Genomic DNA, 57,671 nt, shown 5'->3' with positions numbered 1-57,671 from the left:
GCAAAATCCATGCGCCGCGCTCCCACCGAGCCGGAGCAGCGCCTCTGGCTCGCCCTCCGCGCAGGCCGCCTGACCGGCGCCAAGTTTCGCCGTCAAGTCGTCATCGGCCCCTACATCGCTGATTTTGCCTGCCGTCTCCCGTCCCAGCTCGTCATCGAGATCGATGGCAACACTCACGCCGATCAGGCCGCCTACGATCAGGCCCGAACCCAATATCTCGAAGCGCAGGGCTATTGCGTCCTCCGCTTCACCAACGCCGACATCATGACCAATCTGGAGGGTGTGCTTCAGGCTTCAACGCAAGCCCTGACTCCCCCTCTCCCTAACCTCTCCCCTGAAGGGGAGAGGGGTTGAAAGGAACCAATATGCCCAAAGTCCTCATCTCCGATCAGATGGATCCGAAAGCCGCCGAAATCTTCCGCGCCAACGGTGTCGAGGTCGACGAAAAGCCCGGCCTTACCAAGGAGGAACTGAAAGCCATTATCGGCCAATATGACGGCCTTGCCATCCGTTCCGCGACCAAGGTGACGCCGGACGTGCTCGAAGCCGCGACCAACCTCAAGGTCGTCGGCCGCGCCGGGATCGGCGTCGACAATGTCGATATCCCCGCGGCTTCCGCGAAGGGCGTCGTCGTCATGAACACGCCCTTCGGCAATTCGATCACCACCGCCGAACATGCCATCGCCCTGATGTTCGCGCTCGCCCGCGAACTCCCCCAGGCCGATGCCTCGACGCAAGCGGGCAAGTGGGAAAAGAACCGCTTCATGGGCGTCGAGCTCACCTCCAAGACCCTCGGCCTCATCGGCGCGGGCAATATCGGATCGATCGTCGCCGACCGTGCGCTCGGCCTCAAGATGAAGGTGGTCGCCTTCGATCCCTTCCTGACGCCCGAACGCGCCGTCGACCTCGGCATCGAAAAGGTGGAACTGGACCAGCTTCTCGCCCGCGCCGATTTTATCACCCTCCACACGCCGCTCACCGACCAGACCCGCAACATCCTCTCTCGCGAAAATCTCGCCAAGACGAAGAAGGGCGTCCGCATCATCAATTGCGCGCGCGGCGGCCTGATCGACGAAGCGGCGCTGAAAGACATGCTGGAAAGCGGCCACGTCGCGGGCGCCGCGCTCGACGTGTTCGTCGAGGAACCAGCCAAGCAGAACCCGCTGTTCGGCACCTCTGGCTTTGTCGCCACGCCCCATCTCGGGGCGTCGACGACCGAAGCGCAAGTCAATGTCGCGATCCAGGTCGCCGAGCAGATGTCCGATTATCTGATGCGCGGCGGTGTCACCAACGCGCTCAACATGCCCTCCCTTTCTGCCGAGGAAGCGCCGAAGCTGCGCCCCTATATGGAATTGGCGCAGGAACTCGGCTCCCTCGTCGGTCAGCTCGAAGGCGAGCGCATCACCGGCGTCTCGATCGAGGTGGAAGGGGCCGCTGCATCGCTCAATCAGAAACCGGTCACCGGCGCCGTCCTCGCCGGATTGATGCGCGTCTATTCGCAAACGGTGAACATGGTGAACGCGCCCTTCCTCGCGAAGGAACGCGGCCTCGACGTGCGCGAGGTGCGCCACGACCGCGAGGGCGATTATCATACCCTTGTCCGCGTTGCCGTCGCTACACCCGATGGCGAGCGCTCCGTCGCGGGCACCTTGTTCGGCAATGCCGCGCCGCGCCTCGTCGAGATGTTCGGCATCAAGGTCGAGGCGGAGTTGAAGGGAGAGATGATCTATATCGTCAACGAAGACGCGCCGGGCTTCATCGGGCGCCTCGGTACAGTGCTCGGTCAGGCGGGCATCAATATCGGCACCTTCCATCTTGGCCGCCGCGCCGCGAAGGGCGAGGCGTTGGCCTTGGTATCGGTCGACGGCCATGTCGGTGCGGATGTGATCGGGCAAATCAAGGCGATCGCGGGCGTGCGGCGGGTCAAGGCGCTGCGTTTCGGCGGTTGAAAAGATGTTAACCATTTTGGCGCCATTGTGGAGGAAAGAGGCTCTTTTAAATGCATCAAGCCCCGATCCTGCCCGCCACGCTGTCGCTTGCCGAATTGCTCGGCGCGTTCAGCTACGCGCTCGACATTACGGAGGGTCAGCCGGAGGGCCATTGCGTTCGCGCGTGCTGGATCGGAACGCATGTCGGGCAAGAGATCGGCTTGGCGGGCGAAGCCTTGCGCGACCTTTATTATACCGTCCTGCTGAAGGATCTGGGCTGTTCCAGCAATGCAGCGCGCATTTGCCAGCTCTATCTCGCCGACGATTTGAGCTTTAAGCGCGATTTCAAGTTTGTCGGCAACGGCATCAAGGATGCGCTCGCTTTCGTTTTCTCCCATACCGGGCGCGGAGCGCCGCTGAGAATGCGGACTGGCGCGATCCTCAACATCCTCAGGAATGGACCGGAGATCGCGCGCGACCTGATCGCCACGCGCTGCGACCGGGGCGCCAACATCGCCCGCCGGCTGCGCTTCTCCGAAGCGGTTGCGGAAGGCATTTATGCGCTCGACGAGCATTGGGACGGGTCGGGCAAGCCTGACGGCCTGGTGGGTGAGGCGATCCCCCTCTTCGCGCGCATCGCCTTGCTGGCGCAGGTTGCCGACGTCTTCCATCACAATGCGGGCCGCGACGCCGCGATCGCGGAAGTGACGCGGCGCAGCGGCACCTGGTTCGATCCCGCTTTGGTCCGTGCTTTTCTCTCCGTCGCGCGGAACGAGGAGTTTTGGCGGGCGCTCGCCTCGCCCCTGCTGGAAGCGCGCCTGCTTGAGCTTGAGCCCGCCCAGCAGGCGGTACCGGTGGACGAGGATTATCTGGATGCGATCGCTGCCGCCTTCGGAGAGGTGGTGGACGCGAAAAGCCCCTATACCGGCGGCCATTCGGTCCGCGTCGCCGATTATGCGGATGCGATCGCGGAGCGGATCGGCATAGATGCCGGCCGCCGCCGCTGGCTGCGGCGCGGCGCCCTGCTGCACGACATCGGCAAATTAGGCGTCAGCAACATGATCCTCGATAAGCCCGGCCGACTGGACGAAAGCGAATGGGCCATGATGCGGGACCATGCCGTCCACACCCAAGCGATCCTGGGGCGCGTCGCCGCCTTTCGCGATCTTGCCCCCATCGCCGCCGCACATCACGAGCGGCTGGATGGAACCGGCTATCCCAAGCGCCTGACAGACGCCGAGATCGCGCCGGAAACGCGGATCATCACCGTCTGCGATTTTTACGACGCGCTGACCGCCGACCGGCCTTATCGCGCGGCCATGCCGGTGGAACAGGCGCTGGCGATCATCGGGGACAGCGTCGGTGCCGCCGTCGACCGCGACTGTTTCGAAGCGCTGAAGGCCCACGCGCTGCGCTGACACTGGACCTTCCCGACGACTCCCCTTAGAGGCTGCCCGTCACAATAAAGGTAGCGGTCTTGGCGAACGTAACGGTCATCGGCGGTCAATGGGGCGACGAGGGCAAGGGCAAGATCGTCGACTGGCTGTCCAGCCGCGCCGACGTCGTCGCCCGCTTTCAAGGCGGCCACAATGCCGGTCACACGCTCGTCGTCGGCGATCAGGTCTACAAGCTTTCTCTGCTCCCCTCCGGCATCGTGCGCGGCACGTTGTCCGTCATCGGCAATGGCGTCGTGCTCGATCCCTGGGCGCTGAAGGCCGAGGTCGAGAAGCTGACCGCGCAGGGCGTCGCGATCACGCCGGACAATCTTCAGATCGCCGACACCTGCCCGCTCATCCTGCCGATCCACCGCGATCTCGACGCGCTGCGCGAGGATGCGAGCGGCCAGGGCAAGATCGGCACCACCCGCCGCGGCATCGGCCCGGCTTATGAAGACAAGGTCGGCCGCCGCGCGATCCGCGTCTGCGACCTGCGCCATGTCGACGATTTGGGACCGCAGCTCGACCGGCTCTGCGCGCATCACGATGCGCTGCGCGCCGGTTTCGGCCAGCCGCCGATCGATCGCGCCCGGCTCAAGCAGGATCTGGCGGAGATCGCGGATTTCGTGCTGCAATTCGCCAAACCCGTGTGGCTGACCCTGAACGACGCCAAGCATAAGGGCAGCCGCATCTTGTTCGAAGGCGCACAGGGTGTGCTGCTCGACGTCGATCACGGCACCTATCCCTTCGTCACTTCCTCCAACACCATCGCGGGTACGGCGGCGGCAGGCACGGGCCTGGGCCCCTCGGCTGCGGGCTTCGTGCTCGGCATCGTAAAGGCTTACACGACCCGCGTCGGGTCCGGCCCCTTTCCGACCGAGCTCGACGACGAAATCGGCCAGCGTCTCGGCGAGCGGGGTCATGAATTCGGCACGGTCACGGGCCGCAAGCGCCGCTGCGGCTGGTTCGACGCCGTCCTCGTCCGCCAGTCTTGCGCGGTATCGGGCGTCACCGGAATCGCGCTCACCAAATTGGACGTTCTCGATGGCCTTGACGAGATCAGGATCTGCACCGGCTATCGCCTGAATGGCGAGACGATGAATCATTTCCCCGCCCACGCGGCCGATCAGGCCGCGGTGGAGCCGATCTATGAGGCGATTGAAGGCTGGCAGGATTCGACGGCCGGGGCGCGCAGCTGGGCGCAACTGCCCGCGCAGGCGATCAAGTACATCCGGCGGATCGAGGAGCTGATCCAATGCCCTGTCGCTTTGGTCTCGACCAGCCCGGAACGCGAGGATACGATCCTCGTCCGCGATCCGTTCGCCGATTGATGTGAAAGGCGAAAAATGACCTCACGCGAAACCACCGGTCTTCTTCCACGAATGGGCAAGACGCCCGTGGTCGACAGCGACGGGCGCTCGCTGGCCGACTGGCTGGCACTGGCCGCTTTCATTCCCATTCAATGGCCCTGGCTGCTCCGGAGCCTCAGCGGCGGATCGAAAGCCGCGAAAAATGCGTTGCTCTCCCGTCTCGATCTTCCCGCCGACGCCCTGCCCAATCTCGGCAGCTGGAAGGCGGATACCGGCCTCCTCACCCTGCTCGTCGACCATATCCTGACCCACAAGCCGAAGCTGGTCGTCGAATTCGGCGCCGGGGCGACGAGCCTGATCCTCGCCAAGGCCTTGGAAAAGGCGGGTGGGGGCAAGCTGATCAGCTTCGACCAGCATGCCGATTTCGTCGATCTGACGCGCGGCTGGCTGGCCGATCATGGGCTGGACGCCGATATCCGCGCGGTTCCTTTGCGCCCTTCGCCTGACGGCTGGCCGGGCCTTTGGTACGATCATGGGCCGCTGCCCGATGGCATCGATATGATGGTGATCGACGGCCCGCCCTGGACCATTCATCCCTTCACCCGTGGCGCGGCATCGAGCCTGTTCGGCAAGGTCGCGCCCGGCGGGACGGTCTTCCTCGACGACGCCGCCCGTCCCGGCGAACGGATCGTCGCGCGGCGGTGGAAGAAGCTCTATCCCGATTTCAGCTTCCGCTTGTGGAAAGGCGGGACGAAAGGGACACTGATCGGGCGCAAAAAGGGGCTAACCTTAGAAGGGTTTATAGACCCGTCACATTGAGAACCGTCATTCCAGCGAAAGCTGGAATCTTTTTTCTTCTAACCTCTGGCGCAAAGTTGGCGGTTAAATAGCGCCCCCAAACGTATCGCATACCGCCGGGTCGCCGCTTTCCATGCCCCGCTTCAGCCACGTCATGCGCTGTTCCGACGTGCCGTGGGTGAAGCTTTCCGGAACGACCCGGCCTTGCGTCGCTTTCTGCAGCGTGTCGTCGCCGATGGCGGAGGCGGCGGTCAGGCCTTCCTCGACATCGCCCGGTTCGAGCCGCGCCCGATTGCGCGCCGCCCAGACCCCCGCATAGCAATCGGCCTGCAGCTCGACCCTGACCTGAATGGCGTTGCCTTCGGCCGGAGATACCGCCTGTTGCGCCTGATTGGCTTGGCTCAGCGTGCCGGTCAGATCCTGAATATGATGGCCGACTTCGTGCGCGATGACATAAGCCTGGGCGAAATCGCCCGCCGCGCCGAAGCGGTTCTGAAGCTCGCCATAGAAACTGGTGTCGAGATAGATGCTTTTGTCGCTGGGGCAGTAAAAGGGCCCCATGGCCGCTTGCGCCACGCCGCAACCCGATTGTCCCGTGCCGCCGTAGAAGGTGAAGCGCGCGGGCGTATAGCGTTCGCCGCGCTCTTGAAAGACTTGCGCCCACGTGTCTTCGGTATTGGCAAGCACCTGACAGGAAAAGCGGCTCGCCGCGTCAACCGCGCAGGCCTGTGCGGCGCTGCCCGTGCCGCCTCCGGCCACCGGCTGGCGGGTCGTGCCGCCGCCGAACGGGTTGAAGCCCAGCAGCATCGCACCAATGACCAGCACGATAACGCCGCCGATGCCGAAGCGGCTGCCGACGAGTCCCAGCAGAAGCCCGAACCCGCCACCGCCGCCGCCAAGGCCGCCGAAACTCTGGCCGCGCTGATCGCCGACATTGTCGCTGGTCCGATAATCGTCGAGGCGCATGGGGTTTTCTCCGCTGGATAGGGTGCCGCAACAATGCGCGGCACGCCGGGCGGTTGCATTTGGCCGGGCACCGGCCAAAGATGCCCGCCTGTCAGTTCAAGGACCAGCGCCGCATGTTTCTTCAGGGAAAGACCGCCCTTGTTACCGGCTCCACCTCCGGCATCGGCCTCGCTTGCGCCCGCGCGCTCGCGAGGGAGGGCGCGAATGTGGTGCTCAACGGCTTTGGCGATGCGGAGGCGATCGAAGCGGTCCGGACTGAACTGGAGGGCCTGAGCGGCGGCAAGGCACTCTATTCCGCCGCCGATCTGACCCGTCCCGACGCGATCGAAGAGATGATGACGCAGGCTGAAGCGCACGGCGGCGTCGACATCCTCGTCAACAATGCGGGGGTGCAGCATGTCGCCCCGGCCGATCAATTTCCTGTCGAAAAATGGGATCTGATCCTGGCCCTCAACCTGTCGGCGGTGTTCCACACCACCCGCCTCGCTTTGCCGGGGATGAAGGCGAAGGGGTGGGGCCGCATCATCAACACGGCGTCGGCGCATAGCCTCGTCGCCAGCCCCAACAAGTCCGCCTACGTCGCCGCCAAGCATGGTGTCGCGGGCTTCACCAAGACCGTCGCTCTGGAAACGGCGCAATCGGGCGTCACCGTCAATTGCATCAGCCCCGGCTATGTCTGGACGCCGCTCGTCGAAAATCAGATACCCGATACGATGAAGGCGCGGGGCCTGACCCGCGAGCAGGTGATGAACGACGTCCTCCTTGCCGCCCAGCCGACCAAGCAATTCGTCACGGTGGATCAGGTCGCCGCTCTGGCCTTGTTCCTGTGCCGCGAGGAGGCTGCGTCCATTACCGGCGCCAATCTGTCCATGGACGGCGGGTGGACCGCGCAATGATCGGGCGGGTCGTCTTTCTCGCGCTTTGCGCCGCGACGATGGGATGCGCCACGGATAAGCCGCATCTTGGGACCGAAGCAGGCGTTGAAACCGCCGCCCTTTGGCGCAGCGTCGCGACGCAGGACGACCAGCGGCGTCTTCGCGGCTGGCGCGATGCCTGGATCACGGCGCTCGACCAAGCGCGTGCCAACGGCCATGGCAACGAAATCGCCGCCGAAGGAGTCCTGCTTGACCCTGATGGCGCTCTCCCTTTTTCCGACATCCCGCAAGGGATTTACCGCTGCCGGACCGTAAAGATCGGCAGCCAGGCGCACGGCGCGCTGGCTTATATAGCCTATCCTTTCTTCCGCTGCCGCATTGCTCAAGGTGAAAACGGTCTGCGCTTTAGCAAGCTCAGCGGATCGCAACGGCCTATCGGCATCCTTTATGCTGATGGCGGATCGCGGCGCGTCTTCCTGGGCACGCTTCAGCTCGGCGACGAGCAGCGCGCCTTCCGCTATGGCGACGACCGGGAGCGCGACATGGCGGGCGTTTTGGAGCGGATCGGCGACAATCGCTGGCGCCTCGCTCTGCCTTATCCGCATTTCGAATCCATGATGGACGTGATCGAGCTTTTACCGGGGGAATAATCACCATGAGAAAAACCGTTGCCGCCTTGCTGGCTCTGACCATGGCCGCACCCGCTGCCGCCGATCCGCTGGCGGATGCGGTCAAGGCCGATCTGCCCTCGCTCCTCGCTCTCTACCGCGACCTGCACGCCAATCCGGAATTGAGTTTCCAGGAATCGAAGAGCGCCGCCAAACTTGCTGCGGAAGCCAAGAAACTGGGTTTCGAGGTGACCGCCGGAGTGGGCGGCACAGGCGTGGTCGCGGTGATGCGCAACGGGCCAGGCCCTGTGCTGTTGATGCGCGCCGACATGGACGGATTGCCGGTCATCGAACAAACCGGCCTGCCCTTTGCCAGCAAGGTCCGCGCGACGAGCGTGGCGGGGGTGGAAAGCGGAGTCATGCACGCTTGCGGGCACGACACGCACATGACGGCCTGGGTCGGCGCCGCGCGGCGTTTGGCGGCAATGAAGAACGAGTGGTCCGGAACGCTCGTCATGATCCTGCAGCCGGCCGAAGAGATCGGCGCAGGGGCGCGAGCCATGCTGGCGGACGGGCTCTATACGCGCTTTCCCAAGCCGACCCATGCGCTCGCCTTTCATAATACCGGCGCTCTGCCCGCCGGGCATATCGGCTATGCGCCCGGCTATGTGCTTGCGAATGTCGACAGCGTCGACATCAAGGTGAAAGGCGTCGGTGGGCACGGTGCCTATCCCCATACCGCGAAGGATCCGATCGTCCTTGCGTCCCGCATCGTCGGCGCGCTCCAGACCCTGGTGAGCCGCGAGATCGACCCGCAGGAGGCGGGCGTCGTCACCGTCGGCAGCTTCCATGCGGGCGCGAAGCACAATATCATTCCCGACGAAGCCAATTTGCTGCTCACGGTGCGAAGCTACAAGGACGATGTCCGCCGCACCCTGCTCGACGGCATCAAGCGCATTGCCCGGGGTGAGGCGATCACCGCCGGAATGCCGGAAGACCGGATGCCGGAAGTGACGATCCGGGAAGCGGAATATACGCCGGCGACGTTCAACACCGATGGACTGACCAGGAGCACAGCCGCGCTTTTCGCCGCGCGCTTCGGCGCGGATCGCCTCCAGAATCTGCCGGCTACCATGGGCGGTGAGGATTTCGGGCGTTACTACCTTGCCGACAAGTCGATCGAGAGCTTCATCTTCTGGGTGGGCGCGACGCCGCGGGATAAATGGGATGCAGCCCAAGCAGGCGGCGCGCCGGTGCCGAGCATCCACAGCCCCTTTTATGCACCCGATCCCGAACCCACCATCGCTACCGCGACCGAGGCGATGGTGGTCGCGGCGTTGGGGGTGCTTGGCCGGAAATAGTATAGGCGAGAAAGCGGCGTTCAGCTTTTCTTTGTAAATTTCGGCGACACCCGGCGCATGTCGGGATATTTTACGCTCGGAACGAACGCCGCATGATCGGCATGATCGGCCTGTGGTCGGATATGATCGCCGCCTGTCTTTATGGCGGCCTTGCTCTATGGCAGCTGCGCCACTGGTCGGCCGATACCCGATCCCATCCCCTGACCGCCGCTTTCGCCATCATCGCGGCATGGATGGCGTTCAAGGCTAGCGAAGGGGCCGATCATCTTCTCCCGGGCCTGGCCGAGCCGGCACGCAATGTCGCGTTCCTCGCCTTCATGCACGCCATTGCGATGGGCCGCGAACAAGCGCCTTTAAGAGCGCTGGGCACCGTTTATGGCGCCGTCGCCGCAGTGGTCGGCTGTCAGATTTTGACTGTCTGCCTTCTCCATTCGATACGCGCCACGGGAGTCGCGCACGATGCTGCCGAGGCCGCTTATCAAGTCCTTGGCCTCACCGTCTCGGCGGGGGCGCTGATCCTCGTTCACAATCTTTATTCCCAGGCGCAGGCCGGTTCCCGCGCGGCGATCCGGCTGCCGATGCTGGGGCTTGCCGCGATGTGGACCTACGACCTTCACCTCTATACCGTCGCCTATCTGACGCGCGATATGCCTACCGACCTTGTCGCGCTGCGTGGCGCCATGCTGGCCCTGTTGGCGCCTTTCTTCGCTGCGGCGGGACGCAAGGAAAGCTGGTCGGTCGAACTGTCCCGCACGGCCACTTTCCAGTCCCTCTCGCTGCTCGCCATTTTCGGATACCTCATCCTCATGATGTCGGCGACGCGGGCGCTCGAGGCCGTGAAAGCCGGTTGGGTGGGCATGGCGCAGGCGGTCATCCTTCTGTTGATGGCAAGCACATTGCTCATCCTCCTGCCCTCGCGCCGCATCCGGGCGTGGATGCGCGTGACGACCGCCAAGCATTTCTTTCCGCACCGCTACGATTATCGCGCCGAGTGGCTCCGTTTCACCCGCACCATTGGCACCAGCGGTCCGGACGCCTTGCCGATCGACGTCCGCGTCGTAAAGGCGCTCGCCCAAGCCGCCGACGCGTCGGGCGGCATGATGCTGACCCTGGATGGCGACTATCGCTTCGCGCCTGCCGGTCAGTGGAATTGGCGGATGGATGCACAAGGCTGGCAAGACGCCACGCTCGGCCGTTTGTTGGAGGAACGCGCCTTCATCATCGATTTTGGCACAGTCGACGCTGACGGCAAATTTTCTTTCGGCGGGAGCAATTTCGCGCTGCCGCGCTGGACGGTCGAGGCGGGCAGCTGGGCAGGCGTGCCGGTCATCCACAACGACCGCCTGGTCGCCCTCGTCCTCCTCGCCGCCCCGCCGGTACGGCGGCCGATCGACTGGGAGGATTTTGATCTGTTCCGCACCGCGGGCATCGAAGCGGCGAGCTATCTGGCGGAAGCGCAAGCGCAGGAGAAACTCGCCGACGCCCGCCGTTTCGATGAATTCAACCGCCGTTTCGCCTTCATCATGCACGACATCAAGAATCTGGTAAGCCAGATCTCCCTTGTCGCGCGCAATGCCGAGCGGCACGCCAACAATCCCGAATTCCGCGCCGATATGATCGCGACCTTGCAAAGCTCGGTCCGCAAGATGAACGATCTGCTCGCCCGCTTATCCAAGGGCGCGCAGGACGATATCCGCCCTTCCCGTCCAGTCGAAGTCCGCTTGATGCTGGCTCCGCTGGTCGAGGCGCGGCGGCGTATCCATCCGATCGAGCTTTCCGGCGATGCCGGAATCGCAGTGCAGGCGGACGGCGCGGGATTTGAACAGGCGGTCACCCACCTGCTTCAAAATGCCATCGACGCCAGCACGGGCGGCCAGCCCATCCGCATCGCCATTGCCCAGGCTGGCGCTCTGGTAACGGTCGCCATCGCCGACCAGGGCTGCGGCATGTCCGCCGAATTCATCCGTACCCGCCTCTTCCAGCCCTTTGCCTCCACCAAGGAGGGCGGGTTCGGCATCGGCGCCTATGAGGCGCGCAGCCTGATCGAGGCCATGGGGGGGAGGCTTGATGTGGACAGCCGAGAAGGCATGGGTACCACCTTTACGATAACCCTCCCCGCCGCCGATATCGCGGCGGTTCTTGAAGAAGAACGGATTCGGGCATGAACGGTGAGCGCAAACCCGCCTTGCTTGTCGTGGAAGACGATGAAGGCCTGCAACGACAATTGCGTTGGGCTTACGAGGATTATGAGGTGCTGACGGCGGGCGACCGCGCGGCGGCCATCGCCATTGTCCGCGCCGAGGAACCGGCGGTCGTCACCCTCGATCTCGGCCTGCCGCCGGATCCCGACGGGGTCAGCGAAGGTTTTGCGGCGCTGGAGGAGATATTGGCGCTCCGTCCGGACGCCAAGGTCATCGTGGCATCAGGCCATGGCGCGCGGGAAAGCGCGCTTCGGGCCATCGCGTCGGGCGCTTACGATTTCTATCAGAAGCCGGTCGATATCGATCAACTGGGCCTCATCGTCCGCCGCGCTTTCCAGCTTCACGGAATCGAGGCGGAAAATAAACGGCTGGAGGCCCGAGCGGGCGAAGGGGGCACGGTGCTCGGCACCATGATCACAGCCGCGCCCGACATGCAGAAAGTCGCGCGGACCATCGAGCGCGTCGCCAATACCGGCGTCTCGGTGCTCCTGCTCGGCGCAAGCGGCACGGGCAAGGAATTGCTCGCGCGCGGCCTGCACGAGGCGAGCGCGCGGCGCGAGCGCGCTTTCGTCGCGATCAACTGCGCGGCGATCCCCGAAAATCTGCTTGAGGCCGAATTGTTCGGCTATGAAAAGGGTGCCTTCACCGGAGCGATCAAAACCACCGAGGGCAAGATCGAGCTCGCCCAGGGGGGCACCCTGTTTCTCGACGAAGTCGGCGACATTCCCCTGCCGTTGCAGGTGAAGCTGCTGCGTTTCCTGCAGGAGCGGGTGATCGAGCGGATCGGCGGCCGGCGGCCCATCCCGGTCGATACCCGCATCGTTTGCGCGACCCACCGCAATTTGGAAGACATGATCGCCAAGGGCAGCTTCCGCGACGACCTTTATTATCGCATCGCCGAAATTCCGGTGCGTATCCCCTCCCTTGCCGAGCGGCCAGGCGACGCCGCCTTGCTTGCCAAACATTTCCTTCAACGCTTCGCACGGGAAATGAACCCGCAAGTAAAAGGCCTGTCACCCGCCGCACTTGCCGCGCTTGATCGCCACGATTGGCCGGGCAATGTGCGCGAGCTGGAAAATCGATTGAAACGCGCCGTCATCATGGCGGAGGGAAAGCTGGTGACGCCCGAGGATCTCGACCTTGCCGGCGGCGAAGATGACTTTCCCGTCAATCTCAAGGCCGCCCGGGAAGCCGCTGACCGGAAGGCGATCGTCCGCGCGCTGGCACGGGCCGAAAACAATATCTCCGCCGCCGCCAAATTGCTCGGCATCAGCCGTCCGACCTTGTACGATCTTCTCAAGCAATATGACCTGCAACCGGCATGACGCGATTTCTGATCCTCCCCTTCTTACTTCTCCCGGCCTGCGATGGGACCGCCAATACGGGTGAAACCCGCCAAGTCACAGTGGGCGAGGCAAGGGATTCGATCCCTTCTCCACTAAGCGAAGAGGACATGATCGAGCTTAAGAAGGCGGCGGAGGCACGGCCCGATGATGCGGGAGTCCAGGAAACCTATGCCGCCGCCCTTCTTGCACAGGGTAAGGCGGCGGAGGCGCTCCACCGGCTCGATCCCCTGCCCGAAACCTTGGACAGGCATCGCCTGCGAGGGGATGCGCTCACCATTCTCGGCCGCTATCGCGAAGCCGCCGATGCCTTTCGCGCTGCCGGCTCCGTACGCGATACGCCGGAGCGGTTAATCGAAACGTTGCGGCTGATCGGCGGCGGCGCGATGGAAGGGCGGGACTGGCGACAGGCGGCGACGGCCTATGAGGAATTGAAGACATTGGGCGCGGCGGACCCGCTGGTCCTTAACAATCTGGCTTTCGCTTACGGGGAGCTTGGCAAATATGATGCCGCCATCCCGCTCGCGCGGGAAGCGGTGGCGATCCGTCCCGGTGATCCGGCCGCGCTCGATACGCTGGGCTGGCTGCTGGTCAAAAGCGGACGGGACAAAGCCGAAGGCGTAAAATTGCTCGAGCGGGCGGCTATGGCTGCGCCCGGCGACAGCGCCATCCGGGACCATTTGGAAAAAGCGCGCGGTTCCTAGCTGGCCAGCGCCTCGACCTGCTCCGCGAGATCCAGCCAGCGCTCTTCAGCCGCATCGCGTTCGGCGCGCGCGTCTTCAATGGCCTTGGTGAGGCTGTCGAACCGCGCCGGATCCTTGACGTAAAGATCGGGATCGGACAGCCGGTCTTCATCGCGGGCGATGGCGGCATCCAGCGCCTCGATACGGGCTGGAAGCAGATCGTAATCGCGTTGATCCTTATAGGAGAGTTTGGCCGCGCGTGGCTTCGCCACCGATATTTGCGGTCCCGCCTCCTTCGGTTTGGATCGCGCCGTACGCATGCCGGACGACTGTTTCTTCTTCCGCTCCCAATCCTCATAGCCGCCCGCGACGATATCGACCGTGCCCGAGCCATCGAGGCCGAGGGTGATCGTCACGGTGCGGTCGAGGAAGTCGCGGTCGTGGCTGACGATCATCACCGTGCCTTCATAATCCGCGATCACTTCCTGCAGCAGGTCGAGCGTCTCGAGGTCGAGGTCGTTGGTCGGCTCGTCGAGGACGAGAAGGTTGGAACGTCGTGCGAATTCGCGGGCGAGGAGGAGCCGGGAGCGCTCGCCGCCCGACAGGGTTCCAATCTTCGCGTCGATCAATTCGGGCTGGAACAGGAATTCCTTCAAATAGCCCTGCACATGCTTCTTATGCCCCCGCACCTCGATCCAATCGCCGCCGTCGGCCAGCACGTCGCGGACTCGTTTTTGCGGATCGAGCAATTTGCGCTGCTGGTCGATGACGACGCCGTCCAGCGTCTTGGCGCGAAAGACGGTGCCTTCGTCGGGAGCGATCTCGCCCGTGAGCAGCTTTAGCAAGGTCGTCTTGCCCGCCCCGTTCGCGCCGACGATGCCGATCCGGTCGCCGCGCTGGATCTTCAGCGTGAAGTCGCGGATGATCGTGCGGTCGCCGAACCGCTTCGCGACACGATCGGCGTCGATCACCGTCTTCGTCTTCACATCGTCATTCTCGATGGCGAGCTTGGCTGTGCCCGCCGGGCCCAGCATCGCGGCGCGGACGGCGCGCATCTCGTTCAGCTTGGCGAGGCGGCCCTGGTTGCGCTTTCGCCGCGCGGTGACGCCGCGCTGGAGCCAGTGCAGCTCCAGCTTCAATTTCGCGTCCAATTTCTCCGCTGCGCGCGCTTCTTCCTCATAGACTTTTTCGACCCAGGCGTCGTACCCGCCGAAGCCGATCTCCGCGCGGCGCAGGTTCGACCGGTCGAGCCACAGGGTCGATCGGGTCAGCCGTTTCAGGAACGTTCGGTCGTGGCTGATGACGATGAAGGCGCCGGTATAGCGCCCCAGCCAGTCCTCCAGCCATTCGATCGCGCCGAGATCGAGATGGTTGGTCGGCTCGTCGAGCAGGAGCACATCCGCATCCTGCGCGAGTGCACGGCAAATGGCTGCGCGGCGGCGCTCGCCCCCGCTCGCCGTGACGGCTTCGCGGCCAAGGTCAATGCCGATCTGGTCGGCGATCGCCTCGATATCGTGAAGCGGTGGCGCGTCCGGTCCCGATATGGCAAAGTCGCGGAGCGTCGCGAATCGGGCGACATCGGGATCCTGCTCCAGCATCACCACTTTCGTGCCCGGCTGAATCGTGCGGCGGCCCTCGTCCGTCTCGATCGCGTTCGCGAGGCATTTGAGCAAAGTGGTCTTGCCCGCACCGTTGCGGCCGATCAGCGCGAGCCTGTCGCGTTCGCCGACGAACAGGTCAATGCCGCGAAAAAGCCAGCCGCTGCCTTGCTGAAGGCCGAGGTTTTCATATGCGAGGACGGGTGCTGCCATGAGCATGCGCCATAAGGGGAGTAAGGCCCGGGCTCAACGGCTTCGCGCTGTTGCACTTTTACGCCACCGTAACGAGAAAGCTGCATCTTACCCTTCAGTTGCATTCATAGGTCATTCAAGGCCGGGCCTCTATGTGCTGAAGAACAGCAAGGCAGTGCAGTTCATGATTTCGCGTATCTTTCTTTTCTTGGCCGCAGCAGGCCTTTTGGCCGGCTCCGCTCAGGCGGAGGTGCAGCGTCATGGGCGCGATCAGGACATGGCCTATGAAGCACGCAAGCTGGGCAAGATCCTGCCGCTCCGCGAGATCGAAGCGCGCGTCCTGCCGCGCGTTCGCGGCGCCGATTATCTTGGTCCCGAGCTGGATGCGGAACGGGGCGTCTACCGTCTGAAATTCATGAAGGATGGCCGCGTGCTGTGGATCGATGTCGATGCCGCTTCGGGCCAAATTCTCGGCCGGTCGAACTGAATTGGCCGCAATTTCATGGCGCATCCGTAACGGACCGCCGCTTTCCCGCCTCTTCCATGCATGAAACCATTGGCAAGCGCGCCTGTTACGCCAATATGAACAGCCTCACAGCCAAGGGATTTCATGCATGCGGGTTCTAATCGTCGAGGACGAACCGAATCTCGGCCGCCAGCTCCGGGCCACGCTGGAGGGCGCGGGCTACGCCGTCGATCTCGCCACGGACGGCGAGGACGGCCACTATCTCGGCTCTACCGAAAGCTATGATGCGATCATCCTCGATCTCGGCCTGCCCGAAGTCGACGGACTCACCGTTCTCGACCGCTGGCGCAAGGAGGGAATCAAGGTGCCGGTCCTTGTCCTCACCGCGCGCGACAGCTGGTCGGACAAGGTCGCGGGCCTGGATGCGGGCGCCGACGATTATCTCGCCAAACCCTTCCAGACCGAGGAATTGATCGCGCGTCTTCGCGCTCTTATCCGCCGCGCATCAGGCAATGCCAGCACCGAAATGGTCGCGGGCGGCGTCCGTCTCGACACGCGTTCGGGCAAGGTGACGCTGAACGGCGAACCGGTGAAGCTGACCGCCCAGGAGTATAAGCTCCTCTCCTACCTTATGCATCACAAGGGCAAGGTGGTCAGCCGGACCGAGCTGATCGAGCATATTTACGATCAGGATTTCGACCGCGATTCAAACACGATCGAAGTGTTCGTGACGCGTATCCGCAAGAAATTGGGTCAGGATGTCATCACCACCATCCGGGGCCTCGGCTACTCGCTCGAAGATCCGGGTGCGTGAGATTCGCGTTCGGACGGCGGGACAGGACTGAAACGGCGGGGCGGTCGACTGGATCGCTGACCCGCCGGATGATCGGCATTTCCGCGCTGTGGATTCTTATCCTTTTGTCCGCGGGCGGCTTTGCGCTCGACCGTGTCCTGTCGTCCGCGATCACCCGGAACTTCGATTCGCAGCTCGATTATGTGCTTTCCGCCCTGATCGCTTCGGCGGAAATCGGGCCGGATGGCGAGGTGTTCCTGAACAGAGCACCCGCCGACCAGCGCTTTCTGGAACCCTATTCGGGTCTTTATTATCAGATTACCGGCGATCAAAGCCGTCCGGCGGACGAACGGGCGATGCAGGATTTGCCGTCCCGATCGTTATGGGACCGCCGTTTGCAGGCCGGGCGGGCGCATCGCGATTCGGACGTTCACATCTATGACAGCACCGAATTCGCGCCGGAAACGCTTCGCATTCTGGAACGCGATGTATTGATCCCCGGATCGCCGGTGCGCTGGCGCTTTCAGGTCGCGCAGGGCCGCGAAGGGCTGGACGAGCAGATCGCGGTGCTGCGGCGGACGATGGTGCGCTCCTTTGCGGTTCTCGGCCTAGGGCTCGTCATTCTCGGCGCGCTCCAGGCCTTTTACGGGCTCTGGCCCCTGCGCCGCGTCCGCAAGGCGATCGCCGACATTAAATCGGGCGAAAAGAGCCGCGTCGACGCTCGCCTGCCGAGCGAGATCGCTCCCCTGGCCGACGAATTGAACGACCTCCTTGCCCATGTCGACGTTCAGGCGGAAGAAGCGCGCCGCCACGCCGGGAATCTCGCCCATGCGCTGAAGACGCCGCTGACCGTCATCACCAATGCCGCGACGGCGCATAGCCCCGATCTCGCGGCGACCGTGATCCGGGAAGCGGCGACGATGCGGCGCCAGGTCGACCACCATCTTGCGCGCGCCCGCGCCATCGGCCGCCGCGCCGCCGCCCAGTCCCGCGCCGAGGTTTGGCCATCGCTCGAGGCCGTCGAACGCGCGGTGGACCGGCTCTACGAGCATGTCACCATCGACCTTGCCGGGGACAAGGATTCCGCCGTCCGCGTCGAACGGCAGGATCTCGATGAAATTCTCGGCAACCTCATCGAAAATGCCGCAAAATATGGCGGCGGCCGCGTCTTCGTGACGGTCAAGGATGCTCCCGAATATGTGGAAATCGAAATCGAGGACGATGGCCCGGGCATACCGGAAGGCGAGCGCGGCAGCATCTTCGAACGGGGCGCGCGCCTCGACACCGAAAAGCCGGGCACCGGCCTTGGCCTCGCCATCGTCCGTGACGTCGCCCAGATTTATGGCGGCGCAGTGACCCTGGAGGAGAGCGAGGATTTGGGCGGCTTGCTGGTCCGGCTGAAACTTCCCCTCGCGCCGGTGAGCGCAGGCTAGCGGGACTTGCCTTTCGCCGTTCCAACCGGCAGAGCGCCCCTGTCGTGACCGCAACGATCCACTCCCTCGGCGGAAAAGCCGCGCCCTCGCTCGACGCGATGATCCATCTCGTATCGTCGGACCTCAACCGCGTGAACGCCGTGATTTTGGAGCGGATGCAGAGCGAAGTCGTCCTCATTCCCGAACTGGCCGGTCATCTGATCGCGGGCGGCGGCAAGCGCATGCGGCCGATGCTGACCCTCGCCTGCGCGCGGCTGCTCGATTATGGCGGCGACCGGCACCACAAGCTGGCGGCGGCGGTGGAGTTCATCCATACCGCAACCCTCCTCCACGACGATGTCGTGGACGGATCGGGCCTGCGCCGGGGCAAGCGCACCGCCAATATCATCTGGGGCAATCCCGCGAGCGTGCTGGTCGGCGATTTTCTCTTTTCGCGCAGCTTCGAATTGATGGTCGAGGATGGCAGCCTCAAGGTGCTTCGCATCCTGTCCCGCGCATCCTCCATCATCGCCGAGGGCGAGGTCGATCAATTGACCGCGCAACGCCGCGTGGAGACGCGCGAAGACCATTATCTCGCCATCATCAACGCCAAGACCGCGGCCCTGTTCGCCGCCGCCTGCCGCATCGCCGCCGTCGTCGCGGAACGGGACGAGGCGGTGGAGGAAGCGCTCGATTCCTATGGCCGCAATCTTGGCATCGCCTTCCAGCTGATCGATGACGCCATCGATTATGCGTCCGACGCGGAAACGATGGGCAAGGGGGTCGGCGACGATTTCCGCGACGGCAAGGTGACCCTGCCGGTCATCCTTGCCCATGCGCGAGGCAATGCGGACGACCGCCTGTTCTGGAAGGAGGCGATGCAGGGCAGCCGCGTATCGGACGCCGACCTTGCCCACGCCATCTCCCTTCTCCACGGCACCGGCGCGTTGGACGACACGCTGGAACGCGCCCGCCATTATGGCCAGCGCGCAATCGACGCGCTTGGCCCCTTTCCCGGCGGCGCCGCCAAATCGGCGCTGATCGAAGCCGTCGAATTCGCGATTTCGCGGGCTTATTGAAATTCCTCCTTCGTCATTGCGAGCGAATTGAAGCAATCCAGCGCTTCGTACCCAGCCGCGAAATGGATTGCTTCGTCGCTTCACTCCTCGCAATGACATGGAAAGACCATGTCTGCGCCACTCCCCATCCATGACGTCCTGCCCGGTCTTCTCGCGGCGCTGCGCGATCGATCGGGCGCCGTACTCGTCGCGCCGCCAGGCGCGGGAAAGACGACGGCGGTGGCACCGGCTCTTCTCACCGAGCCGTGGTGCAGGGGCGACATCCTCCTCCTGTCCCCCCGCCGCCTCGCCGCCCGCGCCGCCGCCGAACGGATGGCTGAGCTTGCCGGCGAGAGGGTCGGAGAGACAATCGGCTATGCGACGCGGCTCAACAGCAAGAAATCCGCGAAGACCCGCATCCTTGTCCTGACCGAGGGCATTTTCCGCAACCGCATCCAGGCCGATCCGGACTTGGCCGGAGTGTCCGCCGTCTTGTTCGACGAGGTGCACGAACGCAGCCTCGACAGCGATTTCGGCCTTGCCCTCGCCCTCGACGCGCAGGCCGCCTTGCGGCCGGACCTGCGCATCCTCGCCATGTCGGCGACCCTGGACGGCGTCCGCTTTTCCGCCCTGATGGACGGCGCGCCGGTGATCGAGAGCGAAGGGCGCGCCTATCCCATCCGGCATCATTATCTCGGCCGCTCCGCCGAGAAGCGGATCGAGGACGACATGGCGGCCGCGATCCTCATCGCGCTTCGGGACAGTGAGGGCGGCATTCTCGCCTTCCTGCCAGGAGTCGCGGAGATCGAGCGGACCGCGGAACGGTTGGAAGGCGTCGGCGCGGAGGTCCGCAAATTGCACGGCACCCTCGACCCTGCCCAACAGCGCGCCGCCATCGCCGCCGCGCCGCCCGGCACGCGAAAAGTGGTGCTCGCCACCTCGATCGCCGAAACCAGTCTGACCTTGGACGGCGTCCGCATCGTGGTTGACAGCGGCCTTGCCCGGCGCCCGCGCTATGATCGGGCGGCGGGCCTGACCCGTCTTGTCACCGAACGGGCGAGCCAGGCCGCCGTCACCCAACGCGCGGGGCGAGCCGGACGGCAGGCGCCGGGCGCCGTCTACCGCCTCTGGACGGAGGCCGCGACCGGGAGTCTGCCGCGCTTCGACCCGCCCGAAATATTGGAAGCCGATTTGAGCGCGCTGACGCTCGATTGCGCGATCTGGGGCGTCACCGATCCACGCGCGCTCAAATGGATCGATCCGCCCTCCGCCGCCGCCATCGCCGAAGCGAAAAGGCGCCTCCTGTCCCTGGAGGCGATCGACACGGATGAGCGTCCGACCGCCCACGGCCAGGCCATTGCCCGCCTGCCGCTGCCGCCCCGCCTCGCCCATATGCTGATCCGCGCGGGCGAGCGGGGCTGGGGCGAAACCGCCGCGGATATCGCCGTCTTGCTGTCCGAACGCGGGCTTGGCGGCACCGACGCCGACCTTGATCTGCGTCTGCGCCGCTGGCGGAGCGAACGCGGCAAGCGCGCCGATGCGGCGCGGGCCTTGGCGAAACGATGGTGCGCCCTCGCGTCCGCCGGAAGCGGAACAACGAGCGAGATCGGCGCCTGCGTCGCCCTTGCTTTTCCCGATCGCGTCGCGAAGCGCCGCTCGGCAGACGGCGCGGATTGGATATCCGCAGGAGGCCGGGGCTTCACCCTCGATCCCGCAAGCCCACTCGCCCGCGAAAAGTGGCTGGCGGTGGCGGAAGTGGGCGGCGCGGCGTCCGGCGCGCGCATCCTTTCCGCCGCCGCAATCGATGAAATGGCTGTCGAAAGCCTGTTCGCCGACCGCATCGAAAGCGGCACGCATATTTTGTTCGATCCGGCGACGCGCGGCGTTACCGCCAAGCGGGCACGGCGGCTGGGCGCCATTCTGCTGTCGGAGGGCGGCGACGCGAAGGCCGATCCGGAGGCCATCGCCGCCGCCTTGGTCGAGGGCGTTCGCGTGCACAGCCTCGACCTCCTGCCGTGGAGCGATGGGGCACGGCAGCTCCGCACCCGGGCCGCCTTTGCCCGCACGGCGCAGCCCAGCATCGCCGATTTGTCCGATGACGCTTTGCTTTCGACACTGGACGACTGGCTGCCGCCTCTGGTCGCGGGCAAGCGCCGCCTGACCGACATCGACCCTTCCGCCTTGTCGGCTGCCTTGGACGCCCTCATCGGATGGGAAGGGCGCAAGATGGTAGACCGGCTGGCACCAGCCAGCCTGACGACGCCCGCCGGAAGCAGCCACGCCATCGACTATGCGGCGGAGGGCGGTCCGACGGTTACGGTGCGTGTCCAGGCATTGTTCGGCCTTTCCGCTCATCCGATGATCGGCGCGACTCCGCTGATCCTCAGCCTCACCTCACCCGCCGGACGTCCGATCCAGACGACGAAGGATCTGCCGGGCTTCTGGGCGGGAAGCTGGCGGGACGTCGCGAAGGAAATGCGCGGCCGCTATCCCAGGCACCCATGGCCCGACGATCCCGCCGCCGCCGATCCGACATTGAGGACGAAGAAGGCGTCGCAGCGCTCATAGCTCTCCCACCTCGATGGGGGAGGCTGGTGGGAGTGATGCTGGGGAAGGGCGGCGCTCTATGTCGCAGATCACCCCTCCCCAACCCCTCCCCATCGAGGGGAGGGGCTAAAGGCTTGACGGGAATCGCCGCAGACGCCACTCGGGCCTTCCGACTTTCAAAGGACGAACTATGGCCGCGCGTATCTTCCAGCGCTCGAAAAATGCCCTGCAATCCGGCCGTGCGCGGGCGGGAGAATGGGTGCTGCAGTTCGAATCCTCGACGCCGCGCCGCCCCGATCCCCTGACCGGCTGGTCGGGCGGCGCCGACACGCAGACGCAAGTGAGCCTCACCTTCAAGACGCTTGAGGAGGCCAAGGGCTATGCCGAGCGCGAGGGCATCGCTTATCACGTCGTGCCGCCCGCCCAGGCGACGATGAAGATCCAGTCCTACGCCGACAATTTCCGCTAAGGCGCCAGGAAGCTGCCGCCCAGGAGGAGAAGCAGCTTCACATCCACCGCCGCGCCCTCCCCGCGCTTCGCTTCCAAAAAGGTGGGCACGTCGGCCAGGCGGACGCGGTGGACGATAATATCCTCGTCATGATTGCCGCCGCCCTCACCCACTCGCGTGAGGCCTTCCGCATTGAAGAGCGTGAAACCCTCCGACAGCATGCCTGGTGAGGAGTGGAAGAAACCGAGCTCCGTCACCCGCGCGGCACGATAGCCGGTTTCCTCCTCAAGCTCGCGCCTCGCGGCGTCGGCCGGCGCCTCATCCGCGCTTTCATCGCCGACCAGGCCGGCGGGAAGCTCGATGCAGCGGCGCCCGAGCGGGACACGATATTGGTCGACCAGGATGACGTGACCATCGTCCACGGCGAGGATCACCGCCGCGCTGACGCCGCCGGCGCGGGAGACATATTCCCATGTGCCGTCCTTGATCACGGTGACATATCTGCCCTGCCAGACGATGTCCGGCCCGCCCGCGCCGCGCCCCGGAACGGTCACAATTCGATCAGCCGGTCGGGCAGTTCGTTCGTATCGGCAGCGCTGCGGGGGAGATGCTGGCTCAAGACCTTTCCGATTTCCGCGACCGCCCGCGCCATGCCGTCGCCAGGCCGACCGGCCTTGACCTCTTCGATCAGGACCGCCATCGCCGCACCCCAAACCTCCGGCGCAACCCGCGAATGAATGGCTTCATCGGCGACGATTTCCGCCCGGTGCTCGGCCAGCGAGAGATAGAGCAGGATGCCGGTACGGCCCACCGTCCGGCGCTCGGCTCCGGCCCGGAACAGCGCGACCGCGCGGCGGCGCACCCGCCGGGTCTTGGTCGCGCCGGGCGTTACCGCCATGCGCAGCGGCATCCATGCCAGCGCATAGCGGACGATGAGGAAGAGGATCGCTTGCGCCGCGAACAGGGCAAAGAGCGCAAGTCCGTGCTCGATTGCCGCATTCCAGCCGCTCACCGGCCGCAGCAGCCACTCCACCACGCTCGCCGGCAAAGCGGCGAGCAAGGCGGGCACCAGCAGCATCGCCAGCACCGCGTAATGGAGGCCGACATCGTGGTAGGCATCCGATTGCGCGGCGACGATGGTGACGATCTCTCCGTCGCTCGACCGCTCCGCCGCCGTGACGGCCGCGCTCACCTTGTCATGATCTTCGGGCGTGAAATGCATCTACCAACTCCCCGATGCGCCGCCGCCGCCGAAGGAGCCGCCGCCTCCCCCGGTGAAGCCGCCGCCCATCCATCCGCCGCCTCCCGAGGAGCCGCCGCCGAAACCGCCGCCTCCCCAGCCGCCGGACCGGCGCGATCCCCGCTCCATTTCGCTGGCGATGGTCCAGAGAAGGATCGGCCAGCTGCTGCCGCGATAGCGCCGCCCGCGCCTTTTGCCGCCGAACAGGCGCGACAGGATGATGAACAACAGGACGACGCCCCAGAATAACAAGGCGAAGGGGAAATTCCCGTCGCCGCCCGCCGCCTTGTGCGTGCGATCATATTCGGCGACGGCGGCGTCGAGCTTCGCCTTCGCTTCGGCATCGGGCAGAGACAATTGGTCGGCGATGGCATTGGTGCCAGCGACAATGCCGCCCGCCATATCGCCCGCGCGGAATCGCGGCAGGATGGTCTGATTGACGATGATGCTGGAATAAGCGTCGGTCAGCACCGGCTCGAGGCCGTAGCCGACCTCGATTCCCACCTTGCGGTCGTTGGGCGCGACAATCAGGATCGCGCCATTGTCCGCTTCCTTGAGGCCAACGCCCCAGGCCCGGCCGAGCCGGTAGCCATAATCCCTGATGTCATAGCCTTGAAGATCGGGGATGGTCGCCACGACCAGCTGCTTGCCGGTGCTTTTCTGAAGCGCGTCCAGCCGTGCCGTCACAGCCGCTTCCTCGGCGTCCGGAATAACGTTCGCCGCATCCACCACGAAGCCGGTGAATTTCGGAAACTCCTGCGCGGCGGCTGGCGCCGTGAAAAGGAGGATCGGAAGGAAGAGGACGCGCTTCAGCACCGCTCGCGGCTTACTGGCCGTTGCCGAAGTCGACGGTCGGCGCCTGCTCCGCGCCGGGCGTGGTCGCCTGGAACGGCACTTTGGGCTCGGCGCCGTAAATCACCTTGGCGCCGATCATGTCCGGGAAGGTGCGGATGCGGGTGTTATAGGCCTGCACCGCCTGATTATAGTCGCTCCGGGCAATGGTGATGCGGTTTTCCGTGCTTTCGAGCTGCGATTGCAGGGTCAGGAAATTTTGGTTGGACTTGAGGTCCGGATAGGCCTCGACGGTCGCGAGCAGGCGCCCGAGCGAAGTACCCAATTGCGTCTGCGCCTGCTGGAATTGCTGCATCTTGGCCGGGTCGTCGAGATCGTCGGCATTGATCTGCACCGACGTCGCGCGGGCCCGCGCCTGCGTCACTTCGGTCAGCACGTTGCGTTCCTGCGCGGCATAACCCTGCACGGTGCGCACCAGATTGGGGATGAGATCTGCGCGGCGCTGATACTGGTTCTGCACGTCGGCCCAGCGCGCATTCACCTCTTCTTCCGCCGTCGGAATGGAATTGACCCCGCAGGCGCCAAGCGAGACAGCCGCGGTGGGCACCAGAAACATCCTCATCAGGGTCTTCGCGCGCATTTTGCCGTTCCTCCTTGAACCTTGTTCATCCTGAGTTAGGATTTCGGTCCGCCAACCGCAATGGGAGGAAACATGCTCCAGGGTTTCAAGGCATTCATCGCACGCGGCAATGTGATCGACCTCGCCGTCGCCGTCATCATCGGCGCGGCGTTCGGACGGATCGTGACCTCGCTGACCGACGACCTCATCATGCCGCTGATCGGCTGGGCCGTCGGCGACCTCGACTTTTCCAGTTATTTCATCCGATTGGGGACGCTTCCCGCCAATTATGTGGGCGATCCGAACAATTATGCGGCACTGAAGGCAGCGGGCGTGCCGATGATCGGCTACGGCCAGTTCGCGACGGCGGCGGTCCATTTCCTCATCGTCGCCTTCCTCATCTACCTCCTCATCCGCTCGATCCGGAATATGATTCCGGAAAGCCAAGCGGCGGACGCGGCGGAGGTGATGTTGCTGCGCGAAATCAGGGACGAATTGCGGCAGCAGCGCAGCGCCCCTTCAAATCCCACGGAATGAGCCTATATTCATGACTGCCGGATTCGTCCGGCTATGACGATAAAGTGCGGCGTGCAATAGACGCAGCGGACCCGGGGGCGGTACCCGGCGGCTCCACCACAATCGACCTCATCGAGGCCGGTTCTGACGGGGCCGAACTAGGATCGACGTGTGTTGAAAAGCGCTGTTTTCGTCCGGGCTGAGTAACCCGTTCAAGGCTCAAACACACACAAGTGCCAACGATAACGAGGCTCTTGCTATTGCTGCGTAACCCGAACCTCACGGTTTAGGTTATACCAGACAAAAGCACGGTACGGACCGCACCGGGTAACAGAAGCGGAAACCAGCGGCCGCCAGGGGGGCCGGGCAACAGAACCCCCTGGACCTTCCCACACAAGCGCGAAGCCCGATGCTTGAAGTCTCACTGGCGGTGACGCGCATTCGCATGCCTCCATCAGCCGGCGCCGGTAGCCATCGGCCCGAAGAGCCAGGCGTCACACCTCACAAACGTCATCCCAGCGAAAGCTGGGATCTCACTTCTTTAACAGCGGAGGACGAGGCCAAAGAGATTCCAGCTTTCGCTGGAATGACGATGCGGTTTGGATGCCGAACTGTCCTTGCGGCAGGAGGAATTGGATTGATGGTCCGGATGCGGTAACGCCTGATTCTTCGGGCCTGGTGGGGGCGCAAGGAGGACGCATGAAAATCATTGCCATCGCCGCTTCCCTCCTTGTCCTTGCCGCTTGCTCGAAGAGCGAGCCGGAAAGCGTGGAGAACCGTGCCAGGACACTGGAAGCGGAGCTTGAAAATCGCGCGGATGCGCTTGAGGCTGAAGCCGAGAATGGCGTCAATGCTGCGGCAATGGAATTGGAGCAGGATTTTCCGGCATTTACGAATGAATCGGGCAATGCGGCGGAGAATGGAGCAGCGGGCGAATAACGGCCTGTGCCGTTCAAAACTGACATACTTGCATCGTTGATAAGACGATCGCGTTAGTTTTGTCAGTTTCCGCGCTCTGACATGAATCGCGGATGTTCAGCGGGTTCACGGAGAGAAAGAGCGCCGAGAGAGGTACAGGATCGCAGCCCTGTAGGAAAATGATTTCGCTTCCTATTGCGCCCGCAAGGCCGGAAATGAAAAAGGCCCCGCCGCGGAAAAGGGAGCAAACGCGGCGGAGCCTTTAACTCGATGCCCCCTATATGCTCGAGTCTCTCGCAATGTAGAGCGAACATATTGAAATTGTAAGATGTTTCAGAGGCTTAGAAACGAAAAAGGGGCTCGCAAGGAGCCCCTTTCCCATTTTGGATCAATCCTGACGGAATCAATCGTCGTCGCGCTTCAGGAAGGCGGGGGCGAATTCGGGTTCCGGACCCTCATTCTCCGAACGCTCGCGGCGCGGGCCGCGATCGCGGTCTCCACCACGGCTACGGCCGCCACGATCACCCCGGTCGCCCCGGCCTTCGCCGTCGCGGCGCGGGCCACGGTCGCGGCGCTCGCCACGCTCGCCGCGCGGACGCTCTTCACGCGGCGGACGAGTGTCTTCCAACTCAGCGCCAGTCTCCTGGTCGACGACGCGCATCGACAGGCGGACCTTGCCGCGCGGATCGACTTCGAGAACCTTGACCTTCACTTCCATGCCCTCGGACACGACGTCGGTCGGCTTTTCGACGCGCTCATTCTTCATTTCGGAGACGTGGACGAGACCGTCCTTGCCGCCCATGAAGTTCACGAACGCGCCGAAATCGACGATGTTGACGACCTTGCCGGTGTAGATCTTGCCGACTTCGGCCTCTTCCACGATGCCCTGGATCCACTTCTTCGCGGCCTCGATCTGGCTGAGGTCGGAGGAGCTGATCTTGATCAGGCCTTCATCGTCGATGTCGACCTTGGCGCCGGTTTCCGCGACGATCTCGCGGATCACCTTGCCGCCCGTGCCGATGACTTCGCGGATCTTCGACTTGTCGATCTGCATCGTCTCGATCCGCGGCGCGTGGGCCGAAAGCTCGGTGCGGGTGGTGTCGAGGGCCTTGGCCATTTCGCCGAGGATGTGGGCGCGGCCTTCCTTGGCCTGCTCAAGCGCGGTGCGCATGATTTCCTCGGTGATGCCGGCGATCTTGATGTCCATCTGCATCGTGGTGATGCCTTCGGACGTGCCCGCCACCTTGAAGTCCATGTCGCCGAGATGATCCTCGTCGCCAAGGATGTCGGAGATCACGGCGAAATCCTTGCCCTCGAGGATGAGGCCCATGGCGATGCCGGAAACCGGACGCTTGATCGGCACGCCGGCGTCCATCATCGCGAGACTGCCGCCGCAGACCGACGCCATCGACGACGAGCCGTTGGACTCGGTGATGTCGCTGGTGAGGCGGATCGTATAGGGGAACTCGTCCTTCGTCGGCAGCACGGCGTGCAGCGCGCGCCAGGCGAGCTTGCCGTGGCCGACTTCGCGGCGGCCCGGGGCGCCGAAGCGGCCCACTTCGCCGACCGAATAAGGCGGGAAGTTATAGTGCAGCATGAAGTGCTGGTAGGAGAGGCCGTTCAAACCGTCGATCATCTGCTCGGCGTCCTTGGTGCCGAGCGTGCAGGTCGCGATGGTCTGGGTCTCGCCGCGCGTGAAGAGCGCCGAGCCGTGGGTGCGCGGCAGAAAGCCGACTTCCGCCACAATCGGGCGAACGGTCTTCGTGTCGCGGCCGTCGATGCGACGGCCGTCCTTGAGGATCGCGGTGCGGACGATGTCCGCCTCGATCTTCTTGACGAGCTTCATGGCGACCATCTGCTCCTGCGGGCTCTTGTCGGCCATGGCTTCCTTCGCCTTGGCGCGGGCCGCGTTGAGCATATTGGCGCGATCCGACTTCAGCGTCGTCTTGTAGGCGGCGGCGATATCGTCGCCGATCAGCTTCTTCAATTCCGCCTTGACGGCAGCATTGTCGTCGCCGGTGCTCAGCTCCCACGGATCCTTGGCCGCCTTTTCAGCGAGGCTGATGATCGCATTGACGACCTTGCCGATTTCCTTGTGCGCGAACATGACGGCGCCGAGCATGACTTCTTCCGAAAGCTCCTTGGCTTCGGATTCGACCATCATCACCGCATCGCCGGTCGCCGCGACGACGAGATCGAGAAGACCGGCGTCGACCATTTCGTCGGTCGGGTTGAGCTGATAATTCTCGCCGTCATAACCGACGCGGGCGGCGCCGATCGGGCCCATGAACGGAACGCCCGAAATGGTGAGCGCGGCCGAGGCCGCGATCATCGCCAGAATGTCGGGTTCGTTTTCGCCGTCATAGCTCAGCACCTGGGCGATGACGTTGATTTCGTTGTAGAAGCCTTCCGGGAAGAGCGGACGGATCGGACGGTCGATCAGGCGGGAAACCAGGGTTTCCTTCTCGGTCGCGCCGCGCTCGCGCTTGAAGAAACCGCCCGGAATGCGTCCGGCGGCCGAAAACTTTTCCTGATAGTGGACGGTCAGCGGGAAGAAATCCTGACCTTCCTTCACCGACTTCGCGGCCGTGACGGCGCAAAGCACGACGGTTTCGCCGAGGGTCGCGATCACCGCGCCGTCGGCCTGGCGGGCAACCTTGCCCGTTTCGAGTGTCAGGGTCTTTCCGCCCCACTCGATTTCTACTTTCTTGGTATCGAACATATGATGTTTCCTTCTCGCCCGCGCCCTATGCGGCGGGCGGCCTACAGCGGACCGGTCTTGGTCCGGGTCAGTTCACGGGATTGTGTCCTGACCATTCGTGCTCCTGCGAAAGCAGGAGCCCAGTTTCCCAGCTTGGAGCGGCGCTGTCGCGCCGTCTTCCACTGGATCCCGGATCACGTCCGGGATGCCAAAAGGGCGCCCGGTGGGCGCCCTTTCGTCACTTGCGAAGGCCGAGCTTCGCGATGAGATCTTGATAGCGTTGCTCGTCCTTCTTGCGGAGGTAGTCGAGAAGCGAGCGGCGCTTGTTGACGAGCATCAGGAGACCGCGACGGGAGTGATTGTCCTTGGCGTGGGTCTTGAAGTGCTCGGTCAGATTGGTGATGCGTTCGGTAAGGATCGCCACCTGCACTTCCGGCGAACCAGTGTCCTGGCCAGCGCGGGCGTTGTCCTTGATGATTTCCTGCTTGCGTTCGGCGGTAACCGACATCGTATATCCTTTCAAATCTACAGATTGAAGCCGCGCACCACGCGAAGTTCCCCTTCGCAAAGCTCCACCAGAGCGACCGGAACATCGTTCTCGATTGCCAGATGAAGCCCCGGTTTCGCGGCGATCCCGATCAGCGTCCGCCCCTGACGGAGCGCCCCTGCCTGATCGGGCGTGACGGGTAGAGCCGGGATGTCGTCCAGCCCCGCCGTCAATGGCAGGAGGTGTTGTTCAAGCTCGCGGGCCTTAGCGGCTTCGCGCAATTTGTCCAGCGAAATCGCCTGTTCGAGGGTGAACGGGCCGGCCTTGGTCCGGCGGAGCATGGTGACGTGGCCGACCGTATCCAGGGCGTAGGCGATGTCGCGGGCGAGCGCGCGGATATAGGTGCCCTTGGACACGCGGGCAGTGAGGGTTATTTCGTTCAGAACCTCGCTTCGCTCGGCCCCCACCCCGACCCCTCCCCTGAAGGGGAGGGGCTTACCCTCATCCCTCCCCTCTCCTTCAGGGGAGGGGATCGAGGGGTGGGGCGCGAGCGCCAGTGAGCGGATGGTGACGCTCCGCGCCGCCAGCTTCACCTCTTCCCCGGCGCGCGCGAGATCGTAGGCGCGTTTGCCGCCGACCTTCAGCGCGGAATAGATTGGCGGGATCTGCTCGATGGCGCCGGTAAAGCGCGGTAGAACGGCTTCCATGTCGGCCAGAGTCGGCCGCATATCGGACGTCATAACCACCTCCCCTTCGGCATCCAACGTGCTCGTTTCCTCGCCGAAGCGGATGGTGAAATCATAGACCTTGTCGGCGTCCAGCATGCGCCCCGACAGCTTCGTCGCCTCCCCCAGCGCGACCGGCAGCACGCCGCTCGCCAGTGGGTCGAGCGTGCCGCCATGGCCGACCTTCATCTTCGGATAGCCGCCGTCGCGCAAAGCCCGCTTCACCGCCGACACGATGTCGGTCGAACCGGGCCCGAGCGGCTTGTCGACGATCAGCCAGCCATGCACCGGATCAGGCCCGCGCGATGGCGAGGCTGAGCTGCGGCGCCTCGGCCGCCTTCAGCCGCTCCGTGAAATGACGGCGGCAGAGCGCGATATAACGGTCGTTGCCGCCGATTTCGGTCTGCGCGCCCGCGCGCACCGCATGGCCTTCCGCATCGACGCGCAGATTCATCGTCGCCTTGCGCCCGCATTCGCACACGGCCTTCAGCTCGATCAGCGAGTCCGCCAGCGCCAGGAGGTGCGCGCTGCCGGGAAAGAGATTGGCCTGAAAGTCGGTGCGCAGGCCGTAGGCAAGGACCGGAATGCCAAGATCGTCGCAGATCGACGCGAGCGCGAATACCTGATCGCGGGTCAGGAACTGCGCTTCGTCGATCAGGATGCAGTGGAGCGGCCGTTTCTTGAGCTCCGCCTCCACCTCCGCACGCATGTCGGTGTCCGGCGCGAACAGCCGGGCGGAGGCGGCAAGCGCAATGCGCGAGGCGATCGTGCCGACGCCCGCCCGGTCGTCGATGGCGGCGGTGTAGAGCATCGTTTCCATGCCCCGCTCGCGATAATTGTAATCGGCCTGGAGCAGGGTCGTCGATTTCCCCGCATTCATCGAGGCATAATAGAAATAGAGTTTGGCCATAAAGCGCGGGTGTATCCGAAAAATGTGCTCCGGCGAAGGCCGGAGCCCAGCCCCACCGACAGAGCCGCTGGACCCCGGCTTTCGCCGGGGAACGATTATTCCTCGTCCTCCACGCCCAAGTCGCGCGCGACGGCGGGGGAGCGGAGGAGGGTGTCGATATGGCTGCCCTCCTCGAAGCTCTCGTCGGCGAGGAATTTGAGGCGCGCGGCGTACTTCATGTTCACCCGCCGCGCGACTTCGGACTGGAGATAGGCGGTGTTGGTACGCAGCGCCTTCAGCACCTTGTCCTCGTCCTTGCCCAGCAGCGGTTTCACGAAAACGGTGGCGTGGCGCAGGTCCGGCGACATGCGCACTTCAGTCACGGACACATGATGCGTCGCCAGCACATCGTCGTGCACGTCGCCGCGCATCAGGATGTCGGACAAGGCATGGCGCACCTGCTCGCCGACGCGAAGCAGGCGGACCGAGCGGCCTTCATTGGTTTCGATGTGGCGCATAATGTCTCCCTCTCCCAACGGGAGAGGGCCGGGGTGAGGGCGAGCACATGTCGCCGATCACCCTCACCCTCCCACTTCGTGGGCCCCTCCCTCTCCCGAGGGAGAGGGAATTAGAGCGTCCGTGCCCGCTCTTCGACCTCAAACACTTCGAGCGTGTCGCCCGCCTTGATGTCGTTCGTGTCGGCGAGGACCACGCCGCATTCGAGGCCGGCGATGACTTGCGCCACGTCGTCCTTGAAGCGCCGGAGCGAGGCGATGGTCGTTTTCGACACGATGACGTCCTCGCGGGTGAGGCGGGCGTTGAGGCCCTTGCGGATGACGCCTTCGAGGACGAGCAGACCCGCGGCCTTGTCCTTCTTGCCCGCCGGGAAGACTTCGCGGACTTCGGCGCGGCCGACCACCGTTTCGATGATCTCCGGACCAAGCTCGCCCGCCATCGCTTCCCGCACCCAATCGGTGAGGTGATAGATGACGTCGTAATAACGGAACTCGACCTTGTTGCGTTCGGCGATCTCGCGCGCCTTGGCGTTCGGGCGAACGTTGAAACCGATGATCGGCGCACCGCTCGCGCTGGCGAGGGTCACGTCGCTCTCGGTAATGCCGCCGACCCCCGAATGGAGAATGCGCACCTTGATCTCGTCCGTCGAGATGCGGTTCAAGGCGTTGACGATCGCCTCGGCCGAACCCTGCACGTCGGCTTTGACGACCAGCGGGAATTCCACCGTCGTCGACGCCTTGCTGGCGAACATGTTTTCGAGGCTGACCGGCGCCGACGTCGTCCGCTTCCTGTCCATCACGCCTTGGCGATAGGCCGCGACCTCGCGGGCGCGCGCCTCGTTCTCGACCACGGTCAGCGTGTCGCCCGCCGACGGCACGCCGCCAAGGCCGAGCACTTCGACCGGAACCGACGGTCCGGCTTCCTTCACCTGGCGGCCATGATCGTCGATCATCGCGCGCACCTTGCCGCTGACCGCGCCGACGACGATCACGTCGCCGACCTTCAGCGTGCCGCGCTGGACGAGTACGGTCGCGAGCGGGCCGCGGCCCTTGTCGAGCTTGGCTTCGACCACCGCGCCTTCGGCGGCACGGTTCGGATTGGCCTTGAGCTCCAGGATTTCCGCCTGGAGTGCGATCGCATCGAGAAGGCCATCGAGATTGGTCTTTTTGAGCGCCGAGACCTCGACGTCCTGCACGTCGCCGCCCAGTTCCTCGACCACGATTTCGTGCTGCAGCAATTCCTCGCGGACGCGCTGCGGACGGGCGCCGTCCTTGTCGATCTTGTTGATCGCGACGATCATCGGGACGCCCGCCGCCTTGGTGTGGTTGATGGCTTCGACCGTCTGCGGCTTCAGGCCATCGTCGGCGGCAACGACCAGCACCACGACGTCGGTCACATCGGCGCCGCGGGCGCGCATTTCCGTGAAGGCTTCGTGGCCGGGCGTGTCGAGGAAGGTGATCTTCGACTTGTCTTTGAGCGCCACCTGATAGGCGCCGATATGCTGGGTGATGCCGCCAGCCTCGCCCGACTGGACGTTCGCGCCGCGAATGGCATCGAGCAGCGAGGTCTTGCCGTGATCGACATGGCCCATGATCGTGACGACCGGCGGACGCGCCTCCAGCGTTTCGGGCGCGTCGACATCGGCTTCGGTCTGAATGTCGATGTCGCTTTCGCTGACGCGTTTGATGTTGTGGCCGAATTCGGTGACGAGCAATTCCGCCGTATCCTGATCGATCGTCTGATTGACCGTCACGGCCATGCCCATCTTGAAGAGCGACTTGACGAGATCGGCGCCCTTTTCGGCCATGCGGTTGGCGAGTTCCTGGACGGTGATCGCATCCGGCACGACGACGTCGCGGACTTGCTTCGCCTGCGGACCCGCTTGCTGATGGTGGCGGCGCTCCTTTTCGCGGGCGCGCTTCAGAGCGGCCAGTGAACGGGCGCGGGCCGCGCCTTCGCCCTCGTTGAGAGCGCGGCTGACGGTAAGCTTGCCGGACTGACGGCGATCGTCGCCGCCCCGCGTGCTGCGGGCAGGGCGCGCAGGCGGCTCGGGCCGCTTGACCGGCGTGAAACGCTGCGGTTTCGGATGGGTGGTACGGCGCTCCTCCTCTTCAGCACCGACGGCAGAAGCAGCCGGTTCGGCCGCAGCCGCGGGACGATCGGCCTCTTCGGCAGCGCGCTTGGCGGCGTCCCGAGCTTCCTGCTCGGCGCGCTGACGCGCCTCCTCCTCCGCCTTGCGATTTTCTTCGGCGCGGCGTTTTTCTTCCTCGCTCTGCTGCGCGGCCTGACGATCCTCGCGGCGGCGGGTTTCCTGGAGCGCGGCCATGCGCGCTTCCTCGGCCTCGCGGAGCAAACGCTCCTGAAGCTCCTTGCGGGACTCGGCATCGTTCACCGGACGGGTGGGCTTGGGCGCGGGCGGAGGCGGCGGCGCCTTGGCAACCGGCGCGGGGGCCGGCGCTTCGACCTTGGGCGCCTCGGTCTCGCCGGGCTTGCCCAGGATGCGGCGCTTCTTCACCTCGACCACCACGGTGTTGGACCGGCCATGGCTGAAGCTCTGCTTCACCTGGCCCGTCTCGACCGTGCGCTTCAGGCCCAGGGGTGCGCGGGTTCCCAGCTTCGGCTTGTCACTCGTATCGCTCATATTATCCTTCGTTCACATCCACAGCCGACGCACCCGGCACGATAGCCGCTCCGGCGCTTAGCCCATCATTCGTTCCGATAAAAGCGCGCCAGCGGTTGAAGGCGTGACGCACGCGCGCCGCGGCGGCGCTGTCGATCAAGGCGACATGTACCACATTCTGGCGCCCAAGCGCCAACGACAATATGGGGCGCGGCTCCGGAAAAACCAGACCCGCCGCCTCGCCGTCGCCGGTGCGCCAGGCCTGGTCGAGCTTGCGCCTGCCGTCCTCGCCCGCGTCGGACGCATGGAGGAGGAGGTGCACCTCGCCCCGCCGCGCCGCGACCTCGATCTTTTCGCTTCCGGTGAGGAGATTGCCGGCCCGCGCCTCGAGGCCGAGGCGGTCGAGCACTGCCTTCTTCAGTGCATCCTCGATCCTTTGGCCGAGATCGTCGGGCACCATCACCGCGTTGGTTTTGAAGGCCCGCATCAGTGCGCCCTTCAATTTTCCCTTCGCTTGCGCCGCTTCCAGAGCCGCGCGATCGACGCCGATCCAGGCGCCCCGGCCGGGCGCACGGGCACGCACGTCCGGCGCGACCTGCCCGTCCGGGCCAAGCGCGAGGCGGATCAGGTCGTCCCGCCCGGCATGAGTGCCGGACAGGATGCACTTACGTTCGGGTTCACTCCCCTCCCGCAAGCGGGCGGGGGATTTCTTACCTACCGTCTCATTGGGGAGTTTCCGCAACCGCGTCCTCCCCTTCATCCTCGAACCAATGCGCGCGGGCGGCCATGATGATCTCGTTGCCCTGCTCGTCGCTGAGGCCATATTCGGCAAGAATGCCGCCCTTGTCCTCGGTCCGGTTGCTTTCCTTCTGGCGGCGCTGTTCGGGCCGCTTCTTCTGCACCAATTCGTCGGTGGCGAGATCGGCGAGGTCGTCGAGCGTCTTGATGCCCGCCTTGCCCAAGGTCACCAGCATCGCTTCGGTGAGGTAGGGCATCTCGGCAAGCGCATCTTCGACGCCAAGGCTGCGGCGTTCCTCGCGCGCGGCTTCCTCGCGGCGCTCCAGCGCTTCCTTGGCGCGGTTCTGAAGCTCGGCACCGAGATCCTCGTCAAAGCCTTCGATCGAAGCGAGTTCGTCCAGCTCGACATAAGCCACTTCCTCAAGCGCGCCGAAACCTTCGGCGACGAGGAGCTGGGCCAGCGTCTCATCGACATCCAGCTCATTCTGGAACATCTCGGACCGCTCGACAAATTCGCGCTGCCGCTTCTCGCTCGCATCCGCCTCGGTCATGATGTCGATCTGCGAGCTGGTGAGCTGCGAGGCGAGGCGGACATTCTGCCCGCGGCGGCCGATGGCGAGCGATAATTGATCGTCCGGCACCACCACTTCGATGCGGCTTTCTTCCTCGTCGATGACGACGCGGCTGACGGTCGCGGGCTGGAGCGCGTTGACGATGAAGGTCGCCGTGTCTTCCGACCAGGGAATGATGTCGATCTTCTCGCCCTGCATTTCCTGGACGACCGCCTGGACGCGGCTGCCCTTCATGCCGACGCAGGCGCCGACCGGATCGATGCTGCTATCATGCGAAATGACGCCGATCTTGGCGCGCGAACCCGGATCGCGGGCGGCCGCCTTGATCTCGATGATGCCGTCGTAAATTTCCGGCACTTCCTGCGCGAACAATTTCTTCATGAAGTCCGGATGCGCGCGGCTGAGGAAAATCTGCGGCCCGCGATTTTCGCGGCGGACGTTGAGGATCAGGCTGCGGACGCGGTCGCCGACGCGAACCACTTCGCGCGGGATCTGCTGGTCGCGGCGGATGACGCCTTCGGCGCGGCCGAGGTCGACGACGACATGGCCGAATTCGACGCGCTTCACGACGCCGGTGATGATTTCGCCGACGCGATCCTTGAACTCTTCGAACTGGCGCTCGCGCTCGGCGTCGCGGACCTTCTGGAAAATGACCTGCTTGGCGGCCTGCGCAGCGATGCGGCCGAATTCGATCGGCGGCAGCGGATCGACGATGAAGTCGCCGACGACGGCGCCGGCCTGCAGCTTCTGCGCGTCGACGAGGCTCACCTGCTTGAAATAATCGTCGACCTGCTCGACCACTTCCACGACGCGCCACAGGCGGAGGTCGCCGCTATTGGGATCGAGCTTGGCGCGGATGTCGTTTTCGGCGCCATAGCGCGCGCGCGCGGCGCGCTGGATCGCGTCCTCCATCGCCTCGATCACGATCGCCTTGTCGATCAGCTTTTCACGCGCGACGCTGTCCGCAATCGCGATGAGTTCGGCCTTGTTGGCGGAAATCGCAGTGGCCATCGTGTCAGTCCTGTCCTTCTACCTGAATGGAATCGGCGCCTTCCGCGTCGAGCGGAGCGGTCGCCGCGATGAGCTTGTCGGTCATCACGAGCTTGGCGGATTGAACCGCGGAAAAAGGGATTTTCATCTCGCCGGCTTTCGGCACGTCGATCCGGATTTGATCCCCATCGGTGCCGAGCAGATTGCCGGTCAGAACCTTCCGGCCCTCCAGCTTTTCGGCGAGGTTGATCCGGGCCTCGAAGCCCTTCCAGTCGTCGAAATCGGCGAGGCGGGTCAGTGGGCGGTCGATGCCGGGCGAACTCACTTCAAGGCGATAGGCGCCCTCGATCGGATCGCGACCTTCTTCCTCCAAGCGGTCGAGCAAATCCGACAGGCGGCGCGACAAAGTGGAACAATCTTCCAACGTCAGCTGCCGCGTGTCGGGATGCTCGGCCATCACCTGCAGCGTCGGGTCCGAGGTGCCGCCGATCATCTTCACGCGCACCAGCGCCAACCCTTCGGCTTTCGCTTCGGGTTCGATCAAGCGCGTCAGTGCATCGATATCGGCCATGCGGCTCCTTGAAATAGCTATAGACCTTCGTCGCCGGCCCCGCCTTTGGGACCAGCCTCAACACTTTAACGATGTCGAGAAAGGCATGGGCTATATAGGTGAATTCCGCCGGGGCGACAAGCGGTTTAGTGGTGGCCACTATCGACGCTTCAATATCGCCTCGACCAGCTCGAGATCCTCTTCCTTGTCCACATCGATCGCCGCTTCAGCGAATGGGAGGCGCACCGCCCTGGCCTCGACACCCACCTTTTTACCCAAAGCCGCAAGCGCCTTGTCTAGCGAAATGGTCCGGGTCAGCGCCCGGACGGCAAGAACCGGTCCGAAGGAGGTCAGCAGTTTCAGCGCTTTCTTCCTGTCCTTTTCGACCCCCGACCAAAGATCGAGCGCGGCATAGGCTTTCTCGCCCGTCAGCGCGAAGAGATTGGCGCCGCTATAGTCGCCATCCGAAAAGCGCAGCCAGGTGCGCCGGGTCTCGGGATAGGCGGCCTCGACCACCTTGCGATCGACCAAAGCGGCCGACACGTCTCCGCCGCTCCCCCGTAGAAAGGTCTCGATCATCTCCGCCGTCAGCAGCGCATGGTCGGCGGTGACGACCAGCACCGGAAAGGGTGCATCCTTCCCCGCGACCGCACGGATCGACTGGGCAATTCCTCCCTGCGAACGCGCCATGCGGATGCGGGAATCGCCGGGCAGGACCGTCGCCAGCCGATCGGGCTCCTGAGCAAGGATGATGATGTCGCCGACCGAAGGCGCGGCCCGCAAGGCTTCGATCACGCGCGCAACCATCGGCCGCCCGCCGACCGGGATCAGCGCTTTCAACTGCACGCCGTGATTACGGGCAAAGACATTTTCACCCTGCCGCTGGCCCGCAAGGACGATGGCGGTCCAGCATCCGGGCGCGCTCACCACAAAGGGGGGCCTTCCGGTAACGCGAACTGCCCTGCGAGCACCGCATCCTGAACCCAGGCGAGATCGGTCGCGAAATAGCGGTCCTTGGCATAGAAAGGCACATCCACGCGGATCGTGGCTTTGGCTTTTTCCAGCACCGGCGAGGAGGTATCCGGCGCATGGAAATCCACGCCCTGCGCCGCGGCGAGCAATTCGACGCCGATCACGCCCGCCGCGTTGCGCGCGATCCGCCCCGCCTTGCGCGCGCCCGCCGTCGCCATGGAGACATGGTCTTCCTGATTGGCGGAGGTCGGGATCGAATCGATGCTGGACGGGAAGGCCTGGGTCTTGTTCTCCGACACGAGGGCCGCCGCAGTCACCTGTGCGATCATGAAGCCCGAATTGACGCCGCTATCCTCGACAAGAAAGGCGGGGAGGCCGCTCATCTTGGGATCGACGAGGACCGCCACGCGCCGCTCGCTGATCGACCCAACCTCGCACAATGCCATGGCGGTCATGTCGGCGGCGAAGGCGACCGGCTGGGCATGGAAATTGCCGCCCGAAATTGCGTCCTCGCCAAAGAGAAGCGGATTGTCGGTCACCGCATTCGCCTCGATCTCCAGCGTCCGCGCGGCATTGCGGAGGAGATCGAGCGACGCGCCCATCACCTGGGGCTGGCAGCGGAAGCTGTAAGGATCCTGCACCTTCGTGCAGGCCGCGTGCGATTGCCGGATGGCGCTGCCTTCGAGCAGCGATTTGAGCGTGGCCGCCACCGCGATCTGCCCCGGCTGGCCGCGCACCTCATGGATGCGGGGATCGAAGGCGGCATTCGTGCCTTTCAGCGCATCGACCGACATTGCCCCCGCGATCAGAGCCGCTTCAAACACGCGCTGTCCTGTGAATAAGGCATCGAGCGCGATGGCCGTGGACGCCTGCGTGCCGTTGATGAGGGCAAGGCCTTCCTTCGGCCCAAGCTGCAGCGGCTCGATCCCGATCTTCGCGAGGGCGTCGCGGGATGCAAGCAATTCGCCCTTCAGCAAAATCTGCCCTTCGCCGAGCAAAGCCGCGCTCATATGGGCGAGCGGCGCGAGGTCGCCCGAAGCGCCCACCGAACCCTGGGCCGGAATGACGGGCAGCGCATCGGCTTCGAGCAGCTTCAGCAGCCGGTCCACCACGATCCGCCTGACGCCCGAATGGCCACGCGCGAGGCCGATCACCTTCAGCGCCAGGATCAGGCGCACGATGCGCGGCTCCAGCGCCTCGCCGAGCCCGCAGCTGTGCGAGAGGATGAGGTTGGTCTGAAGCTCCGCCAGCCGGTCGTCCGGAATGCGGGTCTGGGCGAGCAGGCCGAAGCCGGTATTCACGCCATAAACCGTTCGGCCCGACGCCACGATCTTCGCGATATTATCGGCCGCCGCGTCGATGCGGACATAGGCGCCTTCGTCCAGCGCAACGGGGGCGCCGGTCCAGATGGCGCGCAGTTCGGACAAAGTGACGGAGCCGGGGCGAAGCGTAATCATCCGCCCGCTCCGATCATCGGCAAATCGAGGCCCTGTTCGCGGGCGCAATCGATGGCGATGTCATAGCCCGCATCGGCGTGGCGCATGACGCCGGTGCCCGGGTCGTTCCACAAAACCCGTTTCAGGCGGCGGGCGGCATCCTCCGTACCGTCGGCGACGATCACCATGCCGCTATGCTGCGAATAGCCCATGCCGACGCCGCCGCCATGGTGGAGAGACACCCAGGTCGCACCGGACGCGGTGTTGAGCAGGGCGTTGAGCAAGGGCCAGTCGGACACTGCGTCCGATCCGTCCTTCATCGCCTCCGTTTCGCGATTGGGCGAGGCGACCGAGCCGGAATCGAGATGGTCGCGGCCGATGACGATGGGGGCCTTGAGCTCACCGTTGGCCACCATTTCGTTGAAAGCGAGGCCGAGCTTGTCGCGAAGCCCGAGGCCCACCCAACAGATGCGCGCCGGAAGCCCCTGGAAGGCGATCCGTTCGCGGGCCATGTCGAGCCAGCGGTGGAGGTGCGGATCGTCCGGGATCAGCTCTTTCACTTTCTCGTCGGTCTTGTAAATGTCTTCTGGATCGCCGGAGAGCGCCGCCCAGCGGAAGGGGCCAATGCCTCGGCAGAAGAGCGGGCGGACATAGGCCGGGACAAAGCCCGGAAAGTCAAAGGCGTGCGTCACGCCCTCATCCTTCGCCATCTGCCGGATATTGTTGCCATAGTCGAAGGTCGGGACGCCCATATTGCGATAGGCGAGCATCGCTTCGACATGGACGGCCATGGACGCCCGCGCCTCACGTTCGACAGTCTTGGGATCTTTCTCCCGCATCTGGGTCCATTTCTCGACACTCCAGCCGATGGGGAGATAGCCATTCACCGGATCGTGGGCAGAGGTCTGGTCGGTGAGCGCATCCGGGCGGATGCCGCGTTTCACCATGTCGGGCAGGATTTCCGCCGCATTGCCGAGCACGCCGACTGAGATGGGCTTGTCGGCTTTGGCGATGATCGCCAACGCTTCATCGATCGTGCCCGCGCGATAGTCGAGATAGCGGGTCTCGAGCCGCTTCTGGATACGGCTTTCCTGGCATTCGATGGCGATGCAATGCGCGCCCGCCATCACCGCCGCCAAAGGCTGTGCGCCGCCCATGCCGCCAAGGCCCGCGGTCAAAATCCATCTGCCGGAAAGGTCGCCGCCATAATGCTGGCGACCCATTTCGACGAAGGTTTCGTAGGTGCCCTGAACGATGCCCTGGGTACCGATATAAATCCACGACCCGGCCGTCATCTGGCCGTACATCATCAGGCCCTTGCGATCGAGTTCGTTGAAATGATCCCAGGTCGCCCAATGCGGCACGAGGTTCGAATTGGCGAGGAGGACGCGCGGGGCATCCTTGTGGGTCGGGAAGACGCCGACGGGCTTGCCGGATTGGATGAGCAGGGTTTGATCCTCTTCCAACCGCTTCAGCGTCTCGACGATCCGGTCATAGCTGTCCCAGTCGCGCGCCGCCCGGCCGATGCCGCCATAGACGACCAGTTCCTCCGGCGCCTCGGCCACGCGCGGATCGAGATTGTTCATCAGCATCCGCATGGCCGCTTCGGTGGTCCAGTGCTTCGCGCTGATCTCCGGCCCGGTCGGCGCCGCGATATGGCGGCTATTATCGCGTCTGTTCTGCATCCACTCTCTACCTAATGTCCGTTCGTGTCGAGCGAAGTCGAGAAGCGTGTCTCGACTTCGCTCGACACGAACGGATTTATTTATGCAAGCCCGGATTAGGCATCTTCTCCAGCCACGATCCGCCGTTCGGGGCCGGGCAAGCCTATCCAATAGCAAAGCTCGGCCGGGCGGTTCACGCGCCAGACGCAGAGGTCGGCGGCCTTGCCCGCGCTTACCGTGCCGATTTCATCAGCCAAGCCCAGCGCCTTCGCGGCATGTACCGTCATGCCCGCCAGCGCTTCCTCCGGGGTCAGGCGGAAGAGCGTGGTCGCCATGTTGAGCATGAGGGTCGGCGACAAGACGGGCGAAGTCCCCGGATTGCAGTCCGTCGCCACGGCCATCGGCACCTTATACTTGCGCAGCAGGTCGACTGGCGGCGCCTTGGTCTCGCGCAACGCGTAGAAGGCGCCAGGCAGCAGCACCGCGACCATCCCCGCCTGCGCCATCGCCGCGATACCCGCTTCGTCGGCATGTTCCAGATGATCGGCGGAGAGCGCGCCATAGGACGCCGCCATAGCCGTGCCACCGAGATTGGAGAGCTGCTCGGCGTGCAGCTTCACCGGCAGGCCGTTTGCCTTGGCGGCATCGAACAACGCCCGCACCTCATCAATCGTAAAGCCGATTCCTTCGGCAAAGGCATCCACGGCTGTCGCCAGACCCTCGTTTGCGGCGGCGGGCAGCATTTCCTCCACCGCGATCCTCACGAAATCGTCGCGGCGTTCGCGATATTCCGGGGGCAAAGCGTGGAGTGCGAGCAAGGTCGGGCTAACCCGCACCTTCTCACTCTCGCCCAACGCCCGGGCTGCACGAAGCAATTTCAGCTCGGTTTCCGTGTCGAGGCCGTAGCCCGACTTGATCTCGGCCGTGGTGACGCCGCCCTTCATCAGGGCCTGGAGGCGCGGGCGGGCGGCCTCGACAAGCTCCGCCTCGCTCGCGCCGCGCGTCGCGGCGACGGTCGAGACAATGCCTCCGCCCGCTTTGGCAATCTCTTCATAGGTCGCGCCTTGCAGCCGCATTTCATATTCGTGCGCGCGGTTGCCGCCGAAGACGAGGTGGGTGTGGCAGTCAATCAGCCCCGGCGTCACCCAGGCGCCACCAAGATTGTCGACCTGTTTGGCCTGAAAGCCCGCCATCTCGATCCGGCGCCCGACCCGCGCGATCCTGCCGCTGTCGATGGCGATCATCGCATCCTCGACCGCGCCGAACGGTCCCTGGACGGATGGATCCATCGTGGCGATGTTGCAGTTGACGAGGATGCGGTCCCACATGGCCTCGCCTATTGGCACGGCGGCGTTATAAGGCAAAGCCCATGAGCACATCTTCCTGGCCTCGCATCACCGACCTGTTCACCACCGGAACGGGCGACGTCGCGCTGATGGGCGCGCCGCTTGGCCTCGGCTCCGTCACGCCGGGCCGCTGCGCCGATGCGCCGCGCGTGGTACGGGAGACGCTCAAACGGTTCAGCACCTACGATGTCGAAACGGGCCGGGAGCTGGCGGTCAGGATCGCCGACAAAGGCGATGCGCCGGTCGCCGAGCTGATGCCGGCGGATGCCTTCGCGCCGGTGCGGGATCATGCGGCGCATTGCACGGCATCTCACGCCCTCACCCTCGTGATCGGCGGCAACAATGCGGTGACCCGGCCCGCCGCCCATGGCCTCGGCCTGCCGCTCAGCCAGGTGGGCCTCATCACCCTCGACGCCCATTTCGACCTGCGCGGCACGGATGAGGGCCCGCGCAACGGCAATCCGATCCGCTGCCTGCTGGAGGACGGCCTGCCCGGCCGCAACATCGTTCAGATCGGCCTCGCGCCTTATGCCAACACGGCCGCGATGCACCGCACGGCCAAGGAAGAGGGGATTGGCGTCATCACCATCTCGGACGTCAAGAAGCGCGGCATCGTCGACGTGCTGGAAGATGCTTTCGTCCGCCTCAGCCACTGCCCGGCCCTGATGGTCGATTTCGACATCGACGTGATCGACCGCGCCCAATGCCCCGGCGCTCCGGGCGCACGGCCGGGCGGGATGCCGGTCGACATGTTCTTCGAAGCGGCGCGCTGGGTGGGCGGGCACAGGAAAGTGAAGCTCGCCGACCTCACCGAATTCGATCCGGGGCTGGATGTCAGCGACATCACTGCGCTCACAGCCGGTCGCTGGGTGTGCGAGATGCTGGCTGGATTTTCCGAGCGCACTTAAGCCCCTCCCATCGAGGGAGAGGGCTTTTAGAACATTTCCTTCAACGGCACGTTCGTATCGGCTAGCCGTCCCGGATCGATCATCGCGCCAGCCTCGACCAGCTTGCGACCCTGCACGTAATCCTTCGTGGCATTGACGCAGTCGAGGGCGATCACTCGTCCTTTGCGTAGATAGAGGAGCGAGAAGCTCCGGCTCGCGGGGACGCCGCGCAATATGGTCTGATCGTCTCCCACCGACAGGCCGACCGTCTGCAATCTGAGGTCATATTGATTGGACCAGAACCAGGGCACGGCGCGGTACGGTTCCGGCTGCCCGAGGATCGCCTTGACCGCGCAAGCGGCCTGATCGTGCGCGTTCTGCACCGATTCCACACGGAGCCGCATGCCGCCCGCAAAGGCATTTTCGTGCGCCGCGCAATCGCCGATCGCGTAGATGGCGGGATCGCTCGTGCGGCAAAAGACGTCGACATCGACCCCGTTCACACCCGCAATACCGGACGCTTGAAGCGGCGCGGCCGCCGCGTCGATGCCAATCCCCACGATCACCATCTCGGCGGACAGCAAGGTGCCATCGACCAGACGCACGCCGCACACGCGGCCCTCCCCCTCGATCGCCGCAACGCCTGCGTTGAGGCGGATATCGACGCCCTGCGCGCGATGCTCGGCCTCGTAGAAGCGCGAAACCGCCTCGCCCGCCACGCGGGACAGGACACGGTCTTGCGCCTCCAGCAAGGTCACCGATTTGCCGAGCTTCCGCAGGACGGCCGCCGCTTCGAGACCGATATAGCCGCCGCCAATGACCACGATCTGCCGGACGGCTTCCATCTCCGCCGTCATGGCGTCAACTTCGGCGCGATTGCGGATGAAGTGGACGCCCCCCAGGCTTTCGCCCCGACAGCCGAGCCGTTTGGGCGTACCGCCAGTCGCCCAGATCAAGATACTATAACCAAAGGAACGGCCATCGGCCGCGGCCACGGTCTTCGCGGCCGGATCGACCGCGGCGATCCGCGTGGAAGGCAGGAGCGTAATGCTCCTCTCGTCCCAGAAAGCCGCCGGCCGGATCAGGATGCGCTCGAACGGCTTCTCGCCCGCCAGATAATCCTTGGAAAGGGGCGGTCGCTCATAGGGGAGCTCCGGCTCGTCGCCGATCAGCGCGATGCTGCCTGCAAAGCCCCATTGGCGCAGATAGATGGCCGCCTGGGCGCCGCCATGGCCCGCCCCGACGATGATGATGTCATACCGGCTCATGGCCTCGCGCCATAGCAGGATATTGCCGCTTGCCTATCGGGCGCCGGAGCGGGCAAGGGAAGGGCCCATGGACGGTGCCGATCCAACCTTAGTCGATTCCTTCCGCCAGGCGATGCGCCGCGTCGCATCGACGGTGAACGTCATCACCGTCTGCGTCGATGGACAGCCGATGGGCATTACCGCGACGGCCATGTCGTCCCTGTCGATGGACCCGCCGAGCCTGCTCGTCTGCATCAACCGCGCCGCCGCCCTGCACAGCCCGCTCGAGGACGTGTCGCATTTCGGCGTCAACGTGCTCCACGCCGACCAACGGCATTTCGCCGCCATGTTCGCCGACCGGCAGCAGCAGCATCTGCGCTTCGCAGAAGGCTGGGAACTTGACCCTGCCCATCCGCCCCGGCTGGAGGACGCGCAGGCGTCCCTTCTCTGCCGCCGGATCGACCACCATCCGTTCGGCACCCACAGCATCTTCATCGGCGTGGTGGAACATGTCACCGTTAGGGACGATATAGACCCTCTCCTCTACCTTAACGGCCATTATGGACATGCTCAAATCTAGTGCTCCGGCGCAGGCCGGAGCCCAGAAAGAAGGTGAAGCTGGGTTTCGGCCTGCGCCGGGATGCAAGATAGCCTGGGGCTATGCCTTTGTTGCGGGGCTCGTCGGCGCCAGCGGTTTCGAGCCGCTCGGCCTTGCCCCGCTCATGCTGATCGCGCTCGCGATCCTGATGTGGCTGGTCCGGACAGCGCCCACTTTGCGCAGCGCTCTGGCCCGTGGCTGGTGGTTCGGGGCCGGCAATTTCGTGCTCGGCCTCAACTGGATCGCGACCGCCTTCACCTTCCAGGCCGCGATGCCCGTCTGGCTCGGCTGGGTCGCCGTCATTCTCCTCTCGCTCTACCTCGCCATCTATCCGGCGGCGGCGGCGGGTCTTGCCTGGCGGTGGGGGCGGAGCGATCCGCTGCGCCTGGTTCTGGTCTTCGCGGCCGCGTGGATCGTGACGGAATGGTTGCGGGCGACCCTGTTCACCGGCTTTGCCTGGAACCCAATCGGCATCGTGCTGCTGGAAACGCCGGTCGCCGCGCTCGCGACGCTGATCGGCACGTACGGCTTGTCGGGAATGGCGGTCTTGCTGTCGGGCGCCTTGTTCCTGCTCGCCGAACGCCATTTGAAATCCGTGCTGGCCGTGGTTGCCCCGATCGCCTTGCTGGCCGCCATTCTCGCTCTTCAGCCGCGCGCGACCATTGCGGCCGATGCCATGGCCATTCGCATCGTGCAGCCCAATATCAGTCAGGCCGACAAGTGGAAGGAGGACGTCTCCGACCGCAATCTCGCCCTTATTCAATCCCTTTCGGGACGGCCGTCGGATAAGCCGCGTCTGCTGCTTTGGCCGGAAGCGGCGGTGACCGAACAATTGCAGGACGGCCGCGCCTACCCCTTCCTGCAACGCTATATCCTGCGCCTGCGGCAGCGCGTCGCCCGCTCGATCGGGCCCAACGACGTGCTGCTGACCGGCGGCGTCACCTTTCAGGCTCCCGACGGCAAGAAAGTGACGAGCGCCACCAATTCCATCTTCGCGCTGAACAGCGACGGCGACATTCTCGCGCGCTACGACAAGGCGCATCTCGTGCCTTATGGCGAATATCTCCCGATGCGGCCGATCCTATCGGCCATCGGCCTGTCCCGCCTCGCGCCCGGCGATGTCGATTTCCAGCCCGGGCCGGGCGCGCAGACGATCGCTATTCCCGGCGTCGGACCGGCCGGTTTCCAGCTTTGCTACGAGATCATCTTTTCCGGCCAGGTGGTCGACCGCGCGCATCGTCCCGCCTTCCTGTTCAATCCGTCGAACGACGCCTGGTTCGGCGCCTGGGGCCCGCCCCAGCATCTGGCGCAAGCGCGGTTGCGGGCATTGGAGGAAGGGCTACCGGTCCTGCGCGCCACCCCCACCGGCATTTCCGCCGTGATCGACGCCAGCGGTCGGATCCTGTCGAGCCTTCCTGTCGGCACGGCGGGTGCGATCGACGCGCGGCTGCCCATGGCGCGGGCGCCGACGCTCTTTGCTCGGCTCGGCAATATCCTCCCTCTCCTCGTCGCGCTGTTCCTCGCCGCCATCGCGATTGCAGTTGCACGGAAAGCCCGTTAGAGGGCGGACATAAGGATATCTTTATATCCGCAATTCGCGTCCAAAGCTCAGCAAAAGGCCCCATTCTCACGATGCGCAGCAATTACATCTTCACGTCCGAATCGGTTTCCGAAGGTCATCCGGACAAGGTCGCCGACCAGATTTCGGACGCGATCGTCGATCTCTTTCTGTCCAAGGATCCGGAAGCGCGCATCGCCTGCGAGACTTTGACCACCACCCAATTGGTCGTTTTGGCCGGCGAGATCCGCGGCAAGGGCATCATGGACGAAGCCGGCAATTGGGCGCCAGGCGTCAAGGAAGAAGTCGAACAGGCCGCCCGCGCGACGGTCAAGCGGATCGGATACGAACAGGACGGTTTCCATTGGGAAACGCTGCGCTTCGAGAACAACCTCCATCCCCAGTCCGCACACATCGCGCAAGGCGTCGACGAAAGCGGCAACAAGGATGAAGGCGCGGGCGATCAGGGCATCATGTTCGGTTTCGCTTGCGACGAAACGCCGGACCTCATGCCCGCGACCCTCTATTACAGCCACAAGATCCTCGAAAAGATGGCCGCCGACCGCCATTCGGGCGCCGCGCCCTTCCTGGAGCCGGACGCCAAGAGCCAGGTCACGCTGAAGTTCGAGGACGGCAAGCCGGTCGCCGCGACGACGATCGTCGTGTCGACCCAGCACGCCAGGGGCTATGACGAAGGCGACAAGGAAGCCGAACTCCACGCTTGTGTGAAGAAGGCCATCGCCGACGTCATTCCGGCCGCATTGCTGTCGGACGAAACCGTCTATCACATCAACCCGACCGGCAGCTTCGAGATCGGCGGTCCGGACGGCGACGCGGGCCTCACCGGCCGCAAGATCATCGTCGACACTTATGGCGGCGCGGCCCCGCATGGCGGCGGCGCGTTCAGCGGCAAGGATCCGACCAAGGTCGACCGCTCGGCCGCTTATGTCGCGCGCTATCTCGCGAAGAATGTGGTGGCCGCGGGTCTCGCCAAGCGCTGCACCATCCAACTGTCCTACGCGATCGGCGTCGCCGAACCGCTGTCCGTCTATGTCGACACGCACGGCACGGGCACGGTCGATGAAGCGAAGCTCGAAGCCGTGCTGCCGCAGCTGGTGCGTTTGACCCCGAAGGGCATCCGCACCCATCTCGGACTCAACAAGCCGATTTATAGCCGCACCGCCGCCTACGGCCATTTCGGCCGCAAGGCGGAAGGCGACCTGTTCAGCTGGGAACGCACCGACCTCGTCGAAAAGCTGAAGGCGGCGCTTTAACTGCCAGAAGTCGTCACCCCGGACTTGATCCGGGGTCCATGAACACCGCCGATGCAGAACCTGCCTCGCCGGTGTTCATGGATCCTGAATCAAGTTCAGCATGACGCAAGAAGCTGTCTCCGCTAACGAACCGGCATGTCCGATCCCGCATCCATTCGCCGCCTCTATGGCCGCCGGTCCGGCCACAAATTGCGCCAGGGCCAGGCCGCCTTGCTTGAAGACCTCCTCCCGCGCATCGCGGTGCCGGAAGCAGGCCCGATTACGTCGCAGTCCCTGTTCGGTGACGATCGTCCGCTCCATTTCGAAATCGGCTTCGGCAGCGGCGAGCATCTCGCCTATCGCGCGGACTTGCTGCCCGATCACGGCTTCATCGGCTGCGAACCGTTTCTGAACGGCGTCGTCGGCGCGCTCCTCCACCTGCGCGACAAGGCGCTCGGCAATGTCCGCCTCCACATGGGCGATGCGCTGCGGGTGCTGGAACGGCTGCCCGACGCGTCGCTGCGCTTCGTCTACCTCCTCCATCCCGATCCCTGGCCCAAGGCGCGGCACGCCAAGCGGCGCATGATGAACCATGGTCCGCTCGACATCATCGCGGCCAAGCTCGCGCCGGGCGGCGAATTCAGGCTGGGGACGGACGACCCGACTTACTGCCGCTGGTCGATGATGGTGATGAACCAGCGGACCGATTTCGAATGGCTCGCGGAAAGCGCTTCGGATTTTCTCATGCGTCCCGGCGGCTGGCCGGAAACCCGTTATGAGGCGAAGGCCCGCCGGAAGGGCCACGAAGTGTGGTATTTCCGATACCGGCGGGCATAGGTCGGCGGAAGCGTTTTACTTCTTCGGCGTCAGGCGAAGCAGCCGTCCCTGGGAACCGTGACGGCCGTCTTCCAGGACGTAGATGGCGCCTTCCGGCCCCTGCTCCACTTCCCGGATGCGGGCGCCCATGGCCCAGCGGTCGGCTTGCCGCGCTTGCGCGCCGTTGAGCTCGACCCGGACGATCGATTGCCCGGCAAGGCCGCCCAGGAAGGCGCTGCCCTTCCACTGCGGGAACAAGTTGCCCGAATAGATCATGAGGCCCGCGGGGGCGAGGTCGTCCCAAGTGATCTGGGGTGCGACGAAGTCGGTCCGGGTGCTGTGCCGCGCAATGGGCTGACCGTCATAATGATCGCCGTTCGACACGACCGGCCAGCCATAATAACGGCTGCGTTCGATCAGGTTGAACTCGTCGCCGCCCTTGGGGCCCATTTCATGCTCCCACAGCCGCCCTTCGGCATCGAAAGCGAGGCCGAGCGGATCGCGATGTCCCACCGACCAGATCTGCGCCGTGATCGGCGATGTTCCGTAATAGGGGTTGCTGGCCGGGATCTCGCCATTCTCCGTCAGGCGAATGATCTTGCCCAGATTGACGCTCGTATCGATGGCCGGCTCGAACTTAACGCGGTCGCCGCTCGAAATGAAGAGGTAGCCGTCGGGAGAGAAAGCCATGCGCGCGCCGAACTGGCCGCCGCCCGTCACCTTGGGAACCTGCCGCCAAATGACCTTCACGTCTTCCAGGCGCGCGCTATTGCCATTGGTCACGAGCTTTGCCCGCGCGACCACCGTGCCCCGCGTGTCGGCTTCGCCCGGCTCCGCGTAGCTCATATAGATGATCTTGTTGTCGGCAAATTTGGGATGCGCGATGACGTCGGCAAAACCGCCATGCTCCGCGAACCAGACCGCCGGAACGCCGGCGACGTCGATCTTGGCTTTGCCTTCTTCCCAAAGGTAGAGCTTGCCGGACTGTTCGGTCACCAGAGCCTTGCTCGTGCCCGGCAGGAAGGTCATCGACCAAGGGCCCTCAAATTTTGCAAGAGCCTCGATCTTGAACGGATGATTCTGTTCCTGATTCGCCTGCGCGGCGCCCATGGCGCTCCAGGAAATACCAATTGCAGCAACAAGATAACGTAAATGCATGTGGACCCCCGCCCATATTGTGGTGGTAGAAAAGGCTGAATGACGCCTATGCAAATTTATGCAAGATGAATTTTAGGATGCGGGGGTGAGCCTCAACAGGCGGCCCTCTGATTCTTGTCCGCCATCCTCCAGGAGCAAGATCGCGCCGTCCGGTCCCTGCTCTACCTCGCGGATGCGGGCGCCCATGTCCCAGCGCTCGGCTTCCCGGGCGCGGGTGCCGTCGATCGCGACGCGGACGAGCGCTTTGCCGGACAGGCCGCCGATAAAGGCATTGCCTTTCCAGGCCGGGAACATCGCGCCGGTATAGATGATGAGCCCGGCCGGGGAGATGACGGGGTTCCAGGTGACTTCCGGCGCATTGAATTCCGGCCGCGTGGCATGATCGGGAATGTCCCGGCCGTCATAATGATTGCCGTTCGACACGATCGGATAGCCGTAATTCGACCCTTTTTCGATCAGGTTGAACTCGTCGCCGCCCGCCGGGCCCATTTCATGCGTCCATAATTTGCCGTCGGGCGCGAAGGCGATGCCGAGCAGGTTGCGGTGGCCATAGGACCAGATTTGCGATTTGATCCGCCCCTGATCGTAGAAGGGATTGTCGCCCGGAACGCCGCCCGCGTCAGTCAAGCGGACGACCTTGCCGAGATTCTGGTTCAGATCCTGCGCCGGGTCGAATTTCTGCCGCTCGCCGCTGGTGATGAATAAATAGCCGTCGGGCGAGAAGGCGATGCGGTGGGAGAAATGGCCGTTGCCGCTGACCTTCGGTTCCTGCCGCCAGATCACCTCCAGATTGTCGATGCGGCCGCCGCCCTGATTGTCGAGAACCAGGGTTCCCCGGCCCACGACCGCGCCCTTGCCGCCTTCGCCTGCTTCGACCCAGCTGAGGTAAATGCGCGCATTGTTGGCGAAATCGGGATGGAGGACGACATCGCCCAAACCGCCCTGCCCGCCATAAGCGACTTCCGGCGTGCCGGTGACGGCACCGATATTTCCATCGGCGCCCATCAGCTTCAACTGCCCCTTTTTTTCGGTGATCAGCAGACGCCCGTCCGGCAGAAAGGTCATCGCCCAAGGCTCGTCGAAATCGGCCACCGGCTGGACGGCGAAAGGCCGGCCATTCTGGGCCGCGGGCGCCGGCGCGGCGCTGTTGCCGGAAGCGACGCTTTCATTGCTGCTGTTGCAAGCGACGAGCGCGAGCGCGGAAAGGGAGGCGAGAAGAAAGGGGTGCATTCCGGTCTCCTTAGAATGAAACGCCGCATCGAACCTTTGAGCGGCGCCTTTGTTCTCTCCTTGACACATTCTCTTCCAAAATGTCGACTGGGGCCATTGATGCACGTCGCCCTCCTGTCCGTGGCAAGCGCCGTTCCGCCCCACATCCTCATCCAGGATGAGGCGAAAGCATTGGCGCGGCGGCTGTTCGGCCATCGTCTGCCCCACTTCGAACGGCTGGCGCCGATTTTCGGCAATGCGGGCATCGCTAAAAGACACGTCGCGCAACCGCTCGACTGGTATGAACGTCCGCAAGGCTGGGAAGCGCGCAACGCTGCTTATGTCGAAGCAGGAGAGGCGCTGTACGTCGAGGCGGCTTCGGCAGCCCTCGCCAAGGCTGGGCTGCATGCAGACGAAGTGGACACCCTCGTCACCGTCTCCACCACGGGCGTCGCAACGCCCAGCCTCGAGGCGCGGGTCTCCAGCCGGATGGGTTTTCGCGCCGATGCCAAGCGCGTGCCGATCTTCGGCCTTGGCTGCGCGGGCGGCGTGACTGGCCTTGCCACCGCCGCACGGCTCGCTCGCGCGCAACCCGGCGAGACCGTCTTGTTCGTGACGGTCGAACTCTGCTCCTTGTCGATGCGGCTGGACGTGCTCAGCAAAGCGAACATCGTCGCCACCGCCTTGTTCGCCGACGGCGCGGCCGCGTGCGTGTTGCGTTGCGGAGAAGGAGGCGGCCTGGCGCGGATCGGCGAAGGCAGCGAATTCCTGTGGCCCGATACGTTGGGCATCATGGGCTGGAGCGTCGACGATACCGGCCTCGGCGTCATTTTCGATCGCGCCATTCCGCCTTTCGTCGCCGCAAACCTTGCCGGTGGCATCGACACCTTATGCCGCAATATCGGCATCGCGCGCGGGGATATCGGCCGCTTCATCTGCCATCCCGGCGGCGCCAAGGTCATCGCCGCGCTGGAAGAAAGCCTGGGCCTCGGCACCGGCACGCTGGATCATGAGCGGGCTGTGCTGCATAATTATGGCAACATGTCCGCGCCAACCGTCCTGTTCGTGCTGGAACGCGCGCTCGCGATGGACTTGCCGGAACGCGCCTTGCTCCTCAGCCTCGGCCCCGGCTTTACCGCCAGCGCGTTGGAGATCGGGCGGCCATGACCGTCGCCGTGGCGATCCTCGTCTTCGTCACGCTTCAAAGGCTGGGCGAACTCGTCCTCGCCCGCCGCAACACGCGCGCTTTGCTGGCACGGGGCGCGCATGAAGAAGGCGCGGGTCATTATCCCCTCATCGTGCTCGTCCATGCCGCATGGCTGGCGAGCCTTTGGTGGCTGGCACCGGGGCAGCCGGTCAACTGGCCGCTCATCGGCCTCTTCCTCCTTCTCCAGACTGGGCGGCTATGGGTGCTGGCGACGCTCGGCGCGCGCTGGACGACGCGGATCATCGTGGTGCCGGGCGAGGCTTTGGTCGCCCGCGGCCCCTTCCGGCTGGTGCGGCACCCCAATTATCTTGTCGTCGCGGGGGAGATCGCCGTGCTGCCCTTGGCCTTCGGGCTTTGGCAGGTGGCGTTGCTGTTCAGCCTCCTCAATGCCGCCATTCTCGCCGTCCGTATCCGGGCGGAAGACCATGCTCTTCGATCCGCCCCGGCGAATGGGCGGCCTGGATAAACCGCAAAAGGCTGGTTGCTTACCCGTCGGAATGCGCATAGCCTTCGCCTGTCTAAAAGGGGGACATGCTGTGAGAAATAACACCATCACTCGGCTTGCCATGGCCGCAACGTTTCTCGCGATGCCGGCTCTCGCATCGCCCGCAATGGCGGGATGCGTCGGACGCACCAACTATGTGCAAGTCGTCAACAAGGCCATGACGCTAACACCTATCGGCGAAATTCCGGTCGAGACTCATTTCCAATGGCGCGTCGCCGATAGCCGTTCAGGCTGGCTGAGCCTTCCGTTCAATCAACCGCAATCGCGCACCTATCCCACCAATTATCCGCTGATTGTGGATGGATCGGTGAACGAAGCCGTCAAGTGGCGGGATACCAATTCGGTCGATGTGATGGCCCTTATAAACGAGGCGCTGACCGATTTGAATGAACAGGGGCAATGTAAAGGCGGTGATTTCGTGGTCGATTTTCAGACGACGATTCTTTTCGTCGCCAACGGCGCGACTGTGGGAAGCGTGATTGCAAGAGGTATGCCGCAGGTCGTCACTATCCAGCCCGCCACGAGCAAATAAGTCGATTTCATGCTGGGGGGCGGGCAAGACTGCAGCGGCAGAATGAGGGCCTGGCCTTTCCTGGCCATTGCCGGGCTCATTTGCTCCCCTCCACCGGCAGGGGCACAGCCTCGTCTCCAGGAATGGCGCCCGGTCCGTGGTTCGGAACCGGCGCTTGACCATCAGCGCAAAACGCTGATCGCGCAACTGCGGAGCAGGCCCCAAGATGCCAACCTGCACCTCAATTATGGACGGCTTCTCGCCGCCGATTATATCGGGCGGCGGAAGGCCGATTGGCGAGCGGCCGCCGCCGCGTACGAAATGGCGCTGGAGCTCGACCCGAGCCTTTCCACGGCAAGGCTCGAACTGGGCCGGTTTTACGCTCATGTGGGACGCTTCAAGCTTGCGGCGCAATTGCTGGCCGAACATGTCGCCGTTCAATCGGGCGATCTAGGCGCCTTTGGCGACCTTGGTTTGACCGGGCTGCGCGCCGGCGATTTCACGCTTGCGGCTTGGGCCGCCCGAAAAGCAAGCGGCTCCCCTGATAACGAGACTCGCCTCAAATCCGGCTTCGTACTGAGCGCGCTCAATTTGCCGGAAGGCGCCCAATTGCTGCAAGGAGTAGAGGGCGCTGCGAGGGCGGCAGGCGATGCCGTTTATTGGCAAAATGCAGCCGCCTTGTCCCTGGTCGCCGCTGCGCCGCCTAAAGGGCCGGCGTACTCGCTTGAAGGGGCAATTCCTCAGGTTGGGGGGACGCCTTCATCGCAGGGATCGGCAGCTGTGACAGACTGGCGTACTTGCGACAATCAGCCGGCTTTGTCCCAGAACAGCAGCTTTTCCCAATATGGCGGCAACAGCGGATCGATCGGTCCATCGCCTTTGCCGCCTCTTCCCAGCCCCTGTGCTGGTCAGCAGCCGCCGCGCATGGCCTATATCGAGGCGGTGATCGTCCGCCAACGGGAAGAAACGAACGACAGCCGCGGCATAAATCTGCTGAACACTTTGCAAGTCGTCGCCAATGGCCGCCTTCGACTGGGCGAAGAGCGGCCGGGCGGCACGGCGACTTCCTATCCTAATTTTCTCACCATTTCCCTTCCGGCGAATGGCCTCTCTTATTTTCTCGATATCCTGGACAATGGATCGTTGCGGACCGATGTGCTGGCGCGCCCGTCCCTGGTCGCGCTGGACCGCACGCCATCCATATTCTTTTCGGGCGCGACCATCACCGTTCCGGTCAGCGGCCAATATAGCGGCACATTGCAGGAAAAGGCGATCGGAGTCTCACTCGCGGTGACCCCGACCTTTCTTTCGGATGACGAGTTGCTGCTGGCCGTCGATGCCGGCCGATCGTTTTTGCAGCCGGAAATAGAAGCGGACCTGGAACAGGGCATCCAGACGGGAACGAATAGCGTCACCGCCAATGTCCGCATGCGGTTTGGCGAAACCCTGATTTTATCGGGGCTGGTGGAGCGCGAAGACGAGCGCGAGACCAGCAAGGTGCCGGGCCTTGGCGATATTCCTATCCTCAACCTGGCGTTCAAGAACAAGATCAACCGCAAGCTCAACAACCAGGTCATCATCCTGCTGACGCCGCGTCAGCCGAACGCCAGCGGCAGCGGGCCGGCCGACGACAGCAACTTCGCCAAGCGTTACGACGGCCGCCTGGCCGCCGCCTTGCGCCGTGTCGCGCAGCAGGAAACGCCGGAAGCAGACAAGCTCGACGGTCTGGCGCGTGCGTTCATCGCAGCAGACCTGTTGGACAAGTTACCTTCAAGCCTTGCCGGAACCGAGCCTCGGCCGTAATTCTTCCGCCCGAATGCGGCGGGCCGGGCGCTTAAAATTGACACCTTCCATTCTAGGTCGCTCTGCAGCGTCGTTACTCTATCCTGCCCGCAGACCATTAAGAGGCAAGCGGAGCGAGAAAAGACTAGGGATCGGGCCGAGCGAAACCGCTTTTCCCAATCACAGACCGCAGCCTCTATCGGTGTGTCGTCAATCCTGCGCATCTCAATGCTGTGGCTTTAGTTGAACGGATTGAATGCGCGCATCGAATTAGTGCAGCCCGAACGGCGCTCGATCGCTCTGGAAGGGTTGCCCTTATGACTAGGCTGCATGTCCCACAAGTTAGGCAAAGCCCAAACGACAATAGCCCCCCAGCACAAGCTGGGGGGCTATGAATGATGTCGTTGGTTGCGGGAGCAGGATTTGAACCTGCGACCTTCAGGTTATGAGCCTGACGAGCTACCGGGCTGCTCCATCCCGCGCCAATAGCATCCTTCCAGCGATGTTGTTGGAAGGAAGACTTGTGAATGGGTTTTTCCTGTGCGCTGGCTTCAAAGCCTGGCGACGACCTACTCTTCCATTGCTTAAGCAATAGTACCATCGGCGCTGTCTGGTTTCACGGCCGAGTTCGGGATGGGATCGGGTGGGTCACAGACGCTATGGCCACCAAGCTATGGAGCCAGCGCAATCCCATCGAAGCGATACTTCGATGGAGCCCTGTGAGGGCAGGAAATTCTAGAAATCGTGCACTTATAATATCTACTGAGAGCCGCCACAGCGACAGTCCAAGACTGTCGTTGATGGTGGGATTCTCAAGCGCGAATAGAGCTATTAGGACCGGTTAGCTTCACGCGTTACCGCGCTTCCACATCCGGCCTATCAAGGTCGTGGTCTTCGACCGCTCTAAGAAATCTTATCTTGAGGGAGGCTTCCCGCTTAGATGCTTTCAGCGGTTATCCCGTCCATACATAGCTACCCTGCTGCACCGTTGGCACGATGACAGGTCCACCAGAGGTATGTTCAACCCGGTCCTCTCGTACTAGGGTCAACTCCTCTCAAATTTCGACGCCCACGGCAGATAGGGACCAAACTGTCTCGCGACGTTCTGAACCCAGCTCACGTACCACTTTAATTGGCGAACAGCCAAACCCTTGGGACCTGCTCCAGCCCCAGGATGTGATGAGCCGACATCGAGGTGCCAAACAACCCCGTCGATATGAGCTCTTGGGGGTTATCAGCCTGTTATCCCCGGCGTACCTTTTATCCGTTGAGCGATGGCCCTTCCACGAGGGACCACCGGATCACTATGACCGACTTTCGTCTCTGCTCGACTTGTCAGTCTCGCAGTCAGGCGGGCTTATGCCATTGCACTCTAACAGACGGTTTCCAACCGTCCTGAGCCCACCATCGCGCGCCTCCGTTACTCTTTAGGAGGCGACCGCCCCAGTCAAACTACCCGCCACAGAGGGTCCCAGCGCCGGCTAACGGCGCGTGGTTAGACAGTAAAGAACAACAGGGTGGTATTTCACTTGGTGGCTCCACCCCAGCTGGCGCCGGGGCTTCAAAGCCTCCCACCTATTCTACACAGTTGTTCTCCACTGCCACTCTGAAGCTGCAGTAAAGGTGCACGGGGTCTTTCCGTCTAACCGCGGGTACTCCGCATCTTCACGGAGAATTCAATTTCGCTGAGCATGTACTGGAGACAGTGGGGAAGTCGTTACGCCATTCGTGCAGGTCGGAACTTACCCGACAAGGAATTTCGCTACCTTAGGACCGTTATAGTTACGGCCGCCGTTTACCTGGGCTTCATTTCGGAGCTTGCACCCCTCCACTTAACCTTCAGGCACCGGGCAGGCGTCAGACCCTATACGTCGTCTTGAAGCCGACTTAGCAGAGCCCTGTGTTTTTGCTAAACAGTCGCTACCCCCTGGCCTGTGCCCCCTTAAAGTGCTTGCGCACGATAAGGGCCTCCTTCTTCCGAAGGTACGGAGGCAATTTGCCGAGTTCCTTCAGTACACTTCTCTCAAGCGCCTTGGTATACTCTACCAGACCACCTGTGTCGGTTTCGGGTACGGTCTATACGGTGGGGCTATTTCCTGGAACCTCTTCGAAGCATTCCCAATCCGATAAGGGAATACAACTTACGAGATCCGTCACACACCACCAGGCTGCGGAATATTAACCGCATTCCCATCGACTACCCCCTTCGGGCTCGTCTTAGGGGCCGGCTCACCCTGCGCGGATTAGCCTTGCGCAGGAACCCTTGGTCTTTCGGCGAGAGGGCATCTCACCCTCTTTATCGCTACTCATGTCTGCATTCGCACTTCCGATACCTCCACCGTCGGTTACCCTTCGGCTTCACAGGCTTACGGAACGCTCCGCTACCGCTCATCTTACGATGAACCCTAAGCTTCGGCACGTATCTTGAGCCCCGTTACATCTTCGCCGCAGGACCTCTTATTTAGACCAGTGAGCTGTTACGCTTTCTTTAAAGGATGGCTGCTTCTAAGCCAACCTCCTGGTTGTTTTGGAAGTCCCACATGCTTTCCCACTTAGATACGATTTGGGGGCCTTAGCTGTAGGTTAGGGCTGTTTCCCTTTTGACGACGGACCTTAGCACCCGCCG

Annotated in this window: 50 protein-coding genes, 1 tRNA gene, 2 rRNA genes and 1 other RNA gene (1 of these 54 cut by a window edge); 29 read left to right on the top strand and 25 right to left on the bottom strand. The window is 63.9% G+C overall.

Annotated elements, in window-relative coordinates; translation table 11 throughout:
- Positions 1-9 precede the first annotated feature (9 nt).
- From IC614_RS10825 to IC614_RS10805, 5 genes are read left to right on the top strand one after another with little or no spacing between them, the layout of a single operon-like run.
- A complete protein-coding gene (locus tag IC614_RS10825) occupies positions 10-354 on the top strand; it encodes an endonuclease domain-containing protein (protein ID WP_264175497.1) in 345 nt (114 codons plus the stop codon).
- A gap of 11 nt (positions 355-365) precedes the next feature.
- On the top strand, positions 366-1,949 hold the full coding sequence (gene serA, locus IC614_RS10820; RefSeq protein ID WP_200971446.1) for a phosphoglycerate dehydrogenase: 1,584 nt from the start codon (positions 366-368) through the stop codon (positions 1,947-1,949).
- Positions 1,950-1,999: 50 nt separating this feature from the next.
- A complete protein-coding gene (locus tag IC614_RS10815) occupies positions 2,000-3,346 on the top strand; it encodes an HD-GYP domain-containing protein (RefSeq protein WP_200971443.1) in 1,347 nt (448 codons plus the stop codon).
- Positions 3,347-3,405: 59 nt separating this feature from the next.
- Positions 3,406-4,695 (top strand): adenylosuccinate synthase, encoded by a 1,290-nt coding sequence (locus tag IC614_RS10810; protein ID WP_200971442.1) that lies wholly within the window; start codon positions 3,406-3,408, stop codon positions 4,693-4,695.
- A 15-nt stretch (positions 4,696-4,710) separates the two neighbouring features.
- Positions 4,711-5,493 carry a class I SAM-dependent methyltransferase gene (locus IC614_RS10805; RefSeq protein WP_200971441.1) on the top strand — a complete coding sequence of 261 codons (783 nt, stop codon included), beginning with the start codon at positions 4,711-4,713 and terminating at the stop codon, positions 5,491-5,493.
- A 63-nt stretch (positions 5,494-5,556) separates the two neighbouring features.
- Here IC614_RS10805 and ypfJ read toward each other — a convergent pair whose 3' ends face one another.
- Positions 5,557-6,438, bottom strand: a complete 882-nt coding sequence (gene ypfJ, locus IC614_RS10800; protein ID WP_200971440.1) for a KPN_02809 family neutral zinc metallopeptidase — start codon at positions 6,436-6,438, stop codon at positions 5,557-5,559.
- Positions 6,439-6,551: 113 nt separating this feature from the next.
- Between ypfJ and IC614_RS10795 the strand changes: the two genes are divergently transcribed.
- The 6 genes from IC614_RS10795 (at position 6,552) to IC614_RS10770 (ending at position 13,530) form a co-directional block, all read left to right on the top strand.
- Positions 6,552-7,334, top strand: a complete 783-nt coding sequence (locus tag IC614_RS10795) for a 3-hydroxybutyrate dehydrogenase (RefSeq protein WP_200971439.1) — start codon at positions 6,552-6,554, stop codon at positions 7,332-7,334.
- The gene (locus IC614_RS10790; protein ID WP_200971438.1) at positions 7,331-7,963 is read left to right on the top strand and encodes a DUF4893 domain-containing protein; all 633 of its coding nucleotides are present in this window, start codon (positions 7,331-7,333) and stop codon (positions 7,961-7,963) included. Before IC614_RS10795 ends, IC614_RS10790 begins: the two co-directional genes overlap by 4 nt.
- A 5-nt stretch (positions 7,964-7,968) precedes the next feature.
- Positions 7,969-9,282, top strand: a complete 1,314-nt coding sequence (locus tag IC614_RS10785) for an amidohydrolase (protein WP_200971437.1) — start codon at positions 7,969-7,971, stop codon at positions 9,280-9,282.
- Between the two features lie 92 nt (positions 9,283-9,374).
- Positions 9,375-11,447 (top strand): XrtA/PEP-CTERM system histidine kinase PrsK, encoded by a 2,073-nt coding sequence (prsK, locus tag IC614_RS10780; RefSeq protein WP_200971436.1) that lies wholly within the window; start codon positions 9,375-9,377, stop codon positions 11,445-11,447.
- The gene (gene prsR, locus IC614_RS10775; protein WP_200971435.1) at positions 11,444-12,808 is read left to right on the top strand and encodes a PEP-CTERM-box response regulator transcription factor; all 1,365 of its coding nucleotides are present in this window, start codon (positions 11,444-11,446) and stop codon (positions 12,806-12,808) included. Before prsK ends, prsR begins: the two co-directional genes overlap by 4 nt.
- Positions 12,809-12,936: 128 nt before the next feature.
- Positions 12,937-13,530, top strand: coding sequence for a tetratricopeptide repeat protein (locus IC614_RS10770; protein WP_200971433.1), 594 nt, complete (start codon positions 12,937-12,939; stop codon positions 13,528-13,530).
- Here IC614_RS10770 and IC614_RS10765 read toward each other — a convergent pair.
- Positions 13,527-15,320 carry an ABC-F family ATP-binding cassette domain-containing protein gene (locus tag IC614_RS10765; RefSeq protein ID WP_200971431.1) on the bottom strand — a complete coding sequence of 598 codons (1,794 nt, stop codon included), beginning with the start codon at positions 15,318-15,320 and terminating at the stop codon, positions 13,527-13,529. The two genes, IC614_RS10770 and IC614_RS10765, sit on opposite strands and share 4 nt — an antisense overlap.
- Before the next feature lie 163 nt (positions 15,321-15,483).
- Here IC614_RS10765 and IC614_RS10760 point away from each other — a divergent pair, with 163 nt between their 5' ends.
- From IC614_RS10760 to IC614_RS10735, 6 genes are all read left to right on the top strand, one after another.
- Positions 15,484-15,786: a PepSY domain-containing protein gene (locus tag IC614_RS10760; protein WP_200971430.1), complete on the top strand. Its 303-nt coding sequence runs from the start codon at positions 15,484-15,486 to the stop codon at positions 15,784-15,786.
- A gap of 127 nt (positions 15,787-15,913) precedes the next feature.
- Complete coding sequence (locus IC614_RS10755; protein ID WP_200971429.1) at positions 15,914-16,579, top strand: response regulator transcription factor; 666 nt, start codon at positions 15,914-15,916, stop codon at positions 16,577-16,579.
- A gap of 68 nt (positions 16,580-16,647) precedes the next feature.
- Complete coding sequence (locus tag IC614_RS10750) at positions 16,648-17,991, top strand: sensor histidine kinase (protein ID WP_200973199.1); 1,344 nt, start codon at positions 16,648-16,650, stop codon at positions 17,989-17,991.
- 44 nt (positions 17,992-18,035) lie between these two features.
- On the top strand, positions 18,036-19,049 hold the full coding sequence (locus IC614_RS10745) for a polyprenyl synthetase family protein (RefSeq protein ID WP_200971428.1): 1,014 nt from the start codon (positions 18,036-18,038) through the stop codon (positions 19,047-19,049).
- A 108-nt stretch (positions 19,050-19,157) separates the two neighbouring features.
- On the top strand, positions 19,158-21,596 hold the full coding sequence (hrpB, locus tag IC614_RS10740) for an ATP-dependent helicase HrpB (protein WP_200971427.1): 2,439 nt from the start codon (positions 19,158-19,160) through the stop codon (positions 21,594-21,596).
- Positions 21,597-21,765: 169 nt separating this feature from the next.
- Positions 21,766-22,044, top strand: coding sequence for an ETC complex I subunit (locus tag IC614_RS10735; protein ID WP_200971426.1), 279 nt, complete (start codon positions 21,766-21,768; stop codon positions 22,042-22,044).
- On the opposite strand, the gene IC614_RS10730 is transcribed toward IC614_RS10735, so the two are convergent.
- The 4 genes from IC614_RS10730 to IC614_RS10715 are packed head-to-tail and all read right to left on the bottom strand — an operon-like array spanning position 22,041 to position 24,695.
- Positions 22,041-22,577, bottom strand: a complete 537-nt coding sequence (locus tag IC614_RS10730) for an NUDIX hydrolase (protein ID WP_200971425.1) — start codon at positions 22,575-22,577, stop codon at positions 22,041-22,043. The two genes, IC614_RS10735 and IC614_RS10730, sit on opposite strands and share 4 nt — an antisense overlap.
- On the bottom strand, positions 22,574-23,245 hold the full coding sequence (locus IC614_RS10725) for a TPM domain-containing protein (RefSeq protein ID WP_200971423.1): 672 nt from the start codon (positions 23,243-23,245) through the stop codon (positions 22,574-22,576). Before IC614_RS10725 ends, IC614_RS10730 begins: the two co-directional genes overlap by 4 nt.
- Positions 23,246-24,079: a TPM domain-containing protein gene (locus IC614_RS10720; RefSeq protein ID WP_200971422.1), complete on the bottom strand. Its 834-nt coding sequence runs from the start codon at positions 24,077-24,079 to the stop codon at positions 23,246-23,248.
- Positions 24,080-24,089: 10 nt separating this feature from the next.
- Positions 24,090-24,695: a LemA family protein gene (locus tag IC614_RS10715; protein WP_200971421.1), complete on the bottom strand. Its 606-nt coding sequence runs from the start codon at positions 24,693-24,695 to the stop codon at positions 24,090-24,092.
- Between the two features lie 72 nt (positions 24,696-24,767).
- Between IC614_RS10715 and mscL the strand changes: the two genes are divergently transcribed.
- From mscL to IC614_RS10700, 3 genes are all read left to right on the top strand, one after another.
- Complete coding sequence (gene mscL / locus IC614_RS10710; RefSeq protein ID WP_200971420.1) at positions 24,768-25,211, top strand: large conductance mechanosensitive channel protein MscL; 444 nt, start codon at positions 24,768-24,770, stop codon at positions 25,209-25,211.
- Positions 25,189-25,535, top strand: a transfer-messenger RNA (tmRNA) gene (ssrA, locus tag IC614_RS10705). Before mscL ends, ssrA begins: the two co-directional genes overlap by 23 nt.
- 354 nt (positions 25,536-25,889) lie before the next feature.
- Complete coding sequence (locus IC614_RS10700) at positions 25,890-26,129, top strand: hypothetical protein (protein WP_200971419.1); 240 nt, start codon at positions 25,890-25,892, stop codon at positions 26,127-26,129.
- A gap of 382 nt (positions 26,130-26,511) precedes the next feature.
- On the opposite strand, the gene pnp is transcribed toward IC614_RS10700, so the two are convergent.
- The 13 genes from pnp to hutI all read right to left on the bottom strand — a co-directional run bounded on the left by pnp (position 26,512) and on the right by hutI (position 42,296).
- The gene (gene pnp, locus IC614_RS10695; protein ID WP_200971418.1) at positions 26,512-28,830 is read right to left on the bottom strand and encodes a polyribonucleotide nucleotidyltransferase; all 2,319 of its coding nucleotides are present in this window, start codon (positions 28,828-28,830) and stop codon (positions 26,512-26,514) included.
- 217 nt (positions 28,831-29,047) lie between these two features.
- A complete protein-coding gene (gene rpsO / locus IC614_RS10690; RefSeq protein WP_200971417.1) occupies positions 29,048-29,317 on the bottom strand; it encodes a 30S ribosomal protein S15 in 270 nt (89 codons plus the stop codon).
- A 17-nt stretch (positions 29,318-29,334) separates the two neighbouring features.
- Positions 29,335-30,309: a tRNA pseudouridine(55) synthase TruB gene (gene truB, locus IC614_RS10685; protein ID WP_200971415.1), complete on the bottom strand. Its 975-nt coding sequence runs from the start codon at positions 30,307-30,309 to the stop codon at positions 29,335-29,337.
- Positions 30,310-30,313: 4 nt separating this feature from the next.
- The gene (locus IC614_RS10680) at positions 30,314-30,931 is read right to left on the bottom strand and encodes a thymidine kinase (protein ID WP_200971414.1); all 618 of its coding nucleotides are present in this window, start codon (positions 30,929-30,931) and stop codon (positions 30,314-30,316) included.
- Between the two features lie 95 nt (positions 30,932-31,026).
- Positions 31,027-31,428, bottom strand: a complete 402-nt coding sequence (gene rbfA, locus IC614_RS10675; protein ID WP_200971413.1) for a 30S ribosome-binding factor RbfA — start codon at positions 31,426-31,428, stop codon at positions 31,027-31,029.
- A gap of 110 nt (positions 31,429-31,538) precedes the next feature.
- The gene (infB, locus tag IC614_RS10670) at positions 31,539-34,067 is read right to left on the bottom strand and encodes a translation initiation factor IF-2 (protein WP_200971412.1); all 2,529 of its coding nucleotides are present in this window, start codon (positions 34,065-34,067) and stop codon (positions 31,539-31,541) included.
- Position 34,068: 1 nt separating this feature from the next.
- Complete coding sequence (locus IC614_RS10665; RefSeq protein WP_226372780.1) at positions 34,069-34,740, bottom strand: DUF448 domain-containing protein; 672 nt, start codon at positions 34,738-34,740, stop codon at positions 34,069-34,071.
- Positions 34,741-34,768: 28 nt separating this feature from the next.
- The gene (gene nusA / locus IC614_RS10660; RefSeq protein WP_200971410.1) at positions 34,769-36,367 is read right to left on the bottom strand and encodes a transcription termination factor NusA; all 1,599 of its coding nucleotides are present in this window, start codon (positions 36,365-36,367) and stop codon (positions 34,769-34,771) included.
- 4 nt (positions 36,368-36,371) lie between these two features.
- Positions 36,372-36,917 carry a ribosome maturation protein RimP gene (gene rimP / locus IC614_RS10655; RefSeq protein WP_200971409.1) on the bottom strand — a complete coding sequence of 182 codons (546 nt, stop codon included), beginning with the start codon at positions 36,915-36,917 and terminating at the stop codon, positions 36,372-36,374.
- Between the two features lie 138 nt (positions 36,918-37,055).
- On the bottom strand, positions 37,056-37,823 hold the full coding sequence (locus tag IC614_RS10650) for a nucleotidyltransferase family protein (RefSeq protein ID WP_200973198.1): 768 nt from the start codon (positions 37,821-37,823) through the stop codon (positions 37,056-37,058).
- Positions 37,820-39,325, bottom strand: coding sequence for a histidine ammonia-lyase (gene hutH, locus IC614_RS10645; RefSeq protein ID WP_200971407.1), 1,506 nt, complete (start codon positions 39,323-39,325; stop codon positions 37,820-37,822). Before hutH ends, IC614_RS10650 begins: the two co-directional genes overlap by 4 nt.
- The gene (gene hutU, locus IC614_RS10640) at positions 39,322-40,989 is read right to left on the bottom strand and encodes a urocanate hydratase (RefSeq protein WP_200971405.1); all 1,668 of its coding nucleotides are present in this window, start codon (positions 40,987-40,989) and stop codon (positions 39,322-39,324) included. The genes hutH and hutU overlap by 4 nt, the downstream gene beginning before the upstream one ends.
- 95 nt (positions 40,990-41,084) lie before the next feature.
- Positions 41,085-42,296: an imidazolonepropionase gene (hutI, locus tag IC614_RS10635; protein ID WP_200971404.1), complete on the bottom strand. Its 1,212-nt coding sequence runs from the start codon at positions 42,294-42,296 to the stop codon at positions 41,085-41,087.
- Between the two features lie 41 nt (positions 42,297-42,337).
- Here hutI and IC614_RS10630 point away from each other — a divergent pair, with 41 nt between their 5' ends.
- Positions 42,338-43,222 carry an arginase family protein gene (locus tag IC614_RS10630; RefSeq protein WP_200971402.1) on the top strand — a complete coding sequence of 295 codons (885 nt, stop codon included), beginning with the start codon at positions 42,338-42,340 and terminating at the stop codon, positions 43,220-43,222.
- Positions 43,223-43,248: 26 nt separating this feature from the next.
- Here IC614_RS10630 and IC614_RS10625 read toward each other — a convergent pair whose 3' ends face one another.
- Positions 43,249-44,469, bottom strand: coding sequence for an NAD(P)/FAD-dependent oxidoreductase (locus IC614_RS10625; protein ID WP_200971400.1), 1,221 nt, complete (start codon positions 44,467-44,469; stop codon positions 43,249-43,251).
- A gap of 67 nt (positions 44,470-44,536) precedes the next feature.
- Here IC614_RS10625 and IC614_RS10620 point away from each other — a divergent pair, with 67 nt between their 5' ends.
- The 4 genes from IC614_RS10620 (at position 44,537) to trmB (ending at position 48,694) form a co-directional block, all read left to right on the top strand.
- Entirely contained in the window at positions 44,537-45,028 is a 492-nt protein-coding gene (locus IC614_RS10620) for a flavin reductase family protein (RefSeq protein WP_200971398.1), read from the top strand.
- Positions 45,015-46,607 (top strand): apolipoprotein N-acyltransferase, encoded by a 1,593-nt coding sequence (lnt, locus tag IC614_RS10615; protein WP_200971397.1) that lies wholly within the window; start codon positions 45,015-45,017, stop codon positions 46,605-46,607. The genes IC614_RS10620 and lnt overlap by 14 nt, the downstream gene beginning before the upstream one ends.
- 71 nt (positions 46,608-46,678) lie before the next feature.
- Positions 46,679-47,878: a methionine adenosyltransferase gene (gene metK, locus IC614_RS10610; protein ID WP_200971396.1), complete on the top strand. Its 1,200-nt coding sequence runs from the start codon at positions 46,679-46,681 to the stop codon at positions 47,876-47,878.
- A 135-nt stretch (positions 47,879-48,013) separates the two neighbouring features.
- Complete coding sequence (trmB, locus tag IC614_RS10605) at positions 48,014-48,694, top strand: tRNA (guanine(46)-N(7))-methyltransferase TrmB (RefSeq protein WP_200971395.1); 681 nt, start codon at positions 48,014-48,016, stop codon at positions 48,692-48,694.
- Between the two features lie 15 nt (positions 48,695-48,709).
- Here trmB and IC614_RS10600 read toward each other — a convergent pair whose 3' ends face one another.
- Entirely contained in the window at positions 48,710-49,783 is a 1,074-nt protein-coding gene (locus IC614_RS10600) for a PQQ-dependent sugar dehydrogenase (protein ID WP_226372641.1), read from the bottom strand.
- Positions 49,784-49,903: 120 nt separating this feature from the next.
- Positions 49,904-51,061 carry a PQQ-dependent sugar dehydrogenase gene (locus tag IC614_RS10595; protein ID WP_200971393.1) on the bottom strand — a complete coding sequence of 386 codons (1,158 nt, stop codon included), beginning with the start codon at positions 51,059-51,061 and terminating at the stop codon, positions 49,904-49,906.
- Between the two features lie 99 nt (positions 51,062-51,160).
- Between IC614_RS10595 and IC614_RS10590 the strand changes: the two genes are divergently transcribed.
- From IC614_RS10590 to IC614_RS10575, 4 genes are all read left to right on the top strand, one after another.
- Positions 51,161-52,207 (top strand): type III polyketide synthase, encoded by a 1,047-nt coding sequence (locus IC614_RS10590; RefSeq protein WP_226372640.1) that lies wholly within the window; start codon positions 51,161-51,163, stop codon positions 52,205-52,207.
- Positions 52,204-52,713: an isoprenylcysteine carboxyl methyltransferase family protein gene (locus tag IC614_RS10585; protein ID WP_200971391.1), complete on the top strand. Its 510-nt coding sequence runs from the start codon at positions 52,204-52,206 to the stop codon at positions 52,711-52,713. The genes IC614_RS10590 and IC614_RS10585 overlap by 4 nt, the downstream gene beginning before the upstream one ends.
- Before the next feature lie 100 nt (positions 52,714-52,813).
- Positions 52,814-53,284: a hypothetical protein gene (locus tag IC614_RS10580; protein ID WP_207791113.1), complete on the top strand. Its 471-nt coding sequence runs from the start codon at positions 52,814-52,816 to the stop codon at positions 53,282-53,284.
- Between the two features lie 42 nt (positions 53,285-53,326).
- Positions 53,327-55,066, top strand: a complete 1,740-nt coding sequence (locus IC614_RS10575; RefSeq protein ID WP_200971388.1) for a type II secretion system protein GspD — start codon at positions 53,327-53,329, stop codon at positions 55,064-55,066.
- 384 nt (positions 55,067-55,450) lie between these two features.
- On the opposite strand, the gene IC614_RS10570 is transcribed toward IC614_RS10575, so the two are convergent.
- The 3 genes from IC614_RS10570 to IC614_RS10560 all read right to left on the bottom strand — a co-directional run.
- Positions 55,451-55,527 (bottom strand) — tRNA-Met (locus IC614_RS10570).
- 74 nt (positions 55,528-55,601) lie between these two features.
- Positions 55,602-55,716, bottom strand: a 5S ribosomal RNA gene (gene rrf / locus IC614_RS10565).
- 140 nt (positions 55,717-55,856) lie between these two features.
- A 23S ribosomal RNA gene (locus IC614_RS10560) occupies positions 55,857-57,671 on the bottom strand; it runs 978 nt beyond the window's last position.

The organism is Sphingosinicella flava (assembly GCF_016025255.1).
Lineage (GTDB): Bacteria > Pseudomonadota > Alphaproteobacteria > Sphingomonadales > Sphingomonadaceae > Allosphingosinicella > Allosphingosinicella flava.
Note: the sequence above shows the minus strand (reverse complement) of the source record. Positions and strands in the feature narration are given on the sequence as shown.

Coding starts and splice junctions, on each gene's coding strand:
- IC614_RS10795 (WP_200971439.1), top strand. CDS start 6,552: ATGTTTCTTCAGGGAAAGACCGCCCTTGTTACCGGCTCCACCTCCGGC.
- IC614_RS10680 (WP_200971414.1), bottom strand. CDS start 30,931: ATGGCCAAACTCTATTTCTATTATGCCTCGATGAATGCGGGGAAATCG.
- infB (WP_200971412.1), bottom strand. CDS start 34,067: ATGAGCGATACGAGTGACAAGCCGAAGCTGGGAACCCGCGCACCCCTG.
- IC614_RS10585 (WP_200971391.1), top strand. CDS start 52,204: ATGACCGTCGCCGTGGCGATCCTCGTCTTCGTCACGCTTCAAAGGCTG.
- IC614_RS10765 (WP_200971431.1), bottom strand. CDS start 15,320: ATGGCAGCACCCGTCCTCGCATATGAAAACCTCGGCCTTCAGCAAGGC.
- IC614_RS10575 (WP_200971388.1), top strand. CDS start 53,327: ATGAGGGCCTGGCCTTTCCTGGCCATTGCCGGGCTCATTTGCTCCCCT.
- IC614_RS10805 (WP_200971441.1), top strand. CDS start 4,711: ATGACCTCACGCGAAACCACCGGTCTTCTTCCACGAATGGGCAAGACG.
- IC614_RS10725 (WP_200971423.1), bottom strand. CDS start 23,245: ATGCATTTCACGCCCGAAGATCATGACAAGGTGAGCGCGGCCGTCACG.
- IC614_RS10760 (WP_200971430.1), top strand. CDS start 15,484: ATGATTTCGCGTATCTTTCTTTTCTTGGCCGCAGCAGGCCTTTTGGCC.
- lnt (WP_200971397.1), top strand. CDS start 45,015: ATGCTCAAATCTAGTGCTCCGGCGCAGGCCGGAGCCCAGAAAGAAGGT.
- hutH (WP_200971407.1), bottom strand. CDS start 39,325: ATGATTACGCTTCGCCCCGGCTCCGTCACTTTGTCCGAACTGCGCGCC.
- IC614_RS10750 (WP_200973199.1), top strand. CDS start 16,648: ATGATCGGCATTTCCGCGCTGTGGATTCTTATCCTTTTGTCCGCGGGC.
- rbfA (WP_200971413.1), bottom strand. CDS start 31,428: ATGCGCCACATCGAAACCAATGAAGGCCGCTCGGTCCGCCTGCTTCGC.
- hrpB (WP_200971427.1), top strand. CDS start 19,158: ATGTCTGCGCCACTCCCCATCCATGACGTCCTGCCCGGTCTTCTCGCG.
- rpsO (WP_200971417.1), bottom strand. CDS start 29,317: ATGTCGGTTACCGCCGAACGCAAGCAGGAAATCATCAAGGACAACGCC.
- IC614_RS10815 (WP_200971443.1), top strand. CDS start 2,000: ATGCATCAAGCCCCGATCCTGCCCGCCACGCTGTCGCTTGCCGAATTG.
- rimP (WP_200971409.1), bottom strand. CDS start 36,917: ATGGCCGATATCGATGCACTGACGCGCTTGATCGAACCCGAAGCGAAA.
- IC614_RS10600 (WP_226372641.1), bottom strand. CDS start 49,783: ATGGGCGCCGCGCAGGCGAATCAGGAACAGAATCATCCGTTCAAGATC.
- IC614_RS10755 (WP_200971429.1), top strand. CDS start 15,914: ATGCGGGTTCTAATCGTCGAGGACGAACCGAATCTCGGCCGCCAGCTC.
- IC614_RS10630 (WP_200971402.1), top strand. CDS start 42,338: ATGAGCACATCTTCCTGGCCTCGCATCACCGACCTGTTCACCACCGGA.
- prsK (WP_200971436.1), top strand. CDS start 9,375: ATGATCGGCATGATCGGCCTGTGGTCGGATATGATCGCCGCCTGTCTT.
- trmB (WP_200971395.1), top strand. CDS start 48,014: ATGTCCGATCCCGCATCCATTCGCCGCCTCTATGGCCGCCGGTCCGGC.
- prsR (WP_200971435.1), top strand. CDS start 11,444: ATGAACGGTGAGCGCAAACCCGCCTTGCTTGTCGTGGAAGACGATGAA.
- serA (WP_200971446.1), top strand. CDS start 366: ATGCCCAAAGTCCTCATCTCCGATCAGATGGATCCGAAAGCCGCCGAA.
- mscL (WP_200971420.1), top strand. CDS start 24,768: ATGCTCCAGGGTTTCAAGGCATTCATCGCACGCGGCAATGTGATCGAC.
- hutI (WP_200971404.1), bottom strand. CDS start 42,296: ATGTGGGACCGCATCCTCGTCAACTGCAACATCGCCACGATGGATCCA.
- metK (WP_200971396.1), top strand. CDS start 46,679: ATGCGCAGCAATTACATCTTCACGTCCGAATCGGTTTCCGAAGGTCAT.
- IC614_RS10590 (WP_226372640.1), top strand. CDS start 51,161: ATGCACGTCGCCCTCCTGTCCGTGGCAAGCGCCGTTCCGCCCCACATC.
- IC614_RS10790 (WP_200971438.1), top strand. CDS start 7,331: ATGATCGGGCGGGTCGTCTTTCTCGCGCTTTGCGCCGCGACGATGGGA.
- IC614_RS10625 (WP_200971400.1), bottom strand. CDS start 44,469: ATGAGCCGGTATGACATCATCATCGTCGGGGCGGGCCATGGCGGCGCC.
- IC614_RS10700 (WP_200971419.1), top strand. CDS start 25,890: ATGAAAATCATTGCCATCGCCGCTTCCCTCCTTGTCCTTGCCGCTTGC.
- IC614_RS10770 (WP_200971433.1), top strand. CDS start 12,937: ATGATCGAGCTTAAGAAGGCGGCGGAGGCACGGCCCGATGATGCGGGA.
- pnp (WP_200971418.1), bottom strand. CDS start 28,830: ATGTTCGATACCAAGAAAGTAGAAATCGAGTGGGGCGGAAAGACCCTG.
- IC614_RS10785 (WP_200971437.1), top strand. CDS start 7,969: ATGAGAAAAACCGTTGCCGCCTTGCTGGCTCTGACCATGGCCGCACCC.
- IC614_RS10715 (WP_200971421.1), bottom strand. CDS start 24,695: ATGCGCGCGAAGACCCTGATGAGGATGTTTCTGGTGCCCACCGCGGCT.
- nusA (WP_200971410.1), bottom strand. CDS start 36,367: ATGGCCACTGCGATTTCCGCCAACAAGGCCGAACTCATCGCGATTGCG.
- IC614_RS10620 (WP_200971398.1), top strand. CDS start 44,537: ATGGACGGTGCCGATCCAACCTTAGTCGATTCCTTCCGCCAGGCGATG.
- IC614_RS10735 (WP_200971426.1), top strand. CDS start 21,766: ATGGCCGCGCGTATCTTCCAGCGCTCGAAAAATGCCCTGCAATCCGGC.
- IC614_RS10580 (WP_207791113.1), top strand. CDS start 52,814: ATGGCCGCAACGTTTCTCGCGATGCCGGCTCTCGCATCGCCCGCAATG.
- IC614_RS10595 (WP_200971393.1), bottom strand. CDS start 51,061: ATGCACCCCTTTCTTCTCGCCTCCCTTTCCGCGCTCGCGCTCGTCGCT.
- IC614_RS10825 (WP_264175497.1), top strand. CDS start 10: ATGCGCCGCGCTCCCACCGAGCCGGAGCAGCGCCTCTGGCTCGCCCTC.
- ypfJ (WP_200971440.1), bottom strand. CDS start 6,438: ATGCGCCTCGACGATTATCGGACCAGCGACAATGTCGGCGATCAGCGC.
- hutU (WP_200971405.1), bottom strand. CDS start 40,989: ATGCAGAACAGACGCGATAATAGCCGCCATATCGCGGCGCCGACCGGG.